This is a genomic window from Pseudogemmobacter bohemicus, from assembly GCF_003290025.1.
Lineage (GTDB): Bacteria > Pseudomonadota > Alphaproteobacteria > Rhodobacterales > Rhodobacteraceae > Pseudogemmobacter > Pseudogemmobacter bohemicus.
Genome location: NZ_QNHG01000001.1, coordinates 305,645 through 362,450 on the forward strand (window position 1 = coordinate 305,645; position 56,806 = coordinate 362,450).

52 protein-coding genes (1 of these 52 only partly in view) are annotated in these 56,806 nt (G+C 63.9%); 35 read left to right on the forward strand and 17 right to left on the reverse strand.

Features of this window, described 5'->3' with window-relative positions; all coding sequences use genetic code 11:
- The 4 genes from DRF71_RS01375 to DRF71_RS01390 all read left to right on the forward strand — a co-directional run.
- The coding region (locus tag DRF71_RS01375; protein WP_157970986.1) for a thioesterase domain-containing protein at positions 1–761 on the forward strand (761 nt) is incomplete at its 5' end.
- Positions 762–763: 2 nt separating this feature from the next.
- The gene (locus DRF71_RS01380) at positions 764–1,786 is read left to right on the forward strand and encodes a glycosyltransferase family 2 protein (RefSeq protein WP_112308840.1); all 1,023 of its coding nucleotides are present in this window, start codon (positions 764–766) and stop codon (positions 1,784–1,786) included.
- Between the two features lies 1 nt (position 1,787).
- Positions 1,788–6,389 (forward strand): MupA/Atu3671 family FMN-dependent luciferase-like monooxygenase, encoded by a 4,602-nt coding sequence (locus DRF71_RS01385; protein WP_112308841.1) that lies wholly within the window; start codon positions 1,788–1,790, stop codon positions 6,387–6,389.
- Complete coding sequence (locus DRF71_RS01390) at positions 6,382–7,011, forward strand: 4'-phosphopantetheinyl transferase family protein (RefSeq protein ID WP_198672036.1); 630 nt, start codon at positions 6,382–6,384, stop codon at positions 7,009–7,011. The genes DRF71_RS01385 and DRF71_RS01390 overlap by 8 nt, the downstream gene beginning before the upstream one ends.
- A 6-nt stretch (positions 7,012–7,017) precedes the next feature.
- On the opposite strand, the gene DRF71_RS01395 is transcribed toward DRF71_RS01390, so the two are convergent.
- The 7 genes from DRF71_RS01395 to DRF71_RS01425 all read right to left on the reverse strand — a co-directional run bounded on the left by DRF71_RS01395 (position 7,018) and on the right by DRF71_RS01425 (position 15,764).
- Positions 7,018–7,251: a formate dehydrogenase subunit delta gene (locus tag DRF71_RS01395; protein ID WP_408634510.1), complete on the reverse strand. Its 234-nt coding sequence runs from the start codon at positions 7,249–7,251 to the stop codon at positions 7,018–7,020.
- Positions 7,241–8,059, reverse strand: coding sequence for a formate dehydrogenase accessory sulfurtransferase FdhD (gene fdhD / locus DRF71_RS01400; RefSeq protein WP_112308843.1), 819 nt, complete (start codon positions 8,057–8,059; stop codon positions 7,241–7,243). Before fdhD ends, DRF71_RS01395 begins: the two co-directional genes overlap by 11 nt.
- Before the next feature lie 13 nt (positions 8,060–8,072).
- Positions 8,073–10,979: a formate dehydrogenase subunit alpha gene (fdhF, locus tag DRF71_RS01405; RefSeq protein WP_112308844.1), complete on the reverse strand. Its 2,907-nt coding sequence runs from the start codon at positions 10,977–10,979 to the stop codon at positions 8,073–8,075.
- Positions 10,980–11,088: 109 nt separating this feature from the next.
- Positions 11,089–12,609, reverse strand: a complete 1,521-nt coding sequence (locus DRF71_RS01410) for a formate dehydrogenase beta subunit (RefSeq protein WP_112308845.1) — start codon at positions 12,607–12,609, stop codon at positions 11,089–11,091.
- Entirely contained in the window at positions 12,609–13,076 is a 468-nt protein-coding gene (locus tag DRF71_RS01415; protein ID WP_112308846.1) for a formate dehydrogenase subunit gamma, read from the reverse strand. The genes DRF71_RS01410 and DRF71_RS01415 overlap by 1 nt, the downstream gene beginning before the upstream one ends.
- A gap of 176 nt (positions 13,077–13,252) precedes the next feature.
- Entirely contained in the window at positions 13,253–14,140 is an 888-nt protein-coding gene (locus DRF71_RS01420; protein WP_112308847.1) for a LysR family transcriptional regulator, read from the reverse strand.
- Positions 14,141–14,327: 187 nt separating this feature from the next.
- Positions 14,328–15,764, reverse strand: coding sequence for an acyltransferase family protein (locus DRF71_RS01425; RefSeq protein ID WP_112308848.1), 1,437 nt, complete (start codon positions 15,762–15,764; stop codon positions 14,328–14,330).
- 206 nt (positions 15,765–15,970) lie between these two features.
- On the opposite strand from DRF71_RS01425, the gene DRF71_RS01430 reads away from it, so the two are divergent.
- From DRF71_RS01430 to DRF71_RS01465, 8 genes are all read left to right on the forward strand, one after another.
- Positions 15,971–17,041, forward strand: coding sequence for a hypothetical protein (locus DRF71_RS01430; RefSeq protein ID WP_112309907.1), 1,071 nt, complete (start codon positions 15,971–15,973; stop codon positions 17,039–17,041).
- A complete protein-coding gene (locus DRF71_RS01435; protein ID WP_157970864.1) occupies positions 17,041–17,292 on the forward strand; it encodes a hypothetical protein in 252 nt (83 codons plus the stop codon). The genes DRF71_RS01430 and DRF71_RS01435 overlap by 1 nt, the downstream gene beginning before the upstream one ends.
- Complete coding sequence (locus DRF71_RS01440; RefSeq protein ID WP_112309908.1) at positions 17,285–18,409, forward strand: hypothetical protein; 1,125 nt, start codon at positions 17,285–17,287, stop codon at positions 18,407–18,409. Before DRF71_RS01435 ends, DRF71_RS01440 begins: the two co-directional genes overlap by 8 nt.
- 144 nt (positions 18,410–18,553) lie before the next feature.
- Entirely contained in the window at positions 18,554–20,482 is a 1,929-nt protein-coding gene (locus tag DRF71_RS01445) for an AAA family ATPase (RefSeq protein WP_112308850.1), read from the forward strand.
- The gene (locus DRF71_RS01450; RefSeq protein WP_112308851.1) at positions 20,482–20,829 is read left to right on the forward strand and encodes a hypothetical protein; all 348 of its coding nucleotides are present in this window, start codon (positions 20,482–20,484) and stop codon (positions 20,827–20,829) included. Before DRF71_RS01445 ends, DRF71_RS01450 begins: the two co-directional genes overlap by 1 nt.
- Positions 20,826–22,199 (forward strand): DUF6638 family protein, encoded by a 1,374-nt coding sequence (locus DRF71_RS01455; RefSeq protein ID WP_112308852.1) that lies wholly within the window; start codon positions 20,826–20,828, stop codon positions 22,197–22,199. The genes DRF71_RS01450 and DRF71_RS01455 overlap by 4 nt, the downstream gene beginning before the upstream one ends.
- Before the next feature lie 44 nt (positions 22,200–22,243).
- Positions 22,244–22,513 carry a hypothetical protein gene (locus DRF71_RS01460; RefSeq protein ID WP_232831243.1) on the forward strand — a complete coding sequence of 90 codons (270 nt, stop codon included), beginning with the start codon at positions 22,244–22,246 and terminating at the stop codon, positions 22,511–22,513.
- A gap of 4 nt (positions 22,514–22,517) precedes the next feature.
- A complete protein-coding gene (locus tag DRF71_RS01465; protein WP_112308853.1) occupies positions 22,518–23,189 on the forward strand; it encodes a DUF1523 family protein in 672 nt (223 codons plus the stop codon).
- Positions 23,190–23,254: 65 nt separating this feature from the next.
- Here DRF71_RS01465 and DRF71_RS01470 read toward each other — a convergent pair whose 3' ends face one another.
- From DRF71_RS01470 to DRF71_RS01480, 3 genes are all read right to left on the reverse strand, one after another.
- Positions 23,255–23,656 (reverse strand): roadblock/LC7 domain-containing protein, encoded by a 402-nt coding sequence (locus tag DRF71_RS01470; protein ID WP_232831244.1) that lies wholly within the window; start codon positions 23,654–23,656, stop codon positions 23,255–23,257.
- 614 nt (positions 23,657–24,270) lie between these two features.
- Positions 24,271–24,582, reverse strand: a complete 312-nt coding sequence (locus tag DRF71_RS01475) for a hypothetical protein (protein WP_112309911.1) — start codon at positions 24,580–24,582, stop codon at positions 24,271–24,273.
- A 184-nt stretch (positions 24,583–24,766) separates the two neighbouring features.
- A complete protein-coding gene (locus DRF71_RS01480) occupies positions 24,767–25,927 on the reverse strand; it encodes a hypothetical protein (RefSeq protein WP_112308854.1) in 1,161 nt (386 codons plus the stop codon).
- Between the two features lie 197 nt (positions 25,928–26,124).
- Between DRF71_RS01480 and lepA the strand changes: the two genes are divergently transcribed.
- Entirely contained in the window at positions 26,125–27,924 is a 1,800-nt protein-coding gene (gene lepA / locus DRF71_RS01485) for a translation elongation factor 4 (protein ID WP_112308855.1), read from the forward strand.
- 656 nt (positions 27,925–28,580) lie between these two features.
- On the opposite strand, the gene DRF71_RS01490 is transcribed toward lepA, so the two are convergent.
- A complete protein-coding gene (locus DRF71_RS01490) occupies positions 28,581–28,793 on the reverse strand; it encodes a DUF1127 domain-containing protein (protein WP_112308856.1) in 213 nt (70 codons plus the stop codon).
- Between the two features lie 290 nt (positions 28,794–29,083).
- On the opposite strand from DRF71_RS01490, the gene DRF71_RS01495 reads away from it, so the two are divergent.
- The 10 genes from DRF71_RS01495 (at position 29,084) to DRF71_RS01540 (ending at position 39,257) form a co-directional block, all read left to right on the forward strand.
- Positions 29,084–30,205, forward strand: a complete 1,122-nt coding sequence (locus tag DRF71_RS01495) for an Mrp/NBP35 family ATP-binding protein (RefSeq protein ID WP_112308857.1) — start codon at positions 29,084–29,086, stop codon at positions 30,203–30,205.
- A 149-nt stretch (positions 30,206–30,354) separates the two neighbouring features.
- Positions 30,355–30,699, forward strand: a complete 345-nt coding sequence (locus tag DRF71_RS27095; protein WP_157970865.1) for a hypothetical protein — start codon at positions 30,355–30,357, stop codon at positions 30,697–30,699.
- A gap of 328 nt (positions 30,700–31,027) precedes the next feature.
- Positions 31,028–31,531 (forward strand): division/cell wall cluster transcriptional repressor MraZ, encoded by a 504-nt coding sequence (gene mraZ, locus DRF71_RS01505; protein WP_112308859.1) that lies wholly within the window; start codon positions 31,028–31,030, stop codon positions 31,529–31,531.
- 3 nt (positions 31,532–31,534) lie between these two features.
- On the forward strand, positions 31,535–32,533 hold the full coding sequence (gene rsmH / locus DRF71_RS01510) for a 16S rRNA (cytosine(1402)-N(4))-methyltransferase RsmH (protein ID WP_112308860.1): 999 nt from the start codon (positions 31,535–31,537) through the stop codon (positions 32,531–32,533).
- A gap of 1 nt (position 32,534) precedes the next feature.
- Entirely contained in the window at positions 32,535–32,900 is a 366-nt protein-coding gene (ftsL, locus tag DRF71_RS01515) for a cell division protein FtsL (protein ID WP_112308861.1), read from the forward strand.
- A 3-nt stretch (positions 32,901–32,903) separates the two neighbouring features.
- The gene (locus tag DRF71_RS01520; protein WP_112308862.1) at positions 32,904–34,694 is read left to right on the forward strand and encodes a peptidoglycan D,D-transpeptidase FtsI family protein; all 1,791 of its coding nucleotides are present in this window, start codon (positions 32,904–32,906) and stop codon (positions 34,692–34,694) included.
- A gap of 12 nt (positions 34,695–34,706) precedes the next feature.
- The gene (locus DRF71_RS01525; RefSeq protein ID WP_112308863.1) at positions 34,707–36,194 is read left to right on the forward strand and encodes a UDP-N-acetylmuramoyl-L-alanyl-D-glutamate--2,6-diaminopimelate ligase; all 1,488 of its coding nucleotides are present in this window, start codon (positions 34,707–34,709) and stop codon (positions 36,192–36,194) included.
- Between the two features lie 109 nt (positions 36,195–36,303).
- Entirely contained in the window at positions 36,304–37,746 is a 1,443-nt protein-coding gene (locus DRF71_RS01530) for a UDP-N-acetylmuramoyl-tripeptide--D-alanyl-D-alanine ligase (RefSeq protein ID WP_112308864.1), read from the forward strand.
- Positions 37,747–38,829 carry a phospho-N-acetylmuramoyl-pentapeptide-transferase gene (gene mraY / locus DRF71_RS01535; protein ID WP_112308865.1) on the forward strand — a complete coding sequence of 361 codons (1,083 nt, stop codon included), beginning with the start codon at positions 37,747–37,749 and terminating at the stop codon, positions 38,827–38,829.
- A gap of 80 nt (positions 38,830–38,909) precedes the next feature.
- Positions 38,910–39,257: a zinc ribbon domain-containing protein YjdM gene (locus tag DRF71_RS01540; protein ID WP_112309912.1), complete on the forward strand. Its 348-nt coding sequence runs from the start codon at positions 38,910–38,912 to the stop codon at positions 39,255–39,257.
- 98 nt (positions 39,258–39,355) lie between these two features.
- Here DRF71_RS01540 and DRF71_RS01545 read toward each other — a convergent pair whose 3' ends face one another.
- Together DRF71_RS01545 and DRF71_RS01550 are read right to left on the reverse strand one after the other, a co-directional pair.
- The gene (locus DRF71_RS01545; protein WP_112308866.1) at positions 39,356–39,976 is read right to left on the reverse strand and encodes a YdeI/OmpD-associated family protein; all 621 of its coding nucleotides are present in this window, start codon (positions 39,974–39,976) and stop codon (positions 39,356–39,358) included.
- Between the two features lie 109 nt (positions 39,977–40,085).
- Positions 40,086–40,682 (reverse strand): OmpW/AlkL family protein, encoded by a 597-nt coding sequence (locus DRF71_RS01550; RefSeq protein ID WP_112308867.1) that lies wholly within the window; start codon positions 40,680–40,682, stop codon positions 40,086–40,088.
- A gap of 283 nt (positions 40,683–40,965) precedes the next feature.
- Between DRF71_RS01550 and murD the strand changes: the two genes are divergently transcribed.
- Positions 40,966–42,378 (forward strand): UDP-N-acetylmuramoyl-L-alanine--D-glutamate ligase, encoded by a 1,413-nt coding sequence (gene murD, locus DRF71_RS01555; RefSeq protein WP_112308868.1) that lies wholly within the window; start codon positions 40,966–40,968, stop codon positions 42,376–42,378.
- A 16-nt stretch (positions 42,379–42,394) separates the two neighbouring features.
- Here murD and DRF71_RS01560 read toward each other — a convergent pair whose 3' ends face one another.
- Positions 42,395–42,811, reverse strand: coding sequence for a hypothetical protein (locus tag DRF71_RS01560; protein WP_112308869.1), 417 nt, complete (start codon positions 42,809–42,811; stop codon positions 42,395–42,397).
- A gap of 315 nt (positions 42,812–43,126) precedes the next feature.
- Entirely contained in the window at positions 43,127–44,551 is a 1,425-nt protein-coding gene (gene tldD, locus DRF71_RS01565; protein ID WP_112308870.1) for a metalloprotease TldD, read from the reverse strand.
- Between the two features lie 184 nt (positions 44,552–44,735).
- Between tldD and coxB the strand changes: the two genes are divergently transcribed.
- The 10 genes from coxB to DRF71_RS01615 all read left to right on the forward strand — a co-directional run bounded on the left by coxB (position 44,736) and on the right by DRF71_RS01615 (position 54,236).
- Positions 44,736–45,695, forward strand: coding sequence for a cytochrome c oxidase subunit II (coxB, locus tag DRF71_RS01570; protein ID WP_112308871.1), 960 nt, complete (start codon positions 44,736–44,738; stop codon positions 45,693–45,695).
- A gap of 82 nt (positions 45,696–45,777) precedes the next feature.
- The gene (gene cyoE, locus DRF71_RS01575; protein ID WP_112308872.1) at positions 45,778–46,722 is read left to right on the forward strand and encodes a heme o synthase; all 945 of its coding nucleotides are present in this window, start codon (positions 45,778–45,780) and stop codon (positions 46,720–46,722) included.
- Positions 46,723–46,725: 3 nt separating this feature from the next.
- Positions 46,726–46,932, forward strand: a complete 207-nt coding sequence (locus tag DRF71_RS01580; protein ID WP_112308873.1) for a hypothetical protein — start codon at positions 46,726–46,728, stop codon at positions 46,930–46,932.
- Positions 46,929–47,528: a cytochrome c oxidase assembly protein gene (locus tag DRF71_RS01585; protein WP_112308874.1), complete on the forward strand. Its 600-nt coding sequence runs from the start codon at positions 46,929–46,931 to the stop codon at positions 47,526–47,528. The genes DRF71_RS01580 and DRF71_RS01585 overlap by 4 nt, the downstream gene beginning before the upstream one ends.
- A gap of 96 nt (positions 47,529–47,624) precedes the next feature.
- Positions 47,625–48,491 (forward strand): cytochrome c oxidase subunit 3, encoded by an 867-nt coding sequence (locus DRF71_RS01590; protein ID WP_112308875.1) that lies wholly within the window; start codon positions 47,625–47,627, stop codon positions 48,489–48,491.
- A 115-nt stretch (positions 48,492–48,606) separates the two neighbouring features.
- Positions 48,607–49,272, forward strand: coding sequence for an SURF1 family protein (locus DRF71_RS01595; RefSeq protein WP_112308876.1), 666 nt, complete (start codon positions 48,607–48,609; stop codon positions 49,270–49,272).
- 11 nt (positions 49,273–49,283) lie between these two features.
- Complete coding sequence (thrC, locus tag DRF71_RS01600) at positions 49,284–50,678, forward strand: threonine synthase (RefSeq protein ID WP_112308877.1); 1,395 nt, start codon at positions 49,284–49,286, stop codon at positions 50,676–50,678.
- Between the two features lie 172 nt (positions 50,679–50,850).
- Complete coding sequence (locus DRF71_RS01605) at positions 50,851–52,110, forward strand: M16 family metallopeptidase (protein WP_112308878.1); 1,260 nt, start codon at positions 50,851–50,853, stop codon at positions 52,108–52,110.
- Positions 52,110–52,700: a GNAT family N-acetyltransferase gene (locus DRF71_RS01610; protein ID WP_112308879.1), complete on the forward strand. Its 591-nt coding sequence runs from the start codon at positions 52,110–52,112 to the stop codon at positions 52,698–52,700. The genes DRF71_RS01605 and DRF71_RS01610 overlap by 1 nt, the downstream gene beginning before the upstream one ends.
- Before the next feature lie 123 nt (positions 52,701–52,823).
- Positions 52,824–54,236: an FAD-binding oxidoreductase gene (locus tag DRF71_RS01615; protein WP_112308880.1), complete on the forward strand. Its 1,413-nt coding sequence runs from the start codon at positions 52,824–52,826 to the stop codon at positions 54,234–54,236.
- Here DRF71_RS01615 and DRF71_RS01620 read toward each other — a convergent pair whose 3' ends face one another.
- Both DRF71_RS01620 and DRF71_RS01625 read right to left on the reverse strand, forming a co-directional pair.
- The gene (locus DRF71_RS01620; RefSeq protein ID WP_112308881.1) at positions 54,237–54,770 is read right to left on the reverse strand and encodes an adenine phosphoribosyltransferase; all 534 of its coding nucleotides are present in this window, start codon (positions 54,768–54,770) and stop codon (positions 54,237–54,239) included. It lies immediately after the preceding gene.
- A 14-nt stretch (positions 54,771–54,784) separates the two neighbouring features.
- Positions 54,785–55,666, reverse strand: coding sequence for an S-methyl-5'-thioadenosine phosphorylase (locus DRF71_RS01625; protein ID WP_112308882.1), 882 nt, complete (start codon positions 55,664–55,666; stop codon positions 54,785–54,787).
- Between the two features lie 256 nt (positions 55,667–55,922).
- Between DRF71_RS01625 and DRF71_RS01630 the strand changes: the two genes are divergently transcribed.
- Positions 55,923–56,806, forward strand: partial view of an aspartate kinase gene (locus DRF71_RS01630; RefSeq protein ID WP_112309913.1) — the 5' portion only. The gene runs 376 nt beyond the window's last position; only the first 884 of its 1,260 coding nucleotides appear in the window; the start codon lies at positions 55,923–55,925; its stop codon lies off the right edge, out of view.

The following is a 56,806-nucleotide window of genomic DNA, read 5'->3' on the forward strand; positions in this document are numbered from 1 at the left end:
GGGTTTACGGCCTTCAGGCGCGCGGGCTTTACGGCGAGGACCAGCCGCATGGAGATTTCACCGAAGCCGCGCGCGATTACATCGCCGAGATCCGCCAGGTGCAGCCCTCGGGTCCTTATCTGTTGGGCGGCTTTTCCGGCGGCGGGCTGATCGCCTGGGAAATGGCGCGCCAGCTGGAGGAGGCGGGCGAAGAGGTGGCGCAGCTTGTGCTGCTGGATACCCCCTTGCCGATGCGACCCGGTCTCAGCCGCCGCGACAAGGCGCTGATCAAGCTGGCAGAGCTGAAACGCAAAGGGCCGGCCTATCTGGCGGAATGGGCGAGGAACCGTCTGGACTGGGAGCGCAGGAAGCGCGTCGCTGCGCCGGTCGAGGAAGAGGGCTTCCATAACAGCGCCATCGAGGCGGCCTTCCGCGCCGCATTGCCGCGCTATCAGATGAGCCGGCGCCCCGGTGCAACGGTGCTGTTCCGGCCGCCCCTGGACCGGCAATGGCAGGTTTCGGGCGGGAAATGGGTTTCGGTCGCGAAGGAATATGTGTTTGACGACAATGACCTGACCCGGTTCGCGCCGGCGCTGTGGGTGATCGAGGTGCCGGGCGACCACGATTCCATGGTGCTGGAGCCGAATGTGCGGGTGCTGGCTGCGGCGCTGAAGAGCTTGCTGACAGAGGCTGAGGCGGGGCTGATAAAATCCGGGCTGGCAAAATCCGGGCTGGCAGAAATGGGGCCGCGCGATGCCCCGCTGGCCACGGCGGCGGAATGACGATGGCGACTGTTCTGACCATCATCCTCAACTGGCGCTCGCCGGAGATGACTTTGAGCTCGGCCGAGGCGGCGAGGGTGGCGATGCAGGGGATCCCGGGCGCGATCACCATCGTTGACAATGATTCCGGCGATGGCTCGTTTGAGCGGATGCAGGCCGAGGTGACCGCGCGGGGCTGGGATAAAGCTCCGGTGCCGGTCAGGGTGCTGCAATCGGGCCGGAATGGCGGCTTTGGCGCCGGCAATAATGTCGGCATCCTCGCGGGTCTGCCGGAGGGGTTTGCGGAGGGATTTTTGGGGGGGGCACGCCCCGATTACGTCTATGTGCTGAACTCGGATGCCTTTCCGGCGCCCGATGCGATCCGCATCCTGCTGGATCATCTGGAACTGAACCCCGCCACCGGTTTCGCCGGCAGCTATATCCATGGCGAGGATGGCACACCGCATCACACCGCCTTTCGCTACCCGACCGCGCTGAATGATTTCGAGCGCCATATCCGGCTGGGGATCGTCTCGCGCGCGATGCGGAACAGCATGGTTGCAATGCCGCTCCCCGACCGCGCGACACGGGTGGACTGGCTGGCCGGCGCCAGTCTGATGATGCGGATGGATGTGCTGGACCGGATCGGCCTCTTTGATGAGCGGTTTTTCCTCTATTACGAGGAGACCGATCTCTGTTTGCGTGCGGCGCGGGCCGGGTTCCCAACCGATTATGTGCCCGAAAGCCGGGTGGCCCATATCGGCTCGGTCTCTACGGGCATGGGGAAATGGCAGCGGATCCCGGGCTTCTGGCTGGATTCGCGGCTGCATTATTTCGCCAAGAACCATGGCCGCGCCTATGCGGCGGCGGCGACAGCGCTGGCGGCTCTGGGCGGGCTGATCTGGCGGGCGCGGCTTTTGGTGCAGCGAAAGCGCGATCCGATCGACCCGCCGCATTACCTGCGCGACCTGATCGCGCATGATATCCGGCGCGGTTTCGGCATGAGCCCGGAGCCTGCGCGCGACCATTCCCGGAAAGGGGCCTGAGATGAGCCTGACCGCTATCCTGATCGGCAATGAGACGCTGACGCGCGAATGTGGTGCGCTCTGGCTTTCGCGGGGGCATCGGATCCTGGGCGTCGTCAGCGAGGCGGAGCCGGTCCGGGACTGGGCGCAAGGTGCGGGGCTGGCGCTGTGTGATCTGGCGGATCTGCCGCCTGCCGACTGGATCCTGTCGGTAGCCAATCTGCGCCTGCTGGGGCCGGAGGTTCTGGGGCGGGCTTTGCGAGGCGCGGTGAATTTCCATGACGGGCCGTTGCCGGAACATGCCGGGCTGAATGCACCGGTCTGGGCTATCCTTGCAGGCGAGGCGCGCCATGGCGTGACCTGGCATCTGATCGAGGGCGGCGTGGATCAGGGGCGGATACTCGCTGAGCGCCGTTTCGACATGGCGCCGGACGAGACGGCGCTGACGCTGAACACGCGCTGTTTCGAAGAGGGGCTCGGGTCCTTCCCCGATGTGATGCTGGCACTGGAAAGCGGGGCGGCGCCGCAGGCGCAGCGCCCTGGCGGCGATGCGATGCATCGCCGCGCGGACCGTCCGGCGGCGATGGGGCGGATTGATTTCTGCCTTCCGGCGGCAGAGGTGGTGCGGCTGGTTCGGGGCCTTGATCACGGGCGTTACTGGAACCCGCTGACCACGGCGAAGATCGACACCGGCTCTGAGGTGCTGAATGTCGGAACGGCGGAGCTTGTGGCGGGGGAGGGCGCGGCGGGGACGGTGTTGACCGCCGGGCCGGAGGGGCTGGTGGTGGCCTGTGGCACCGGTGCGGTGCGGCTTGACCGGCTGAGCTGTCAGATTTCCGGCCGTCCGGTGATGGCCTCGATGGTCGGGGCGGCCTGGCTGCCTTTGCCGGGCGGCGACGAAGCGGCGGCGCTGACCGCTGCGGCTGCGGCCCTGGCCCCGCAGGAGGGGCGGCTGCGTGCGGCGCTGCTGGCGCTGCATCCGGTGATCCTGCCGGGAGACCTGCCTGGGGAAAAGGCGGCCGACTGGCGCCGGTTTCCTTTCGGACGCCGGCATGGTCTGGCCGAACTTGCGCTGGCCGGCCTCCGCGCGACTGGTTCTGTCGCGGGCGATTTCGCGAGGGCGGCGCCGGGCCGCACCGGCTATATCGCGGCCTGGGAGCCGTTGCGCGCCGGGGGGGAGACGGTGGCGGCGGCGCTGGCAGGGGTCAGGGCGGCGCTGGCGCGGCCGGCGAGCGGCTGGGCGCTGGATCTGATGGTGCGCGACCAGGCGCTGGCGGGGATCGGGACGCCGCCGGTCGCGCTGTCGGAGGCGGAGCCGGTGGCGGGGGCCGGGCTGGTCCTGACGCCGGAGGCCGTGATCTGGGATGCCGCGCGGCTGGATGAGGCGGCAGCACAGGCTCTGGCCGTGCGGATCGACTGGCTGGCGGCGGAGGTTGCCGGGGCGGGTGCGCGGCCGCTGGCCGATCTGCCCATGCTGACGCCTGCCGAGTATGATCTCGTGATCAATGGGTTCAACCTGACGGGGCTGGAGCATGACCGCGAGGCTCTGGTTCATACCGCCTTTGAGGCCCAGGTGGCGCGGACACCCGATGCCCCGGCTTTGGCCTTTGAGGATGAGGTGTTGAGCTACAGCGCGCTGAACGCCCGGGCCAATCGCGCCGCGCATGTTTTGCGCGGGATGGGGGTCGGGCCGGGGGTGCTGGTCGGGCTCTCGACCCGGCGCAGCGTCGATCTGGTTGCCGGCGCGCTGGCGATCCTGAAGGCGGGCGGCGCCTATGTGCCGATGGACCCCGCCTATCCGGCCGAGCGGCTGGCTTTGTTCGCCGAGGACAGCGGCGCCTCGGTGATCGTGACGCAATCGGATCTGATGGCGGATCTGGTGGCGGGCCTGCCAGAGGGCGTTTCAACGCTGTCGCTGGACCGGGATCCGCGGCTGGCCGGGGCGCCGGACTGGAACCCGGCAGGCGGCGCGCAGCCCGAAGATATCGCCTATATGATCTATACTTCCGGCTCGACCGGGCGGCCCAAGGGGGTGCAGGTCGAGCACCGCAATGTCGCCAATTTCTTCACCGGCATGGATCAGCGGATCGGGCGCGTACCGGGGTCCTGGCTGGCGGTCACCTCGCTGTCTTTCGACATCTCGGTGCTGGAGCTGTTCTGGACGCTGGCACGCGGCTTTAAGGTGGTGATTTCCTCGGATGAGAACCGGGCGCTGGTTTCGGGGGCGCGGATCACCTCGGAGCGGAAGATGGATTTCTCGCTCTATTACTGGGGCAATGATGACGGGCCGGGGCCGAAGAAATACCAGCTTTTGCTGGATGGTGCGCGCTTTGCCGATCAACACGGCTTTGTCGCGGTCTGGACGCCCGAGCGGCATTTCCACGCCTTTGGCGGCCCCTATCCGAACCCGAGCGTGACCGGTGCGGCGGTGGCGGCGGTGACCTCGAATATCGGGGTCAGGGCGGGTTCGGTGGTGGCGCCGCTGCATCATCCTGCAAGGATCGCCGAGGAATGGGCGGTGATCGACAATCTGACCGCAGGCCGCGCCGGGCTGGCTTTTGCCTCGGGCTGGCATCCGGATGATTTCGTGCTGCGGCCGGAAAATGCGCCGCCAAAGAACAAGGCCGCGATGTTCCAGGCGATCCGCGATGTGCGGGCGTTGTGGCGCGGTGAAGGGGTGGATTTTCCGAAGGCGGATGGCACCACATTCACCGTGAAAACACAGCCGCGCCCGGTCTCAGCGGAACTGCCGGTCTGGGTGACGACCGCAGGCAACCCCGAGACCTGGGCCGAGGCGGGGCGGGCCGGCGCCAATGTGCTGACCCATCTTCTGGGCCAGTCGATTGCGGAAGTGGCTGACAAGATTGCGCTCTATCATTCCGCTTTGCGCGAGGCGGGCCATGATCCGGCGGATTTCACCGTCACGCTGATGCTGCACAGCTATATCGCGGCAACGCGCGAGGAGGCGCGGCGCGTGGCCGAGGCGCCGATGAAATCCTACCTCGCTTCGGCGGCGGCGCTGGTGAAGCAATATGCCTGGGCCTTTCCGGCGTTCAAAAAGCCGGCGGGCGCCGCCAATCCGATGGATATCGACCTTGCGGCTTTGTCGGAGGAAGAGAATGCGGCGATCCTCGATTTCGCGTTCCAGCGCTATTTTGACGAGTCTGGCCTGTTTGGCACCGTCGAGGATGCGCTTACCCGCGTCGAGGCGCTGAAAGCGATTGGCGTCGGCGAGGTTGCCTGTCTGGTCGATTACGGCATCGCGCCGGAGGTGGTTCTTGAGGGGCTGAAGCCGCTGGCCGAAGTGGTGCGGCTGGCCAATCAGGGTGGGCCGGCAGCGGATGATTTCTCGATCGCGGCGCAGATCCACCGGCACAAGGTCACGCATCTGCAATGCACACCCTCGATGGCGCGGATGATCGTGATGGATGAGGAAAGCCGTCGCGCGCTGGCCGGGGTAAACACGATGATGGTCGGCGGTGAGGCGCTGCCGGGCGCGCTGGCGGCTGAATTGAAAGCGGCCGGGGTGGGGCGGCTTTTGAACATGTATGGGCCGACCGAGACGACTATCTGGTCGTCGGTCGAAGAGGTGGGCGCGGGCGATCCGGTGGTGAATATCGGCAAGCCTTTGGCGAACCAACAGCTTTATGTGCTGGATGCGGCGCGGCGCCCGGTGCCTGTTGGCGTCGAGGGAGAGCTGTGGATTGGCGGCGAGGGTGTCACGCGCGGCTATTGGCGGCGGCCCGATCTGACGGCGGAGCGGTTTGTTCCGAACCCTTTCCATGCAGGGCGGATGTATCAGACCGGGGACCTCGTACGGCTGCGCGCGGATGGGCGGGTTGATTATGTCGGGCGGGCTGACAGTCAGGTGAAGCTGCGCGGCTACCGGATTGAGCTGGGGGAGATCGAGGCGGTGCTGGAGGCGCAGCCCGGGGTGACCCAGGCGGTGGTGATGGCGCGCGAAGACAGTCCGGGCGATCTGCGGCTGGTGGCGTATGTGAGCGGCAGCGCCGTTGAAACCGGGCTGCGGGATGCACTGGCCCGCGCATTGCCGGAGCATATGAGGCCCGCGCATTATGTGGCGGTGGAGCGCTTCCCGCTGACACCGAACCGTAAGGTCGACCGTAAAGCGCTGCCGGCACCGTCGCGCTTCTTGCCCGAAGCCGGGCCAGCAGCGCCGGACACCGGGACGCCTGTGGCGGCGGCAGCTGTCGCACCGGTGCAACCTGGCGCGGCGGATCCGGCCATCGGCAATGAGATCGCGAAGATCTGGGCGCGGGTGCTTGGGGTGGCGCGGGTCGGGCCTAAGGACAATTTCTTCGCGCTGGGGGGCCATTCGTTGCTGGCGGTGCAGACCCATCGCGAGATCCGTGAGCGGTTGCCGCAGGCGAAGGTGTCAATCACGGATATCTTCCGCTTCCCGGTGCTGGAGGCGCTGGTGGCGCATGTCGGCGGTGGGGCGGTGGGGCCTGTGGTCGCCGTGCAGGCGCCGGTGTTCCGGCCGGTGTTCCAGCCGGTGGCGCAAGTGGCGGTCGTGCAGGCGGTGCCGATGGATGCTGGTCTGGACCAGGCGATGGCGCGGCGCCGCGCGATGCGGCTTGCGCGGCGGGGTGTGGATGCCTGATCCGGGGCAGGTGCTGGCAGTTCGGGCGGCGGCGTTTTTGCCGGCGGGGTGCTTTGTGGCCTCGGCGGATCCTGGTCGGCTCTGGCCGCTTTGGGCCGGAGAAGACACGGCCAGCATGGTGCCGCGCAGGGCGGCGGAGTTTTCCGCCGGGCGGCATGCGGCGCGTCTGGCGATGGCAGCGGCCGGGCTGGAGGGGGGCGCTGTGCCCAGGGGGGCGGATCGCGCGCCGGTCTGGGCTCCGGGCATGGTCGGCTCGATCAGCCATTCGGATCTGGCCTGTATCGCGGCGGTGTCATCAGGGCTGCGGGGGATTGGCCTCGATCTGGAACCGCTTCGGTCGCTGGATCCGGGCGTTGCCGCACTGATCTGCGGGCCGTCAGACCTGGTCGCGGCAGAGGGCGATCCGGGGCTCCTGGTCTTTTGCGCCAAGGAGGCGGCCTACAAGGCGCAATATGCGCTGACGCGCCGGCTCTTTGGCCCTGATATGCTGGCGGTCTCGATCCGGGGCGACATGTTTCGCGCCCGGATGCAGGAGGATGTCGCGCCCTTTGCGGCGGGCGCGGAGATTGAGGGGCGCATCACGCTTTGCGCCGGGCATGTGCTGGCGGTCGCCTGGCTGTGACGGGGCTCAGGCCGGATCGGGGCGGCGGATCTTTGCGGCGGCTTTGAGCACCAGCGGGCGCAGGCCTTCACCACCGGCGTCGATAATCTCGAAGAACTGGCGACGCATCCGGGGCTCCCAGAAATCATTGATATGGCTGGAAAGACCTTCGATGCCTTCGGCCTCGGGCTTGCTCTCCATGAACATGGCGATCTGATTGGCCATGCGCGGGATTTTCGGGTTGATGCCGTCAGTTTGCATGGGGTTGCTCCGTTACGATGCGGTCTGAATGGGTGAAAAGCTCGAATTTTTCCGGACGAGCGAGGGCGATCACCGTGATGCCGAGATGGTCGGCCAGCGCCACGGCATCGGCGGTCGGCGCCGAAACTGCGATCAGCATCCCGGCACCGATGGCTGCAACCTTCTGCACCATATCGGTCGAGACGCGGGAGGTCAGGACCACCGCACCTTCCGGGGGATCATGGCGCACCAGATGACCCGCGAGCTTGTCCAGCGCATTGTGGCGCCCGACATCTTCGCGCGCGGCGAAGAGGCCGCCGGGAACCCAGTAAGCTGCGCAATGGGCTGCGCGGGTGATGTCGTGGAGCGGCTGATGCGCGGGCAACGCCGCGATGGCGTCGCGCACCTCGGCCGGGGTCATGCGGAACGGGGAAGGGGCCACCGGGGGCAGCTCGCGCAGCGCCTCATTGATGCTGTCGATACCGCAGAGGCCACAGCCAACGGGGCCCGCCATGGTACGGCGGCGTTTGGCAAGGCGCGCCTCGGCTTCAGGCACCAGCCAGGACTGCACGTCAATGCCACGCTCGCCCGCGACCACGGTGATCTCTTCGATCTCATGCGGGCGGGCGATGCCTTCGGTCAGCGCGAAACCATAAGCGAAATCAACCAGATCGTCCGGAGTTGCCATCATCACGGCCTGGGTCGTACCGTTAAAGGACAGCGCTACCGCAAATTCCTGCGGCAGCGTGCGGTTTCCCTGTTCGATGGCGTCCCCGCCCTCCCGCGCCCCGAAGAAGAGGCGCGGAACCGGTTTTGATCCGATGGTCATGTCAGCTCCGCCTTTACTCTGCGGCGGGCAGGATCCGGCGCGACAGGGTGGCCTGAGCATTATACTCTTCCTGCCAGTCCGATGGCCCGTTCGAGGGGCTGACCTGCACCGCCGTCACCTTGTATTCCGGGCAATTGGTCGCCCAATCCGAGAAATCGGTGGTGATGACGTTAGCCTGGGTGTCGGGGTGGTGGAAGGTGGTATAGACCACGCCGGGCGAGACCTTGTCGGTGATATCCGCGCGCAAAGTCGTGACACCTGCCCGCGAGGCCAGCCGCACCCAGTCTCCATTGCGGATGCCCCGGTTCTCGGCGTCATGCGGGTGGATTTCCAGCATATCCTCGGGGTGCCAGGCGGTATTGTCGGTGCGCCGCGTCTGGGCGCCGACATTATACTGGCTGAGGATGCGGCCGGTGGTCAGCAGAAGCGGGAATTTCGGCCCGGTCTTCTCATCGGTGGCGACATATTCGGTGCGGATGAACTTGCCCTTGCCACGCACAAACCCGTCGACATGGACCAGCGGCGTACCCTCGGGCGCCTTGTCGTTCACCGGCCATTGCACCGAGCCCATGGTCTCGATCTTCTCATAGCTCACACCGGCGAAGGACGGCGTGGTCATGGCGATCTCTTCCATGATCTGGCTCGGATGGGTGTAGCCCCAGGTCCGGCCAGTGCCTTCCAGCATCGCGTTCGCGAACATCTGGGTGACTTCCCAGTCGGCATAGCCTTGCTTCGGCGCCATCACCTTGCGGACCATGTTGATCCGGCGCTCGGCATTGGTGAAGGTGCCGTCTTTTTCCAGGAAGGACGAGCCGGGGAAGAAGACATGCGCGTAATTCGCGGTCTCGTTGAGGAAGAGGTCATGCACGATGACGCATTCCATCGCCGCCAGACCCGCCGCGACGTGATGGGTGTCGGGGTCGGATTGCAGGATGTCTTCGCCCTGGCAATAGAGGCCTTTGAAGCTGCCCTCGACCGCCGCGTCGAGCATGTTGGGGATGCGCAGACCCGGCTCCGGGTCGATCTTCACGCCCCAGAGGTTCTCATAGATCGCGCGGACTTCGGGGTTTTTGACATGGCGGTAGCCCGGCAGCTCATGCGGGAATGACCCCATATCGCAGGAACCCTGGACGTTGTTCTGACCCCGGAGCGGGTTCACACCAACGCCCGGGCGGCCGATACTGCCGGTCAGCATGGCGAGGTTCGCGATGCCGATTACGGTGGTCGAGCCCTGGCTGTGCTCGGTCACGCCAAGCCCGTAATAGATTGCCGCATTGCCGCCGGTGGCGTAGAGCCGCGCGGCGCCGCGAACCTCTGCCGCCGGAACGCTGGTCAGCATCTCGATCGCTTCGGGCGCGTGGCGCGGGTCGGCGACGAATTCCATATAGTCCTGGAATTCATCCCAGTCGCAGCGGGTGCGGATGAACTCTTCGTTGTAAAGTCCCTCGGTCACGATCACATGCGCCAGCGCGGTAACGATGGCGACGTTGGTGCCGGGCTTCAGCGCGAGGTGATGGCTTGCCCGGTAATGCGGGCCTTCGACCGATTCCGTGCGGCGTGGGTCGACGACGATCAGCTTCGCGCCCTTGCGCAGGCGTTTCTTCATGCGGCTCGCGAAAACCGGGTGGCCGGAATGCGGGTTGGCGCCGATCACGAGGATCACATCGGCCTCTTCAACCGAGTCGAAATCCTGGGTGCCGGCCGAGGTGCCGAAGGTTTGCCCCAGGCCGTAACCCGTCGGCGAATGGCAGACACGGGCGCAGGTATCGGTGTTGTTGTTTTCAAACACACCGCGCGTCAGCTTTTGGACGAGGTAGGTTTCCTCATTGGTGCAGCGCGAGGAGGTGATCACGCCGACCGACTGGCGGCCATATTTCGTCTGGATCGCCTTCATCCGGTTGGCGGCGAAAGACATGGCCTCGGCCCAGGTCACTTCCTGCCAGGGATCGTTGATCGAGTCGCGGATCATCGGGTTCAGGATGCGGTCCTTGTGGCTCGCATAGCCGTAAGCGAAGCGGCCCTTGACGCAGCTGTGCCCCCGGTTCGCCTTGCCGTGTTTATAGGGCACCATGCGGACGAGTTCATCGCCGCGCATCTCGGCCTTGAACTGGCAGCCCACGCCGCAATAGGCGCAGGTGGTGACGACGGACTTGTCCGGTGTGCCGATGTCGAGCACCGATTTCTCGATCAGCGTCGCGGTCGGGCAGGCCTGAACGCAAGCGCCGCAAGAGACGCAATCGGATGACAGGAAGGTGTCCTCTTTGACGCCCGCATGAACGCGGCTCTCGAAACCCCGGCCTGCAATGGTCAGCGCGAAGGTGCCCTGGACTTCCTCACAGGCGCGCACGCAGCGGTTGCAGACAATGCATTTCGACGGGTCGTAAGAGAAATAGGGGTTCGAGTCATCCTTGGGCAGCCAGTCGATATTGGCCTCGCCCGAGGTGTTTTTCGCAGAAAAATGCGTGGCTTCAGCCTCATAGCGCACATCGCGCAGACCGACGGCACCGGCCATATCCTGGAGCTCACAATCGCCATTCGCGCCGCAGGTCAGACAGTCGAGCGGGTGGTCGGAGATATAAAGCTCCATCACCCCCTTGCGCAGCTGTTTCAGCTTGCCGGTCTGGGTCTTGACCTTGATCCCGGGCGCGACCGGGGTGGTGCAGGAGGCCGGCGTGCCATTGCGGCCTTCGATTTCCACCAGACACAACCGGCAGGAGCCGAAAGCCTCGATGGAATCCGTCGCGCAAAGCTTGGGCACGGTGATGCCGAGTTCCGCCGCAGCGCGCATGATGGACGTGCCCTCGGGCACGGTAATCTCGAAACCGTCGATTTCCAGCGTCACTTGGGTCTTCGACTTCGACGCGGGCGTGCCCATGTCGCGGTCGGAGAACATCGGGGCGGGGATGATGAAGTCTTTCATTCTGCTGTCTCCCGGCTGGGAATGGCTTTGATGAGGCTGATGCGGGGCGCTACGGCCCGGATTTTTTCAAAAATCCGGACAAAATTCTTTGAAGAATTTTGCAGCGCTCTCATTCAACCGCCTCGCGGGTGTTGGAGGTGAAATCGTCGGGGAAATGGGTCAGGGCCGACATCACCGGATAGGGCGTGAAGCCGCCAAGCGCGCAGAGCGAGCCGGATTTCATCGTCTCGCACAGATCGGTCAGCAGCGGGATGGCGGCGGTATCGCCGCGCGCGATGCGGTCCAGCGTCTCGACGCCGCGCACGGCGCCGATGCGGCAGGGGGTGCATTTGCCGCAGGACTCGATGGCGCAGAACTCCATCGCGAAGCGCGCCATCGCCATCATATCGGCGGTGTCATCGGCGACGGTCAGCCCGGCATGGCCGATCAGCGCATTCTGGCCGGCATATTCCTCATAGCCGAAGGGTGTTGCAAACTGGCTGACCGGGATCCAGGCGCCCAGCGGCCCGCCGACCTGCACCGCCTTGACCGGGCGGCCGGATGCGGTGCCGCCGCCGATCTCGTTCACGATCTTGTCGAGCGTCAGGCCGAAGGCGATCTCATAAAGCCCGCCGCGAGCGACATTGCCGGCGATCTGCAGCGGGATGGTGCCCTTCGAGCGGCCGATCCCGAAGCTGGCATAATATTCGGCGCCGTGTTGCAGGATCACCGGCACCGAGGCCAGCGAGATCACGTTGTTCACCACTGTCGGGCGGCCCATGAAGCCCTGCAGCGCCGGCAGCGGCGGCTTGGCGCGGACCGTGCCGCGCTTGCCTTCCAGCGAGTTCAGCAGCGCCGTTTCCTCGCCGCAGACATAGGCGCCGGCGCCGACGCGCAGCTCCAGCTCGAACGGCTTGCCCGAGCCCAGCACGTTCTGGCCCAGCAGCCCCTCGACCCGGGCGACCGCGATGGCGGCCTGCATCACCTCATTGGCGTCGGGATATTCCGAGCGCGAATAGATGAAACCCTTGGTCGCGCCGACGGCCACACCGGCGATCACCATGCCTTCGATCAGGGTGAAGGGGTCGCCTTCCATGATCATCCGGTCGGCAAAGGTGCCGGAATCGCCCTCATCGGCATTGGTGACGATGTACTTGCGCTCACCGGGGGCATCATGGACGGTTTTCCATTTGATGCCGGTGGGGAAGCCCGCGCCGCCGCGACCGCGCAGGCCCGAGTTCAGCACTTCCTGCACCACCTCGGCGCCGGTCATTTTCAGTGCGCGTTCCAGCCCCCTGAGGCCGCCATGCGCACGGTATTCCGTCAGCGACAACGGGTCGATGATGCCGCAGCGCTGGAAGGTCAGCCTTGTCTGCGCCTTGAGCCAGGGCAGCTCTTCGGTCAGGCCAAGCGCCAGCGGGCCGCCGTCAAAGATCTGCGCCACATCTTCAGGGGTCATCGGGCCGAAAGCCGCGCGGCCATCGGGGGTTTCCATCTCGACCAGCGGCTCCAGCCAGACCATCCCGCGCGAGCCGTTGCGGGTGATTGTCACATCAACGCCACGGCGCGCAGCCTCGGCCTTTACCGCCGCCACCACCTCTTCGGCACCAAGCGCTTTGGCAGCCGCGTCACGGGGGATCCAGATCCTCATCAGCGCATCCCCTTCACGATCTGGTCAAGTTTTTCGGGCGTCACCCGGCCGACCACCTTGCCATCGACCAGCGCGGCCGGGCCGCAGGCGCAAAGGCCAAGGCAGAAAATCGGCTCCAGCGTGATCTTTCCGTCAGGCGTGGTCTCATGCCAGTCGAGGCCGAGTTTTTCCTTCGCATGGGTCGCCAGCCCTTCGGCGCCCATGGTCTGACAGCTTTCGGCCCGGCAGAGTTTCAGCACATGAGTTCCGGCCGGTTTCGACCTGAAATCATGGTAGAAAGTCATCACGCCGTAAGCTTCGGCTTTCGAGATATTCTGGTTTTGCGCGATCTGTGGCAGCGCCTCTTCGGGCACATAACCAAAGCTTTCCTGAATGGAATGGAGGATCGGCAAAAGCGCGCCCTCGGTCCCGGCATGGGCGGCGAGGATCTCTTCTACACGGGTGGCGATATCAACAGAATCAAGCATGAGCGGGCCTTTCGCTGGCCCCCTGATTTGACGCCCTTATGATAGGCCAATCAATTCTTATTGCCCGTTGAGCGATAGGTGAAACCTATCAGGACATGAGTGATTTCATCAGGAATACTTTTGGATGCCATGGTGCACTTTGCCGCCATTCGCGGCGGGCAGCGGCGACAGGGACGTTACTGGCGGGCGCGGTATTTCTGCGCCTCGTCCACCAGGGCGGCGATGACCGGGGTTTGCGGATCACGCCGCGCGCAGATCAGGCCGACCATATGCTCGACCTCGGGATCCAGCAGCGGGATGGGGATGATCTGGCCACCCGCCGCGAAAATATCGGCAAGGCGCTTTGAAACGATCGAGCACCACTGGCCGGAAAGCACATGGCTGACCAGCACGATGGAGGAATTGCTCTCGACCCCGGGCGGGCGCAGCCCCCCGGCAGCCGCCAGGTTCTGATCGACGATGCGGCGGTTTTGCATGTCCTGGGTCAGCAGGCAGAGGGGCTGTGCCGCCGCCTCGGACCAGGAGAGACGATCGCGCCCGGCCAGCTCGGATCCGGGCGCGCAGATGAAGCGGTAAAACTCGGCGTAAAGCGGTGTCTGGCTGACGCGGCCCAGCGGCTCATTGTCGAGATAGGTGATGCCCGCATCGAGGTCGAGGCTTTCGATCCCGGTCAGGATCTCGGTCGAATTGCGCGACAGCACCGAAAGCGTGACATTGGGGTGGCGGGTGAGAAAGGGGCGGGTCAGCTCCGCCACCATCGGCAGCGCGGTCGGGATCACACCGATCCGCAGATGGCCCGAAAGGCCCGAGCGCGCCACCCGCATCTCATCGCGCAAAGCCCGTACGTCACCGACGATCTGCACCGCGCGCTCCAGCACCCGTTTTCCTTCGGGCGTCAGGCCCTGAAAGCGGGACCCGCGATGGACGAGCTGCACGCCAAGCGTCTCCTCAAGCTGGCGAATGGCCGAGGAAAGCGAGGGCTGGGTAACGCCGCAAGCCTCGGCGGCGCGACCGAAATGGCGCTCTTTCGCCAGCGCGATGAACATCTGCAGCTTGTCGATCATTCTGGCTCTGCACGCATGTTTTCATTTATTTCATGGGGTTTGCAGATTTTGTCTGTGCTGGCCCCGTCACACAGAACCCCGATCATCTGCGAAAAGCAAGGGGATGGCGCCGCCGGGGGCTTTCTTCCCGGCGCGAGGGTGGTCGCCCCGGCAGCGGCGCGCAGGCCAGCTGCAGAGTGCAACTGCCTCAGATATCCGGGTGGTCAGGCAGCCAGAAGGCCATGCGACATATGAAAACAATCGAAATCGTGACGCAAATGCAATTCCGGGCCACCCGCCGGGGGAACGGTCGGTTCTGGGTGAAGCCTGCGGGTAAGTCAGAGCGCGCCTCTGACAGTCTTTGCCGCAAGATCTGCCGCCAGCCCGCCACCATCCGCTCCGACGGCCATCTTCGCAAGCGCGCCGGTTGCGGAGGCAATACCGGGAGCGGTGACGAAAAGCACCGTGAGGACGCGCGCCGCCCTGAACCAGTCAGGCGCGCCGGATGCATCCATGACGGGCAGGCCTTCGCTGTGTTGGCCTCTGCCTGGCACCGTCTTTGCAGGCGATCTGCGGTCATTCTTCCCTGACTGGCTTTCCGGCAGTCTGCCTGCATTCCGATGCGGAGGTTCGCCCCGCCAGGGGATGATGTCTGGCCCGGCCTTCCTGGGGGGGGCGAGATCAGGGCCCGGGCCTTATCCATCAGATACACCCCAGGCAGGGACAGCACCGTCGCCAGCAGAATGACCGGCAGTGGGGGAATTCCCTGCTCTGCCAGCAGCAGAAGAACCGGCATATGCAGAAACATCAGCGGCACCGTCCTGCGCCCGATCCAGACCAGACCGCCCTGAGCCAGCCGGCTCTGCGACAGTGCCATAGCGAGCAGCATCAAAAGCACAGAAAGCGCCACAGCCAGCGCGGATCCCAGCAGGACCGGCCCGAAATTGGCGAATTTCATCGCCAGCGACAGCTTTACCCCGAAAAGGGCAGCGAGCCCGCTCAGCCCGACAACGAAAAGCGCTGTTGCGGCAAGCCATTTCCGGCGATGCAGAACCGGCCTCAGCATGGCCCCTGCGGTGAAGAAGAAAAACGCCATCGGCACCAGATTGGCAAGCCAGGGAACCGGCACGCCTCTGGTCCATTGCATCACCGCAGGCCCCGAGATGAGCCCGAAAAGCGCCAGCGCGAGGATCAGCCGCCTGCCATCCTGACGGGCAAAGAGCCAGTCATGGATCACGATCACCGCAAACAGCACCGGCAGGAACCAGAACACCGCGAAATCGCCACTCAGATACCGCCCGCCCAGCAGCGTACCGCGCAGCAGCCAGGCCAATGAACCGGATTCAAAGCCGTTTTTGGCCGCAAACCACAAGCCGATCAGCAAGAGCCAGAAGAAATAGGGCCAGATCAGCGCCCGCCATTTGCTCGTCACCGCCTCTGCCGGGGCCTGAGGGCGATGCGTCAGCCCGGCAAGCATGAAAAAGAGCGGCATATGAAAGAGATAGATGGCTCTGCTCAGCCGAATCCAGGCCGAATCCCCATCGCGTGGCACGATATGTTCGACATGACCCACAACCACCAGCAGGATGCCGAGCGCTTTGGCTATATCCACCCAGACAAGGCGGCTGTTATTCTCTGGTTGCATCCCCGTCTCCTGGCTTGCCCCGAAAAAGGGGCAGGGACCTGAGGTCCTGCCTCTGCTGGTCGGTTTCCCGCCAGGGGCAGGAATTCCAGCCTGTCAAAGGCGGGCGCCAGCTGCTCACATCGCTCTGTTTCTGCTTTCGGAAGCGGGATCTTACGCGTAGGATTCGCGCGCAGGGGCGCAGGTCCGGATGTCTGATGGAGACCAGTATGTCGAATTTTGAAGCGCAAATTCTTGAAAGCGAAAAGCAGGTCCGGGCCGCGCAGGAAAAGATCACCACCATTACCTCGGTGATCGAAAACGCGCGGATCAAGGCCGAACAGGGCATCGAGCTGGACGTGGAGAACGCCACGCTCGAAGATGTCCACAAACATACTGATGTGATGAACGCGAATATCGCCGAGCTGATCATGGGGCTTGACGATGTCACCGCCGCTTTCTCGAAGGATTTCGATGAAATGCGGACCAAGACCGGCTGGGAAAGCTTTGTCGGGATCTTTTCCTCGGGCAAATCCGAAAGCCTGCGCCAGGAGCGGCTGCGCTCGGCCACCATTGACGACAAGCTGCAGGATCTGATCTCGAAATCGGATGTGATCGTGAAACTGCTGCAGGGGCAGCTGGAACTGCTGAACGGGCAGAAGGCGAAGGTCGAGGCGAATCTCGCGTCGACGCTGACCGACCGTGAAACCACCGTGGCCGAACTGGAATCGGTGCGTGCCGAAGTGGCAGCGATGGATCCGCGCCTGATCGAGCTGGAAAACCGCATCGCGGTCGAGATGGATGCGGCGGCGCGGACCAAACTGGAAACCGAACTCGCCGGGCTGAACGCCAAACACAATGCGCTGATCCAGGACGAGCAGGTGAAACTTGCCCGCAGCCAGACGCTGGAGCGCTATATCGAAAAGGGCAAGACCTGGGTGGACAGCCTGACGAACCAGGCCGCGACCCAGCTGGTGCTGATCAACAAGCTGCAAACGGATACCCGCCAGCGCGTGGTGCTTTATGACGCGCTGACCTCGTCCCTGAAGACCGCGCAGCAGCAGGATGTGGCGCACCGGATCAACGAGATCGGCGTGAAAACCGATCAGGAGGCCCAGGCGGCCATGGCGGCCATTGGCTCGGCGACCAATGCGAAAATGGCCGATATGCTGGAGGCACATGAAGGCAATATGGTGTTTGCCCGCAAGATCCTTGAGGAAAAAGCCAAGGCGGATGAACGCTTTGCCCGCCGCTTTGCCGCCATTGTCGAGAAGCACGACAAAAACGCCTACGGTGGATGATGGTTGCCCGGCTTCTCAGCCGGGCCTTCCCGCCCGGATTGATCCTGATCGCGCTTGGCATCGTTCTGATCGGGCTTGGCACGGTGCTTGACCATTACGATATGACGCGCAGTGAATGGTATGCGGGCGAGGCGGGGATCGTCGTGCTCGCCATAGGCAGCCTCCTGGCATTTGCATCGGTGATGGCGGTGCTGTTCGGGGCGGATGATCCGCCTGCGGGCGGGGATGGCGGGGGAGGCGGTGATGGCTGATAACAGCGTGAAAGAGGCGCTGGTCAGCGATCATGCCGAGATCTACGAGCCGGCCCAGGCGCGGCGCTATTTCACCAAATTCGGCCGGATCGGCGGTTATCTGGCGCGGGTGGCGGCGGAATTCGAGAAAGAGGGCCGTTTCAGCCGGATCGAGACCCGGGTGCTTGCCGGCTACCTGAACGGCGTGATCGGAACCTTTCGCGCGCTCAGCCATAAATATCTGATGAGCGGCCTTGCCGAGGGGGCGCCGCGCCTGACCATCGACCGCCACGAAAGCGGCTTCCCGGTGGTGCAGGAGCTGATGATGATGGCGGTGGATGCGCAGCAGGCCGAGCGGCATCTGTCCGGCATGGCCTCGGAGGCGGAACTCAGGGACCGGATGGTGCGCACCATCGTGGGCGAGCGTAAGGTGCCGGTACAGCTGCAATTCGCGCTGAGCCAGCGGCTTTACTATGAGGCGGTGCGGGCTGGCGGCCTGTTCCATGCCCGCAATGATCCGGATGTGCAATGGCTGGGGCAAAGCCGCGACCGGCGGCGCTATCTGATCCATTGGGCGGTCTGGGATTCTGGGCTGAACCTGCCGGTGGTCTATCTGCTCGATCTGGAAGATTCCGGTCGCCGCCCGCTGCCCGAAGACGCCTATCGCTGGCCCGGCATCCAGCAAAAGCTGCTGGCGCAAAGCATGGGCGGGCTGAAACTGGTGACCCTGGCCACCGGTTTCGACAAGGATTTCGAGGATGTGCGCCCGAAACGGCTGCGGCGGATCACACTCGGGCCGATGTATTCGTCGGGCTTCACGCTGCAATCGGGGCCGATCTCGCATGTGCTGGACGATGCCCGTGCGCCGGAGGGCGAGGACTGGGCGCTGGTCTGGACGCTGGAGGATCTGGTCTCCGACCGCGAAGAGATGGTCAGGGATGGCTGGTTTTCATCGCGCCCGGCTCAGATCTGGCGGCTGGCGCCGGTTGTGGGCGCCGATACCGGCGCGACCCTGTTTGAGCGGATGATTGTGCTGCCGGAGCGGCCCTATCAGGTTCTGGTGGAACAGGACCCGCCCGGGCTGCGCGGGATCCGGAAATTCGTGGTTGGCGCCGGGGGCAGGCTGATCCCTGGCTAGGGGGCGCTGCCCCCGCCCGCGCTGGCGCGCGGACTCCCCCGGGATATTTAGAGACAGATGAAAGCGGCTTTTCATCTGTCCTTAAATATCCCCGCCGGAGGCATGAGCGGTTGAAGCCGGGTGATCCGGCAGGAAGGAAGAGAGATGGTTGCGCGCGATACAATGGAACTGAAGGAAGAGACGATCCGGGCGCAATATGAGGCCGCGCTTGGGCTGGTTTCCGGTTTCGATCACGCGCCGCGGCTGGCAAAGCCGCAGGAGGTGGCGGCGGTGGCGGAGCGCTCTCCCGGGATCGGGGCGCGGCCGCGGTTCCGCTCGACCGTGCCGGGAATGGCGGCGCGGCCTGCGGCCCGGCCAGGGGGGGTGCGGTTGTTTGACCGGATCGAAGGGCTCTCGGATGGGCTTTTGTCGCCGGCACAATCGGCGGCGCTGAATGTGCTGCGCCGCGCGCTGGCGGTTGCGCTGGCGATGGGCGACACTTTCGCGGCGCAATCGGGGCTTGCCGAGCTGAAACGCGCCAATCTGGAGGGGCGGCTTCCCGAGGCGCGACGGGCGGAATTCAGTGAACTGCTGCAGGCCGAGGCGCTGGCGGTGCTTTACACCTTTGCCAATGCGAGTGCTTTCCTGATCGCGCCGCATCTGGGCAGCCAGTCGGTCGAGATCGGCGAGGTCGAGGAGGTGCTGACCGACAATGCCCCCCTCGCGCTGCAGGGCGTGCTGTGGGAGCTGGATCAGGATATTGCCGTTCTCGCCCCGGATGACGCGCGGCTGGTGGCGGTGATTTCGGCCTTTGCCGAGGCGCTGATGCAGAAGGTCGCGCTCCGGGCCGAGACTGCGCCCCGCATCGCGGCCTATACCGGCGGATCCTGGAAGGTCGAGGCCGATGGGCTGCTGATCGCCGGCTTCCGCCCGGCGCGGGCGGCAAAGGGCGGCCAGATCACCATGGCATTCAAAAAGCCGCATGAGGTGGTTGGCAACCATATCGCGAAATATCAGAGCCTGCGTCTGTCAAAAATGCTGATGGCATATGATTTTGAGCGGCGCCTTAATCCATTTGCCGAACTGGGCGGGTTTATTTTCACCTTCATGGGGGATGGCAAGCCCGGAACCGGTAAAACCACGCTGATCCAGATGATGGCGGGGCTTTTGAATGATTATTGTCAGATCGCGGGATATCCGTTCCGCTATCAGAATTTCTCGATTGACCAGATCGACAGCTATCAGGGTAAGTCGGGCCAGAACGCCAAAGCGTTTGTCGACACTATCCTTGACCCATCCGTTATCGGTTTTGGCACGATTGACGATATTGACCAGGTGGCCGGAAAGCGCGGTGATCGTCTGTCCAGCGCCGGTCAGCAGGAGGTGACGGCGGTATTCATGGGGGCCTTCGCGGGATCGGGCACGGTGGTACGCGGCAATTGTACCTTTGGCATGTTCTCGAATTACCCGGAAAATGTTGATGACGCGCTGAGGCAAAGGGCAGGGGCGCGGTTCCTTGTCGACGGGCCACAGACGCGCGAGGATTATATCGACATCCTGTCGCTTCTCTTGGGGAAGAACCACGCCATTCCGCTGGGCGAGCATGATCTCTTTGCCGCTCAGGAGATCAAAAAGGCAGTGCAGGCCAGTTTCGAGGGTCATTCCCGCCCGCATGAGGCGGGTCTGGTGACGGTCTGGGAAGAGATTGGCAATAAAGTTGGCCCGCTGGATACAATCGCGAAGATCGGTTCATATCTGAAAGCGATCCAGCAGGCGGATGAGCGGTTCACCGGTCGCGCCATCAAGAATATCACCGATGCGGTCAAGGTCCGGGCGATGGATTTCGAATTGCCCGATGAATGGATGGAAGAGCCGGATCTCTTCCTCTTCAAACCCTATGATGAGAAGCTCGCGATGATCCGCGGGCTGATGACGCCGATCACGGTCGAGATGGTGGTGCAGGAAATCAACCGCTATGCCGACAGCGAATTCCGCTATGCCGATAACTCCGATGAGGTGGCGGTGCAGAACATGGTCCGCGATTTCACCCGGCAGGAGGAAGCGAAGCGTCGCTATATCGAGGGCAAGGGCTGATGGACGGCCAGGCGGAGTCCGGGCTTGAAAGCTATGTGATCTGGGGGTTGATCGCGACGATCTGGCTCTCGGCCACCTGGTTTGTGCTGAAACAGCTGTGCAATTCCCGGGGCACGATGCGCTTTGTGCTCTTTGTTTCCGGTGCTCTTATGGTGGCCATCGCAGCGGCCCCTCTCTGGTTTGTGGTGATGCTGATGCTTATGGCGATGGGAACCTCTGGCCCCGAAGGCCCGGTCGGGATCGGCAGCGCGGCCATCGTCTCGGGTGCTGTGCTGGGGGGGATCACAGGGCTGGTGCTCACTATGGTTGTGATGATGCGCAAACGCCCGGAGGTCGCAGGGACATGAAGCGCCTCATTGAAAAGGGCCTGATGTATGGCAATCTGATCGAGGTCTCCTCGCCGCAGCTGGTGGCGCGCTATAATCGCGCGCTGAAGGCGCTGATCGGTCGTGAGACCACGCTGACCGATTTTCATATCGACCTCTCGGGGTTCTCGCCCGAGATCGGTGATGAATTCGATGATCCATATTACCTCAATCCGAACGGCGCCAACCGGCAATTCATCCTGCTCAGCACGGCGCAAAAGACCGCGCCTTTGCTGAATATCCGCTTTTCGACCGCGCGCGGCATTCTGGTGCAATTCATCGAGGCGAATGAGGCGCAGCTTTTTGCGCTGACCGCCCGCGATGTGGTGGCGGGTGAATTGCAGGGATCGGTGTTTTCAGTGGAAAAGCCCGATCAGCTTTTCCGCATGCGCCGCGTCACCGTCGAGGCCGATACAATCGGCGGCCATGTCGCCGATGCCGAAAAGCTGGCCACCCTGATCGAGCGTTTTCGCCGCGAGCCCGATGGCTGGCGCGATGAGGCGCTGATCCAACAGATGATCGGGCTTGCGGCGCGCACGGGTGATGTAACGCGGGTGCCGATCCATCTGCCGGCGATGGCATTTGAACAGCACGATTTCTGGTCGGGTCTGTTTGGCGGCATCTATATCTTTCAGGGCCAGAAATTCCCCGCCGCCATCACAAGGCGCCCGATGATGGAGTTCGGCACGCTTCCCATCGCGCAGGTGATGGATTTCAGCCACAGGAACCATATCGCCGACTGGCTGGATCGCAATCAGCTGGTCGAGCCGGTGGTGCAGGCGCGGGGCAGCGGGGCAGGGGCGATCCTCAGACAGAAGATGGATTTCATCCTGGTCAATGTCGCCGATCAGCTGGGCATTGATATCGGCGCCGCCCGGCGGACCGAGTTGCGCAAGCTCGCCTATCGGCTGGGCGAGGCGCTGCCGCAGGAATTTCTCGGCCTTGCCGCCATGCTGGCCTGGACCGAAGAGGCCGGGCCATGGCCGCGGATTTCCAGCGAGCATCCGGCCTATTTCTACACGATCCGCGCCCGCCCCGGCCCGAATCGCGACCTGATCAATATGCTGCTCTCGGAACTGGCGCTGATGGATGTCCGTCAGCTTTTCATCACCCATAAAGAGCGGTTCTACGAGGAATACCGCAGCTGGTCCGATACGAAACGGCAATATGTGGCTGATTTTCTTGAGCGGGAGTATAAGGTCGACAAGGAAGGCGCGCGCGAGACGCTGTTCGGGCCGGAACCGAAGATGGATGAGCTTGCGCGCCCCGAGATGCAGGCCGGGCCAAAGCCCGTGGGCGACAGAATGCCGGCCGGGCCCTGGGGCAAGCCCTTTCAGCGCCGGGACAGGTAGCGCATAACGTAAAGCAGGATGCGGAACGGAGGACGGGGACGCGCATGATCATCGGCTGGATCAGACTTGCCTTCTTCATGTTGATCGGCCTGACGATCGCCTATTTCCTGGCCTCGGTCTATTCGCGCTCGGTGCGGCGCGAAAAGCTGGAAAAACACTGGCAGAGCGCCGCGCTTGAGGGCGACCGCGAGGCCTTTGTCGCGCGCGGCATGCAGGCCTATGAAAAGGGGCTGAAACGGCGGCTGCTGTGGCTTATCTATATCATTCCCATGATCGCCTTTAACGCGATCTTCTTCTATGTGAACTGGTTCTGATCCGATGCGCTATGTCAAATGGACCCTCTGGCTGATCGTCTTCATCCTGGTGGGCGGCTTCCTGCATTACACCTTGCCGCAGCACGATATCGTGCGCATCGTCGGCACCGAGAACCGCCGCGTGGATATCGGCGAGAATTCCCTGTTCTGGAGCCGGGCCGAGGTCGGCATGACCGACAGCACCTCGCGCGATGTGTTCTTCATCAATGCGGTCTCCCCCGATGGCAGCCCGATGGAATATCGCAACGAGGATACCGGCTGGGGCTGGCCGCCCTATTTCAAGATCGACAGTTTCGGGCTGCAGACGCGGTCCAAGGATCTGGTCTCGACCCCCGCCGCTCCGGTCTGGGTCGAGGTCACGCATTACGGCTGGCGCAACAAGTTCTTCACCATCTTCCCCAATGCGGTTTCGGTGAAACAGGTCGCGGGGCCGGATGTGACGGTGATCCCCTGGGTCTCGATCGTGATCCTGCTGGTGCTGGCCTTCCTTTTGTTCATGGTCCGCCGCATGTGGATGCAGTTCCGCGAGCGGATGGTCGATCCGGCCATGGTCAGGGCCGAACAGGCCTTTGACCGTGTCGATGCCGGCGTTGGCGAGGTACGGGCGGGTGCGCGCGGTATCTGGGGGCGCATCCGGGCCTGGCTCGACAGCTGGAAATCAAAGCCGAAGCGCTGAGCACGGCGCTATAAACGGCAAAGGCCCGACCAGTGGTCGGGCCCCGGGCAGGATAGTCTCGACTGTCAGACCTTGATCTTGCCTTCCACGCCTTTGACCGCGATCCGGGCCATGCCGAGATTGGCAGTGGAGCGATCAAGCGCGACATAGATAAAGACCAGCGGGTTCGAGGTCAGCGGGCGGATCAGGTGGAACTGCTCGCCAAGGGTGATGAGAATATCTTCGATTTCGTCGTCCAGCCCCAGAGCCTGCATCGCGCGATGCTTGGCGCGAACGACTTCTGTATTGGCGGCAGCGGCGGTCTCAATGTCAAATTTTGCCGATTTCTTTTCGGAAACAAGCATCAGACCGGTTTCGCTGTCGACGAGGCAGGCGCCGATAAAGCCAGCGATATCTTTGAGTGCCGAGATGTTGGTAGCCATTATATTACCCAGGTTAAACACACGCTCACTTACTGTGAACACCATTGTTCTGAGCCCGGAAACGGACGAAAAAACGGCAAGGAATCGTCAATTTGATCCGGAATTCGGGGTATTTTCATCCGTTTTTCACGGCGGAATCCTCCGGAAAATATGGCGCCGATGTGGCGGGCGGGGCGAGGTCACCTGTTCGTCCCTGTTTTTGGTGAATTGGGGCGGCGTAAGGGTCTGGCGCGGCATCTGAGAGGGACGCATGGCCAGCGGGCCGCTGATCGGCGAATTTAAGGCCGCACAGACGGGTGATTGCCGGAAAACCGGGCCTCACCCTGAATTGCTGATATTTCACGGTATTTGCAGTCGGAGCGCCGCTGTTTCAAAGTGGCTGGCGGCGCGGGAAACCTGCGGGCCAGCAGGGGGCACAAGGTTCCGGGTGGGGCGACGGTGGCGCAGTCTTATGCCCTGTGGTTTCGGGATGGAAACCGGGTGACCCCAGCGGGGGGAAAGCAATGCGTGTTTTGCAAATGGCGGCGGCGTCGCTCTGGTCAGCCGACGCTGTTGCCCGTTACTGACTGCCCGTCATCGACTGCCAGCGTTCACAGGCAGTATCCCGGGCACAGTGCGCCCGGTGTCATCGGCAGGTGGATTCACGGGGGCAGGAGGGCTCAGCCGCCGCAATAGGCCTCGGCCATGGCGCCGAACTGCTTGTAGCGGTCCCAGAACGCATCATCTGCCGGCTTTTGCGAGATCCAGACCGTATGGGCCAGATCCGGGTCGCGGAAGAATTTCGCCGCGCGGCGCTGATCGCCGCCTTTCAGCGTCATATCGGCAACCTGCTGGATGCAGCCACACAAAGCCCGGCTGGCGGATTCACGGCCCGAGCGCATGCAGGCCGATTCAATCGGACCGGCGGAAGCCATCGGAACAGATGTCAGAAGAAGAGCGGCGCCAAGCGCAGCCGAAAGGACTGGTTTCATGTTTTCTGCCTCAATTGCCGGGAGCAGGGTTTCCCTCCGCCCGTCGGTCATTTTTCTGCCAGACAGGATGCCAAAAATCGCCCGATTCTTCAATGCCGCAACGCAGCCAGGCGGGGAATCGCGCGCACTACCAGCACCAGGGGGCTGCCAGGGGCTTTGCCCCAGGATCGGCTGTGCTGCCGGCTCAGGGCGCGGGATCAAGCAGGCGCCAGCTTTCGATCTGCCAGCCCGGAGCGGCCGGCATGAAGAGATCGGCGGCATGGCTGATTCGGCCGCTCCCGACCCGGGCGCAGCCGGGCAGGCAGGCGGTATCATAGCCCGCCGCCGCCACCGCCTTAAGCAGCGCATCCTCCAGCATCAGCAGATCGGGCGGTGTAAAGCCGCCCAGGTCGATCCGCGCCGCGACCGCGTCCAGATCAGCCGGTGCCATTTCCAGCGTGATGCTGCGCTGCCGGTAGCTGTAGCCGGGCAGGGCGCGCAGCCGGCCCTCCTTGTCGAAACCCGGGCCGGAGAGAATGGGTATATCCATCGGCCAGGATTTCCGGACCCTGACCTCGCCTTGCATCTCTCCGAGCCAGGACCGGCCAAGCGCCTCCAGCGCCGCCTCTGCGGCCTGTTCGTCATCGAAATTCGCCTGATCGGCGTTCCGGGTCAGCAATTCGGCGGGCAGTGAGATGTCGATCTGCGCCAGCCTTTCCTCGCGGGGCGCAAGCCGCTGCGCGCCGGGTTCAGCGAACCAGCGCGTGGGATCCGCGCTGATCGCGGCATGGGCGGCCCTGTAGGAGTCGTAATTGTCGTAATAGCCGGTCATATGCTCGACCGGAGAACCGGGTGCAGAACCGGGTGCAGAATCGGGAGGGGTGGCGGCCTCGCGGATCGCGGCAAAGCCGCTGCGTCTGGCGCCCTCGTGGTCAGAAAGGCCGAACCAGCCGCCGCATTCATCGGTCGGGCAGGTGAAGATACGGATCGCGGCCCCGTCCCGGATCAGGGTGGCGACCTCGCGACGGGCCCGCGCGCGTTCGGTCGGGGACGAGAGCAATCCCCCCTCACGGCGGGTCTCAAGATACCAGAGCGCGGCGCGGGCGGCCTCGATTTCGGCCGGGTCGCGCAGGATCCGGGCACCGCTGCCGGTCACCAGATCGCCCAGTACCAGCGTATATCCGGCGGCGCCGGGGGGTACGCCCTCCAGAATATCCACCCGCGTCTCGACCTCCCGGCCCTCGAACACCGTCGCAGCGACATCCGTCACATCGGGGACGATGCTGACGAAGAGCCTGATATAGGCCGCCGAGATGGCGGCGAATATCAGCAGCGCCACCCCGGCCGCGATAAGCAGATATTTCAACACGGAAAGCGGCGCCTCAGGGTTTCGGGCGCGTTTTCGGGCGCGCTGGCCGGGTTTGTCCAGCCCGGACCCCGACCGGATGGCCGGGCTTGCACAGGCAGATATATGCGGGCCAGAGACTAAACCATGAAAATCCCCGCTGCCAGCCGGTTTGCCCCTCTTCCCGGCTCGCTCAGATCCGGATATATGCGCCGGTTATGACCCAGCTTGATCACATCCGCAATTTTTCCATCGTCGCCCATATCGACCACGGGAAATCCACGCTCGCCGACCGGCTTATTCAGATGACCGGCACCGTGGCCGAGCGCGATATGAAGGCGCAAATCCTCGACTCGATGGATATCGAGCGTGAGCGCGGCATCACGATCAAGGCGAACTCCGTCCGGATCGAATATCCGGCGAAGGATGGGAAAACCTATATCCTGAACCTGATCGACACGCCCGGCCATGTCGATTTCGCCTATGAAGTCTCGCGCTCGATGCGCGCGGTTGAGGGCTCACTGCTGGTGGTTGATGCCAGCCAGGGGGTTGAGGCGCAGACGCTGGCCAATGTCTATCAGGCGCTGGATGCCGGGCATGAGATCGTGCCGGTTCTGAACAAGATCGACCTGCCGGCAGCCGATCCCGAGCGGGTGAAGGCCAATATCGAGGATGTGATCGGGCTCGATGCTTCCGATGCGATTCCGATTTCCGCGAAATCGGGCCTGGGCATCCCGGATGTGCTGGAAGCCATCGTGCAGCGCCTGCCCGCACCCAAAGGCGACCGTGATGCGCCGCTGAAGGCGATGCTGGTCGACAGCTGGTATGACAGCTATCTTGGCGTGGTCGTGATGATCCGCGTCATGGATGGCGTGATCAAAAAGGGCGAGCGCATCCGGATGATGCAGACCAATGCGGTCTATCCGATTGACCGCCTCGCCGTGCTCACGCCCAAGATGACCGATATCGCGGAACTCGGGCCGGGTGAAATCGGCGTCTTCACGGCCTCTATCAAACAGGTCCGCGACACCCGCGTCGGCGACACCGTGACCCATGAGCGTAAAGGCACCGACACGCCGCTGCCGGGCTTCAAGCCCGCGCAGCCGGTGGTTTTCTGCGGCCTCTTCCCGGTCGATGCCGCCGATTTCGAGGCGCTTCGCGATGCAATCGAAAAGCTTGCGCTGAATGATGCGTCGTTCAGCTATGAGATGGAGACCTCGGCCGCGCTTGGTTTCGGCTTCCGTTGCGGCTTCCTGGGGCTCTTGCACCTTGAAGTGATCCGCGAGCGGCTGGAGCGCGAGTTCGACCTTGATCTGATCACCACCGCGCCTTCGGTCGTGTTCAAGCTGCATATGAAAGACGGCGAGGTGCGCGACCTGCACAACCCCGCCGATATGCCCGACCTGACCTATATCGACCATATTGAAGAGCCGCGCATCAAGGCGACGATCATGGTGCCGGATGAATATCTCGGCGATATCCTGAAACTCTGCCAGGACCGGCGCGGCATCCAGCTGAACCTGACCTATGCCGGCCCGCGCGCCATGGTGGAATATGATCTGCCGCTGGCAGAGGTGGTGTTCGACTTCTACGACCGGCTGAAATCGGTGACCAAGGGCTATGCGTCGTTCGACTATCAGTTGAACGAATATCGCGAGGATCACCTCGTGAAGATGTCGATCATGGTGAATGAAGAGCCGGTCGATGCGCTGGCGATGATGGTCCACCGCGACCGTGCCGAGGCGCGGGGCCGGGTGATGGTGGAAAAGCTGAAAGAGCTGATCCCCCGCCATATGTTCAAGATCCCGATCCAGGCCGCCATCGGCAGCCGGGTGATCGCGCGGGAAACGCTGTCTGCGATGCGCAAGGACGTGACGGCGAAATGCTATGGCGGCGACGCGACGCGTAAGCGCAAGCTTCTGGACAAGCAGAAGGAAGGCAAAAAGAAGATGCGGCAATTCGGCAAGGTCGAGATTCCGCAGACGGCCTTCATCCAGGCGCTCAAAATGGACAATTGAGGCGCGGGGGGCATCCCTCCCCTCACTGTCCAGAGATCATTTTCGAAACAGCATGAAGCCCCGGTGAGAGTCGCCGGGGCTTTTTCGTTTTCACGTCTGATCGGAAAGGAGGGGAGGGCGGCGGTCCCGAGGGAGGAGGAGAGGGACCGCCGCAAGTTCCGGTGGCGCAAGGGAGGAGGAGAGCGCCGCCGAACTGGTCGGGCAGGAGGTTCAGACCTCTGCCCTTTTGGGAGGGCGCAGCGGCTCCAGGGAGGAGGAGGGGAGCCGCCGCGCTTTCCGGAAACCCCAGGGAGGAGGAGAGGGGGTCCGAACTGGTCTGACCCGGGCGCCATAAAGGCGATGGGCCACTATTTTGCGCAGCGGCTCCAGGGAGGAGGAGGGGAGCCGCTGCAGTTTCCGGAAACCCCAGGGAGGAGGAGAGGGGCTCCGAACTCGTCAGGCCCGGCGCGATGCGCTGCAGACCGGTATCTGGTGCGGCGACCCCAGGGAGGAGGAGGGGGGTCGCCGCGGTTTCGAAGGCCCGAGGGAGGAGGAGAGGGCCACCGAACTATACGGGCATTGCTGCCCTGAATTGGGTGGCGCCACCTGGGAGGAGGGTGGTGGCGCCGCTTTCACGCAGGATCCAGGGAGGAGGAGAGGATCCAGGACGCGGAAACTTACTTGCCGTAGGCCGCTTCGCGGGCAACCTCGGTGATCATGGCGCGCGAGAGGCCCAGGTCCGACAGGTCGCGATCCGAGAGCGAGCGCAGCTCTTCCAGGGTGCGCGCATAGAGCTTGCGGCGCGCGATTGCGTTGCGCAGGGCCTCGACAACATCGCCAAACAGCGAGGGGCGGGCGAGGGCGGCGCGGGAGGTGTTCACATATGCCATTTCATCAAGCCTTTGCGTCAGGATCGGCGGTGGTCTTGCCAGGGTTGGCGGATCTTCGTGCCGGTCTGTTGCTTTCCGTTGTCGCTAACATGCGGGCTTTTCTGCGTTTGCACAATAGACGGCCCGACAATGCTGCCATGCAGCAATCGCATGGCTGTTTCGGGGCCTATGTCATTGATATGAACAGATATGATTAATCCATGGGCGGTCTGCGAACAGATCTTTCTCCGCCCCTTGCCCTTTCCGCAAAAACTGCCGAGTCTCAGTCAGCGATTTGTCCGGAGAGAACGATGACAGCCACGCGCGAGGCGGTAACAGAGATTCTGGCAGGGATTGCCCTGCCGGGCGGCGGCACTCTGGTGTCGCGCGATTTGATTCGCGCGCTATCGGTTGATCAGGGCGTGGTACGCTTTGTCATCGAGGCGGAAAGCGCCGATCAGGCCCGCGCGCTTGCGCCGGTCCAGGCGGCAGCCGAGGCGGCGCTGAAGGCGCTGCCCGGCATCAGCGCCGTTCAGGTGGTGATGACCGCGCATGGTCCGGCGGCGAAAGCGGCGCCGAAACCGGCCGGTCCGGTGATGCGCTCGTCCGGCGGCGGGGCGGAACCTCCAAGCCTGAAGATCGGCGGCCATCCAAAGCCGCAGGAGGGCGGGCCGCAAAAGCTTTCGGGTATTGACCGCATCATCGCCATCGGTTCGGGGAAGGGCGGTGTCGGGAAATCGACCGTCAGCTCGAACCTTGCGGTGGCGCTGGCGAAACAGGGGCGCCGGGTCGGACTGCTTGATGCCGATATCTATGGGCCGAGCCAGGCGCGGATGATGGGGGTCTCAAAACGCCCCTCTTCCATAGATGGCAAGATCATCGAGCCGGTGGTCGCGCATGGTGTCACCATGATGTCGATGGGGCTCTTGCTGAAAGAGGGCGAGGCGGTGGTCTGGCGCGGCCCGATGCTGATGGGGGCGATCCAGCAGCTTTTGTCCCAGGTGGCCTGGGGCGATCTTGATATCCTGCTGATCGACCTGCCGCCCGGCACCGGCGATGTGCAGCTCTCGCTGTCGCAACGGGTGCAGCTGACCGGCGCGCTGGTGGTCTCGACGCCGCAGGATGTGGCACTGATCGACGCGCTGAAGGCCATCGACATGTTCAACAAGCTGAAAACGCCGATCATCGGCCTGATCGAGAACATGTCTTCCTATATATGTCCCAATTGCGGGCATGAGGCGCATATCTTCGGCCATGGCGGCGTGCCGGCCGAGGCGCAGCGCCTGAACATTCCTTTCCTTGGTGAACTGCCGCTGGCGCTGGATGTGAGGGTTGCGGGCGATGCCGGCACGCCCATCGCTGTCACCGATGGCCCGCTGGCCGAGGCCTATGCCCGCCTCGCCCGTCGTCTGATCGACGGCAATATGGCCTGACCGCCACCCCTCTGTTGCAGAGCGGGCTGCTGTCACCCCTGGCCCGGACAGTCAAAATCCCCCCGTCGCCTGCCAGGCGGCGGGTTTTTCATTCCGCGCGCCCGCTGCCGCCCGGCCTTCGGGGTGCCGGGGGGGCGGAATGGGATTGCATGGGATGGGCTGCGTCCGAATCAATCGCCATGGAATCTTATGGAACTGTCTGGGCATTTTCGCCTCTGGCGGGTGATATCGCGGGATTTTGCCGCCGTCTGCGTGTAAGTGGCGGGAAGATTCAGCGATCCCACAGAAATCCTGGCTGGATGATCGGAAAAAATATCGCCCAGCCGGGATTTCATGGTTCAGCACCAAATATCCAACATATCGGTGATAACGCGAATGATATCCATATATATGGTGGCGTGAACGGGCTGGCCTGCCACTATATCCTGTTTTCCTACCCGATCCCGGACAAGATATTGCCGTCTCCGCCCAACATTTCCCTTGTCAGACCATGAAATCCCAGGCATGTTGATTTCACGGAAGATGAGACGGGCAAACAAAGACGTCAGGGGCGGACGAAGACCCCGAACAAAGGCGAAAAAAGGCAGCTCATACAGGCAAACCCTTTCATCGGACGACAGAGATCCGGCGCGCGAGCGAGCAGACATCTCCCCCAGGTGGCGCGCGTAGCTGGACGCCCAGCGATGGGACAGAGGCGGATCGGACAGTGGCAGCAGTCCGATCCGCCCATTTCATTTCTGGACCATGAGAATTCGGCCGACGGGCCAAAGATAATCGGGCCGCAAGGCTCAGGGACAACGCAACAAAGGCCGGCACAAAGCGATGGCTGAGGCATTCAGAGGCGAATTCTACCAGAAGGTAGATGCTAAGGCGCGGGTCTCGATCCCGGCGCCTTTTCGCCGTGTTCTGGAGGCCGGAGATGTCGGGGCTGCGTCCGGGCGCCCGCGCGTTGTGATGGTCTATGGCGGCCGCGCCGGTCAGGCCTATGTTGAATGCTATTCCGTCGCGCAGATGACGGTGATGGAAGACAGGATCCGCAAGCTCGCACCCGGCACGCCGCAGCGCAAAGTGCTTGAGCGCAATTACATCACCCTCTCGCAAACGGTTGAGATCGACGATGATGGCCGTCTTGTGCTGCCGGCCAAGGTGCGCGAACGGATCGGCCTGAACGATGCTGCCGAGGCCTGTTTTGCGGGCGCTCTGGATACGTTCCAGATCTGGCTGCGCGAGACCTATGATGCGGAAATGGCGGCCCAGGAAGAGATTGATCTCGACCTGCCCGATGGTGCGGATCTCCTCTCGCTCCTGCCGCATGACGGGGCGTGAGCCATGGCCGGAAGCGCACCGCATATCCCGGTGCTTCTCAGGCCTCTTTTGGCGGCATCGGCACCGGTCGAAGGCTTCTGGATTGACGGAACCTTCGGGGCAGGGGGCTATGCAAAGGGCCTGATCGCCGCCGGTGCCGCGCGGGTTCTGGGGATCGACCGCGACCCGCTGGCGCATCAGATGGCTTCGTCCTGGCTTTCGGATTACGGCGGGCGGATCGCGCTGGCTTTGGGTACGTTTTCCGATCTTGACAGCCTGGCCGGTGAGCCCGCCGATGGTGTGGTGCTGGATCTTGGCGTCTCCTCGATGCAGCTCGACGAGGCCGGGCGCGGCTTTTCTTTTCAGAAAGACGGCCCGCTTGACATGCGGATGAGCCAGGACGGGCCTTCGGCGGCGGATCTGGTGAATACGGCCGGCGAAGAATATCTCGCCGATATCCTTTACAATTACGGCGAAGAACGCGCCTCGCGCCGTATTGCGCGTGCGATTGTGGCCGCACGCGAAAGCAACCCTTTCACCACCACCTTGCAACTGGCCGAAGTGGTCGCGAAACAGCTGCCGCGCCCGAAATTCGGCGAAAGCCATCCGGCGACCCGCAGCTTTCAGGCGATCCGTATCGCGGTGAATGCCGAATTCGACCAGCTGGCCGAGGGGCTCGCTGCGGCCGAGCGCGTCCTGAAGCCCGGTGGACGTCTTGCGGTGGTGACCTTCCATTCGCTCGAAGACCGCATCGCCAAGCGATTTTTCCAGCTGGCCTCGGGCGCCGAGCCCGCCGCCAACCGCTATGCGCCGGCGCGCGACAGCGTCACGCCGCGTTTCCGGCTCGTCTCGAAAAAGGCCATCGGCCCGGATGAGGAGGAACTCGCCGCCAATCCGCGCTCGCGTTCGGCAAAACTCCGCGTCGGGATCCGCACCGATGCAGCGCCGGTCGCTGCTGACCCTGCGGCGCTTGGCCTTCCCCGGTTTCATGTGACCCGTAATCCGCAAAAAGGACGGTCCTGACATGCGCCCCGTGCTTTACGTTTTCACCTTCCTCTCTGTGATCGCGCTTGGCTTCTGGGCTTACCGCGAGAATTACGCCACCCAGGAGGTGCTGAGAGAGGTCCGGGTGCTGCAGCGTGAAATCGCGGGCCTGCGCGAGGGGCTCTCGGTGCAAAAGGCGGAATGGGCCTGGCTGAACCGCCCCGACCGGCTGCGGGATCTGGTGTCGCTGAATTTCGAACGCGTTCCCCTGATGCCGATGGAGCCGGGCCAGTTCGGCGCCACCGCAAGCGTCGTCTATCCGGTGCCGGAAGTGCCGGCCATCGAACTGCCTGAAGGTGTCGGCGCGGTCGAGACCACTTCTGCCACTGAAGAAGAGGGGCTCTGATCCATGCGCACACCGCTCCGCCCGCTTGCCCGCATTCTTGACGCCCGCCAGAAAGGCGAGAACCCCGATCTGATCGAGCGCGAGAATCTCGCGCGCCGCCATGACGCCATGCGTGAGAAAAGCCAGCCGCGCGCCTCGGCCCGGCTGGGCCTGCTGGCCCTGGCCTTTGGCTGCGCCTATCTGACGATCGGTGTGCGGATGGGCCATCTGGCGGCATCCGAGCCGGTCGAGCCGGTGGCCTCGGCGCCGGGTGCCGAGATCGTCGCACAACGTGCCGATATCACGGACAGAAATGGTCGTATCCTTGCGACCAATATGACCACTTCGGCGCTTTATGCGCATCCGAAAGAGATGGTCGACCCCAAGGGTTCGGCCCGCAAACTGGCGGTGATCTTCCCCGATCTCAATGCGGAGGATCTGGAGAAACGCTTCACCGACGGGCGCCGCTTCCTCTGGGTCAGGAAGGTGCTTTCCCCCGAACAGATGCAGGCGGTGCATGAGATCGGCGATCCGGGCCTTTTGTTCGGCCCGCGCGAGATGCGGCTTTACCCCAATGGCTCGCTGGCCGCGCATGTGCTGGGGGGCTATTCCTTTGGTGCCGAGGGCGTCCATTCCGCCGAGGTGATCGGCACCGCCGGCATTGAAAAGGCGATGGATGCGCGGCTGCGTGACCCGGCACAGGCCGGCCAGCCGCTGGAGCTGTCGCTGGATCTGACGGTGCAGGCCACGGTCGAAGAGGTGCTTTCCGCCGGGATCACGATGCTGAATGCGCGCGGTGGCGCGGCGATTGTGATGGATGTGCGCACCGGCGAGATCATCGCGCTGGCCTCGGCACCGACATTTGATCCCAATAACCGACCCGTGCCGCTGGTTGGCAAGGATGACGAAGCCTCGGACAGCCCGCTCTTCAACCGCGCGGTGCAGGGCGTCTATGAGCTTGGCTCCGCCTTCAAGATCTTCGCCGCGGCGCAAGCGATGGAGCTGGGTCTTGTCAGCCCCGACACCATGGTCAACGCCAATGCGCCGATGACCTGGGGCAAATACAGGATCAAAGAATTCGAAGGTAAGAATTACGGACCGATGCTTTCCGTGCGCGGCGTGATCGAGAAATCCTCGAACGTCGGCACCGCCAATATTGCGCTGATGATCGGGCCGCAGCGCCAGCAGGCCTTTCTCAAATCGCTCGGCTTTTTCGAGCCGACCCCGCTGGAGCTGATCGAGGCCCCCGGCGCGCGCCCGCTGATCCCGAAACGCTGGCCGGAAATCGTGACGATCACCACCTCCTACGGCCATGGCATGTCGGCCAGCCCGATGCATCTGGCGGCGGCCTATGCCTCGATCGCGAATGGCGGCATCTATGTAAAGCCGACGCTGCTGAAACAAAATGGTCCGGCCTCGGGCGTGCGTGTTATGAGCGAGAAGGTCGCGAAAGACTCGGTCGCCATGCTGCGCTCGGTCGTGACCGATGGCACCGCAAGCCTTGGCGAGGTCAAGGGCTATGAGGTCGCCGGTAAGACCGGCACCGCCGATAAGCCCAAGAAATCCGGCGGCTATTACAAGGATAAGGTGATCAATACCTTCGCCGCGACCTTCCCGGCCTCGAGCCCGCGTTATGTGGTGATCGTGACGCTTGACGAGCCCGCCGATACCTCGGGGCCGAAACCGCTGCGCACTGCCGGCTGGACGAGCGTACCGGTCACCGCCGAGATGATCCGCCGCATCGCGCCGCTGCTGGATGTGCGTCCGATAGTTGAACCTGTCACCGGAGCTGCGCTAACTGCGGCTGCGAACTGATCGGGTGGTGACATGGCGGGTGAAAGACGGCTTTCCGGGCTGGGGTTGAAGGCAAGGCAAAGCAGGGATCCGGTGCTGACCGGGATCACGGCAGACAGCCGGGCGGTCAGGCCCGGCTTCCTCTTTGCGGCGCTGCCGGGCAGCCTGCGCCACGGCGCCGATTTCATCGCAACCGCGCTGGAGAAGGGTGCGGTCGCGATCCTCACCGATCCGATGGGTGCGGTGATCGGAACGGATGCCATCGGGCTGAAAGAGGTGGCTCTGGTGGTGGTCGATGAGCCGCGCGAGGCGCTGGCCCGGGCCGCCGCGCTCTGGTCGGGCGCCCAGCCCGCCGTGATGGCCGCCGTCACCGGCACCAATGGCAAGACCTCGGTTTCCACCTTTACCCGCCAGATCTGGCAGGCGCTTGGCCATGCCGCGATCAATATCGGCACCACCGGGGTCGAGGGCGACTGGCAGGCACCGTCCTCCCACACGACCCCCGATCCGGTAACGCTGCATGCGATGCTGGCCGAGGCGGCGGCGGATGGCATCACCCATGCGGTGATGGAGGCCTCGTCCCATGGTCTCGACCAGCGCCGGCTGGAAGGGGTGCGGCTGAAAGCGGCGGGCTTCACCAATCTGACCCAGGATCATCTCGACTACCATCACACGATGGAAGCCTATTTCGAGGCGAAAGCCGGTCTCTTCACCCGGCTTCTCCCTGATGATGCGGTGGCGGTGATCAATCTCGACGGCGCATACGGCCCGCGCATGGCCACCCTCGCGGCCCAGCGAGGCCTTCCCGTGCTCAGCGTCGGACGCGGCGAGGCCGGCGCGGTGCCCGATCTGCAGATCAGGGCGATCCGCCCCGATGCGACGGGGCAGGAGTTGCGGCTTATGTGGCAGGGGAAACCCTTCCAGGCTCGGCTGAACCTCACCGGATCCTTCCAGGCCGAGAACGTGGCGCTGGCCGCCGGGCTGGTCATCGCCTGCGGCGAAAGCCCCGCCCGGGTGATGGAGACCCTGTCTGCCCTGAAAGGTGTGCGCGGCAGGATGGAGCTGGCAGCGACCCGCAAAAACGGCGCCCCGGTCTATGTCGATTACGCCCATACGCCCGATGCCATCGCCACCGCTCTCAGGGGGCTGCGCCCGCATGTGATGGGGCGGCTGATCGTGGTGTTCGGCGCCGGCGGCGACCGTGACCGCACGAAACGTCCGGCTATGGGCGAGGCCGCGCAACAGAATGCCGATATCCTCTTCGTCACCGATGACAATCCGCGTTCCGAAGACCCCGCCGCCATCCGCGCGGAAATCATGACGACCTGCCCCGAGGCCAATGAGGTCGGCGACCGCGCCGAGGCGATCCTGCGCGCGGTTGACGCTCTTCTCCCCGGAGATGCGCTGCTGATCGCCGGCAAAGGCCATGAAAGCGGCCAGATCATCAGGGGCGAGGTCTATCCTTTCGACGATGTCGAACAGGCCTCGGTCGCCACCGCCGCCCTTGACGGGCTGATCTGATGCGCAACACAGCCCCTTTCATCTGTCCGGAAATATCCCCGGGGGGCGGCTCCGCAGGAGCCGGGGGGCAGGCAGCCCCCCTCCGCCCCGAGCCACAGGACGCCCGCTTATGACCCCGCTCTGGACTTCCTCTGACGCCGCTAACGCCACCGGGGGGCGCGCCACGACCACCTGGAGCGCCACCGGCGTCTCGATTGACACCCGCAGCCTGCAACCGGGCGATCTCTTCGTGGCGCTTGCCGCCGCCCGCGACGGCCATGATTTCGTGGCCGGGGCGCTGGAAAAAGGTGCCTGCGCCGCGCTGGTTTCCCGCATTCCCGAAGGCGTCTCCGCGGATGCGCCCCTCCTGATCGTGCCCGATGTGCTTAAAGGGCTGGAGGCGCTCGGCCAGGCGGCCCGTGCCCGCACAAAGGCCCGGGTGGTCGGTGTCACCGGCTCGGTCGGCAAGACCTCGACCAAGGAAATGCTGCGCGCCATGCTGTCGGGGCAGGGCGTCACCCATGCCTCTGATGCCAGCTATAACAACCATTGGGGCGTGCCGCTGACGCTCGCCCGCATGCCCGCAGATGCCGATTACGCGGTGATCGAGATCGGCATGTCGAACCCGGGCGAGATCGCGCCGCTGGCCCGCCTCGCCCGCCCGCATGTCGCGCTGATCACCACGGTCGCGCCGGCGCATATGGCCGCTTTCGGCTCTATCGAAGGCATCGCCCGCGAAAAGGGCGCGATTTTCGAGGGGCTGGAGCCCGGTGGCACCGCCGTGATCAATCTTGATCTTGACACCACGCCGGTGCTGACCGCGCTGGCCGAAACCGCCGGCGCAAGGATCACCGGCTTTGGCCGCGCGCCCGGCGCCGCCTGGCATCTCGACGAGGTGAGGCTGGGCGATGAGATCACAGTTGTCCGCGCCAGCCATGACGGGCAGATGAGCCTCTTCCGCATCGCCTCGCCCGGCACGCATTTCGCGATGAACGCGCTTGGCGCGCTGGCCTCTGTGGCGGCGCTTGGCGCCGATCCGGTGCTGGCCGCGCATGATCTCGGCCGCTGGCAGCCCCCTTCCGGGCGCGGCACCCGCGAGAGGATCGACATGGATGTGGTCGAGGAGACCTTTTTCGACCTGATCGACGACAGTTTCAACGCCAACCCCGCCTCGCTGGCGGCAAGCCTTGATATGCTGATCCGGGCAAAGCCCGTGGACGGTATCGGCTGCCTCGGTGCCGGTCGCCGCATCGCGGTGCTTGGCGATATGCTGGAGCTGGGCGATCAGGAGCTGCAGCTTCACGCCGCCGTCGCGGATCATCCCGGCCTGAAAGCCATCACGCTGTTTCACTGCGTCGGTCCGCGCATGCGGGAACTTCACCGCGCTCTTCCCCTTGCGCAGCGCGGCGAATGGGTGGAAACGGCGGCGGAACTGGCGGGTCGCGCCCGCTCGCTGATGGATCCGGGCGATATCCTGCTCGTCAAAGGGTCCAAAGGATCGAAAGTCAGCCTGGTGGCCGAGGCCCTGCGCCGCCTTGGCATCGCCCGCGCCAAAACCGAAGGAACCGAGTGAATGCTTTTCTGGCTGACCGAACTCTCAGACGGTGGCGATTTCTTCAACCTGTTCCGCTATATCACCTTCCGGGCGGGGATGGCTTTCGGCACTGCGCTGATCTTCGGTTTCCTCTTCGGGCGCCCGCTGATCAACCTCTTGCGCAGGAAGCAAGGCAAGGGCCAGCCGATCCGCGATGACGGACCGCAGAGCCATTTCGCCAAGGCCGGCACGCCGACGATGGGGGGCCTCCTGATCCTTTCGGCGCTGACCTTCTCGACGCTTCTCTGGGCGCGGCTGGACAATCCTTATGTCTGGATCGTCCTTCTGGTGACGCTGGCCTTCGGTCTGATCGGTTTCGCCGATGATTATGCGAAAGTCACCAAGCAGAATACCAAAGGCGTGTCCTCGCGCATCCGCTTTATCCTTGGCCTCGTGATCGCGGGCCTTGCGGCCTGGGCTGCGGCGCGGTTCCATCCCGAAGGGCTGACCAATCAGCTGGCCTTCCCCTTCTTCAAGGATGCGCTGATCAATCTGGGGATCTTCTTCGTCCCCTTCGGTATGATCGTGATCGTCGGCGCCGCCAATGCGGTGAACCTGACCGATGGTCTTGACGGGCTTGCCATCATGCCGGTGATGATCGCCGCCGGCACCATCGGCGTCATCGCCTATGTGGTCGGCACCTCGACCATGGCGAATTACCTCGGCGTGCATGCCGTGCCCGGTACGGCCGAGCTGGTGATCTTCGCCTCGGCCCTGATCGGAGGCGGGCTTGGCTTCCTGTGGTATAACGCGCCGCCCGCAGCGGTGTTCATGGGCGATACCGGCAGCCTCGCGCTTGGCGGCGCGCTTGGCGCCATGGCGGTCTGCACCAAACACGAGATCGTGCTGGCCATTGTCGGCGGGTTGTTCGTGGTCGAGGCGCTGAGCGTCATCATCCAGGTGCTTTACTACAAGCGCACCAAAAAGCGCATTTTCCTGATGGCCCCGATCCACCACCATTTCGAGAAAAAAGGCTGGGCCGAGCCGCAGATCGTGATCCGCTTCTGGATCATCTCGCTGATCCTCGCGATGATCGGGCTGGCGACGCTGAAAGTGCGCTGAGCGCGGCGGCGGCGCATCTTTGCCCCCGCCGTCTTCCGTTTGCGGCGGGGCAGCGCCTATAAGGCGATATGAATGATTCGCTGACTCCCGCTTTGCCGCCCTGTCCCGCCTGTTCCTCGCCCTATGCCTATGAAAGCGGGGCACTGCTGAGCTGTCCTGAATGCGGGCATGAATGGGATCCCGCAGCCTCTGCACCGGAAGAGGACAAGGCGGTGGTGCGTGATGCGGTCGGGAATGTCCTGACGGATGGCGACAGCGTGACGGTGATCAAGGATCTGAAGATCAAGGGTTCTTCACAGGTGGTGAAGGTCGGCACGAAGGTCACCAATATCACCCTGACCCATGGCGACCATGATATCGACTGCAAGATCCCCGGTTTCGGCCAGATGGGCCTGAAATCTCAATTCGTAAAGAAAATCAGCGGCTGAACGCGGGCATGGCCCGGAATGCCGGCGCCGACGGGCGCAAAGGGATCGCCTGAGCGCACGCGCGAAGCCGCGCTCTGTCGCCCGGACTTTGCGCGCGCTCACCGATCCAGCGCGCCTTTACCGGCCATGATCTTCGGGCGGAACTTTTCGATCCGCGCGATCCGGGTCGCCACCGTCTTCGCAGTGTTCAGGTTGAAGGCATAGCTTTTCTGCCGGCCAGGTGTCAGGGCGTGGAAGGCTTCCGCCAGTTCGGGATCGGCATCCAGCGCCTCAATCAACTCCTCCGGCAGGTCGACCGCGCGCGGCCTGCGGGGGGACAGGATGCCCGCCTCGGCATAGCCCATTGCCTCGTGGAGATATCCGGTGATCGTGGCAGCCCGCGCCGTCACCTGATCATGCGCAGTAAAGCGGATCATATCGGGATGCTGCGTATTCGGCCCCTGGCGCTCCAGCACGCCGTCCGGGTCTTTCATCAGCGCGGCGTTGAAGAAGCTGAGCCGGAAATCCCCCCGCAATGCGCCGATGATCGCGATATTGCGGCCCTTATGCATGTAACAGGGGTGGCCCCATTTCACGACCTCTTCCAGCCCCGCATCAAGGCAGAGCCGGCGCAAAGCCGCCAGACCCGCTTCCCAGGGCCGCACCGAACACTCCGGCGTTGCGAAACGCGGGCAGCGGCCGCAGCCGAGGCGAAAGAAATCCCCGATATCGGTGATCATGCTGGCGCTCCATCAGGCTGGCCGGGACCAGCCTGCCTCAGACGGGGCCGAAATGCAAAAGGGTGGCATATCTGCCGCCCTTCCGCATCGGCCCCGGGGAGCAGAGGCTTCAGAACTTCATCACATAGGAAACGCTTGCGACCAGCGGATCGATATTCACCTTGCCGATATTGGCGCCGTTCAGAACCACATCGCTGTCGATGTCGATGTAACGGATATCGGCGCGCAGCGCGGCCTTCTCATTCAGCGCGTAATCGATGCCGAGGGTCGCGGCGAGACCAAAGCTCTCTTTGATCTTCAGCGTGCCGAGTGAAGATTTCTCCTCGAAGAATTTGGTATAGTTCACGCCGAGGCCGACAAACGGGGTCAGCTTGCCGCCGGTCGGGATATGCCAGTTCACGCTGAGGGTTGGCGGCAGATGTTTGGTCGAACCGATCTCGCCAAGGCCGGCAAGGCTGATGTCATGTTTGAAGGGGGCGGCGCCCAGCAGCTCGATGCCGATATTGTCGCGGATGAAATATTCCAGCGTCAGGATCGGGCGGGTGTTGTTGCCGATGTTCGACTCCATCCCGGCAAGCGCGCCGTTATTGTCCTTTGGCGCAACGATGCCGAGACCGAAGCCGAGGGTGATGGTTCCGGCATCCTGGGCCAAAGCGGGGGAGGCCGTAAGAAGGGCGGCGAGAAGGGCGGCGGAGAGGTGTTTCATAACCGTTACTTTCTGTTTTCCACAGAGCAAGGCATAGCGCCTGGTGCCGCACCGGCTTTGAGGCAGGTCAAACGGGCCTTTACTGGGGCTGCGACAGATTGGCCCGCCTCCCCCCGGCCACGCTTGCGCCACCAGGCGCCGGCTCGCCCGCCGGTCACCCTCTGGCCGCCCTACAGGTCGCCGCCCGGCCGCCTTGCGTCGGCCTGGCGGCTGGCGCATTGTCGCGGCGGAAAATGGGCCCCTCAGGGTGGGAGGGGCAGGGCAGAAATGGCGGGCGGCAGAGATGATTCCGGTACGGGGCTATCAGGGGCAAAAGGTTGCGGTTCTGGGGCTGGGGCGGTCAGGCCTGGCCACCGCGCGGGCGCTGATCGCCGGGGGGGCAGAGCCGCTTTTGTGGGATGACAGCCCGGAATCGCGCGGGCTTGCCGAGGCAGAGGGTTTTGCCCTCACCGATCTCACCCGCAACACCGCGCTGGAGGGCGTGGCCTGTCTGGTGACCTCGCCCGGGATCCCGCATCTCTACCCGAAGCCCAATCCGATCATCGCCCGCGCGCTGGAGCTGGGGGTGCCGGTCGACAATGATATCGGCCTCTTCTTCCAGTCCTGGGGCGGCGCGGAGTGGGATGATTTCGACCAGGTGCCGAAAGTGGTCTGTGTCACCGGCTCGAACGGGAAATCGACCACCACGGCGCTGATCCATCATATCCTTGAGGTGGCGGGGCGTCCGACCCAGATGGCCGGCAATATCGGCAAGGGGGTGCTGTCGATTGACCCGCCGCAGGATGGCGAGGTGCTGGTGCTGGAACTCTCCTCCTACCAGACCGATCTTGCGCGCGCGCTGACGCCGGATGTGGCGGTTTTCACCAATCTCTCGCCCGATCACCTCGACCGCCATGGCGGCATGGGCGGCTATTTTGCGGCCAAGCGCCGGCTTTTCGCCGAAGGGGGCCCGGATCGCGCAGTGATCGGGGTGGATGAGGTCGAGGGGCGGTTCCTCGCCGGGCAGCTGGCCCAGGGCGCAGGGGATGACCGGGTGATCCGGATTTCCTCGGGGTCGAAACTTGAGGGCTTTGCCTGGTCGGTTTTTGCGAGGAAGGGGTTTCTGGCGGAATGGCGGCGGGGCAGGCAAATGGCCTCGGTCGATCTGCGCGGCATTGCGGGGCTGCCGGGCGCGCATAACCATCAGAATGCCTGTGCGGCCTGGGCGGTGGCACGGACGCTGGGGCTGGCGCCGCAGCTGATCGAGGGCGCTTTGGCGAGTTTCGCGGGCCTTCCCCATCGCAGCCAGCTGATCGGCAGCCGTGAAGGTGTCAAATTCATCAATGATTCCAAAGCCACCAACGTCGACAGCGCTGCGATGGCGCTGCGCGCTTTCCCGAAAATCCGCTGGATCGCCGGCGGTATGGGCAAGGAAGGTGGGATTGAAAGCCTCGGCCCGGATCTCGGATCGGTGGTGAAAGCCTATCTGATCGGCCATTCCGCCCGCGATTTCGCGTTGCAGATCGGCCAGACCCCGCATGAGATCTGCGAGACGATGGAACGCGCCGTGGCCCGCGCGGCCGAAGAGGCCGGGGCGGGCGAGGTCGTGCTGCTGGCCCCGGCGGCGGCGAGTTTCGACCAATACCCGAATTTCGAGAAGCGCGGTGAGGATTTCACCCGCCTCGTGCGGGCGCTGCCGGGGATCGTGCTGCCTTAGCGGCGCCCGGAACGTCTCAGAACGCTTCTGGCCGCAGCACCGCCAGCGAAAAGCGGTGAAAGGTCGCAAGGATGGCGCCTAGCACGATCAGCTCCGGCACGCCGGTGGAGACCACCGAGCCAGCTCCGAAAATCGCCCCCCAGACCAGCGCGGTCAGCGAGCCATAGGCGCCATAGCGGCAAAAGAGGGCGGTGCCGATGCCGATGGCGATCCAGAACGGGCCGGAGACCAGCGGTGAAAGCAGCATGAGATAGAAGAGCATCTGCAGCGCCGCGCGGTCGCCCGCATTGCCGCCTCCCAGCCCCAGATCCATCACGATCCAGCCGATACCGCCCGGCAGTGCCGGCAGCAGGCACCAGGCCAGGGTGGTGAAGATCAGCGTTTTGATACCGATGATCCGGAGGCCGCGCGGGGCAGAAACGATAAGGCTCAATACTGGCTCCCTGAACTCACGGCACAGTCCCCCCGCTGCCGGCGCGGCATCGGCTCTGCGGCCCTTGCAGGGGGCGCGGAGCCAGGGCGCGGCAGAGCGGTTTCCGGATCAGGGTCTAGCCTGCAACCGCCCGATCCTGCAATCACCGGCACAGGATCAGGCGGCAGTCCGCCCGGGCGCTTTGCGGCGCCTGCCCGAACCGGAGGCTTTTCGGCGGCTGCGCGCCGGGGTCCCTTGCGGCGTCTGTGCGCCGGGGCGCCTTGCGGCGCCGCGTGCCAGGATGGCCCTGCGGCGGCCGTGCGGCCCGGGGACCCGTCAGGCCGCCTTTTGTCCGCCAACGGTCAGCCCGCCGATCATCAGCGTCGGCTGGCCGACACCAACCGGCACCCATTGCCCGGCCTTGCCGCAATTGCCGATGCCGGGATCCAGCTTCAGGTCATTGCCGATCGCGCGGATGCCTTTCAGCGCGGTGGCACCGTCGCCAATCAGCGTGGCGCCCCGGATCGCCTCGCCGACCTGGCCGTTTCTGACGCGGTAGGCCTCGGTGCAGCTGAACACGAATTTGCCCGAGGTGATATCGACCTGGCCGCCGCCGAAACCCACCGCCCAGATTCCGTCTTTCAGATCGGCAAGCACCGCCGCCGGATCATCCTGGCCGGCCAGCATATAGGTATTGGTCATCCGGGGCATCGGGATATGGGCATAGCTTTCGCGCCGCCCGTTGCCGGTGGGCGTCACCCCCATCAGCCGCGCATTCTGGCGGTCCTGCATATAGCCGACCAGCACCCCGTCCTCGATCAGCACATTCTTCCCCGAAGGTGTGCCCTCATCGTCAAAGGTCAGCGAGCCGCGCCGGTCGGGCAGCGTGCCGTCATCCAGGACGGTCACGCCGCGCGCCGCAATCTGCTGCCCCATCAATCCGGCAAAGGCCGAGGTCTGTTTGCGGTTGAAATCGCCCTCAAGCCCGTGGCCGATCGCTTCATGGAGCAGGATGCCCGGCCAGCCTGGTCCAAGCACCACATCCATCATCCCGGCAGGGGCGGGCACCGCCGTCAGATTGACACGCGCGATGCGGATTGCCTCAAGGATGGCGGCTTTCCAGTTCGCGGGCGACAACAATTCCGCCAGCCCATGCCGGCCGCCGCCACCATGGGTGCCACTTTCGCGCCGGCCGTTTTCCTCAAGGATCACCGAGACATTCAGCCGCGCCATCGGGCGGATATCGGACAGCCGCAGCCCTTCGGGGCGCAGGATCTCGACCTCCTGGAGGCTCGCGGACAGCGATGCCGAGACCTGGACCACCCGGGTATCCTGATCGCGGGCAAAGGCGTCGATCTCTTTCAGAATGTCGATCTTGCCGGCGAAAGAGGTATCCTCCAGCGGATTGACCGCCTGATAGAGATGGTGATTGGTGCCGGGGGGAGGGGGGGCCAGCACGCCACCACCACCGCCAACCGCCAGCCGTGCTGTCCCCGTCGCGCGCCTGAGCGCCGATTCCGAGATCTCGGTCGAATGGGCATAGCCCGCCACCTCGCCCCGGACCGCGCGCAGGCCGAAACCCTCGCTCGCGTCATAGCTTGCATTGCGGATGCGGCCGTCATCCAGCACGAGGCTCTCGCCCCGGCGGCGTTCGAGGAAAAGCTCGCCATCATCGGCGCCGGCGGTGGCCTCACGCAACAGGCCAAGCGCGGCAGATTCGTCGAGTTTGTCCTCGAAAGGGCGGAAAGGGGCGGTGCTCATCGGGCATGTCCTTGATTCACGTCAACCTGGCCGGCCTGCGGCATCATGGTTTCTCTTGTCGTCCTGCGCCCAATATGGTTTGAACGACAGCGGAAACAATGGGATTCCTCACCGCTTCGTGACTGGAAGGGCGGGGTTCCCTCAAGGCAGCGGCAACAGGCCGCACCCAGAAGCGGGACGAGACATGCGTGTTATGACCACTCTGAAGGGCGCGGCCCTTGCAGGCTTTGCGGCACTGGCCTCCGGGTCTGCCATGGCACAGACCCTTGAAATCATTGGCCAGCCTCAAGATCGCGGCGTCAATTTACAGACGGCTGCGACCGAGCTGGCGAATGACAAGCACTTCCTTGACAATATGGTGCTGTGGATCATCACCATTGTGACCATTTTTGTGATGGTGCTGTTGCTGATCGTGATCGTCCGCTTCAACAGCCGCTCGAATCCGGTGCCGCGCAAATTCACCCATAATACGCCGCTGGAAATCGCCTGGACCCTGGTGCCGATCATCATCCTGATCGTGATCGGCGTCTATTCGATGCCGGCGCTGAAAAAGCAGCAGACCTTCCCCGAAGGCGATGTGGTGATCAAAATCACGGGCAACCAGTGGAACTGGACCTACGAATATCCGCAGATCCTGGATGAGAGCGGATCGGCGGTTTCCTTCGGCAGCTATATGATCGGCGGCAATGCCTGGGATCAGACGCTGGAAGACGGCACCAAACTTGTCGGCAACGGCACCCTGACCGCCGATGCGATCAAGGGTCTTGAGCTGGCCGGCTATGCCAAAGAGCAGTTCCTGCTGGCGACCGACACCGCGATGGTGGTTCCGGTCGGCAAAAAGATCCTGCTGCAGATCACCGGTTCCGACGTGATCCATTCCTGGACCATTCCGGCTTTCGCCGTGAAGCAGGACGCGGTTCCCGGTCGTATCGCTCTGGCCTGGTTCGAGGCCGATAAAGAGGGCATCTATTTCGGCCAGTGCTCAGAGCTGTGCGGCAAGGATCACGCCTATATGCCGATCACGGTCAAGGTCGTCTCGCAGGAGGCCTATGACGCCTGGGCGAAACAGGCGGCGTCCACGGGCGAGGTCGTACTGGCCAATACGCCGGCGACGGATGCCTCTGTCTCGCTGGCGTCGAACTGAGACGACTGCGGTTGGAGTGAACCCCAGGGCAGGGGCCGGGCGACAGCTGCGGCCTCTTCGCGCAAGGTGAAGGTGGGATGGAATGAGCGATACCGGCTCATATGAGCGTTCGGCAAGCGGGCCCGGTGAGGGCAGTTTCGGTGATTATGTGCAGCTGCTGAAGCCGCGCGTGATGTCGCTGGTGGTGTTCACCGCGCTGGTCGGTCTGCTGGTCGCGCCGGTGCGTCTGCACCCGGTCGAGGCCTTTTCGGCGATCCTGTTCATCGCGCTTGGCGCGGGTGCCTCTGGCGCGCTGAATATGTGGTGGGATGCGGATATCGACGCGGTGATGCGCCGCACGCAAGCCCGCCCCGTTCCCTCGGGCCGGGTCGAGCCGGGCGAAGCGCTCGGGATCGGCCTTGCGCTGTCGGGCCTTTCGGTGCTGATGCTCTGGCTCGCGACCAACCTGCTGGCGGCGGCGCTGCTGGCATTCACCATCTTCTTCTATGCCGTCATCTATACGATGTGGCTCAAGCGCTGGACGCCGCAGAATATCGTGATCGGCGGCGCGGCCGGGGCCTTCCCTCCGATGATTGGATGGGTGGCGGCGACCGGGTCGGTCAGCCTTGAGGCGGTGCTGATGTTCGCGCTGATCTTCATGTGGACGCCGCCGCATTTCTGGGCGCTGGCGCTGTTCATCAACAGCGACTATTCCAAGGCCAAAGTGCCGATGCTGACCGTGACGCATGGCAAGAAATCGACGCGCAACCATATCCTCGTCTATACGCTGCTGCTGATCCCGGTGCCGCTCTGGGCGGCGATGACTTCCATTGGCGGGCCGCTGACGCTGGCGGTGGCGGTGGCGCTGAACGCGATCTTCCTTCTGGGTGCCATCATCATCTGGCGCCGCGACGAAGAGACCGCCCAGGCCGATGGCTACCGGATCGAAAAACGTTTCTTCGCCTTTTCGATCCTCTATCTTTTCCTGCATTTCGGTGCATTCCTTGCCGAGGCGGCTTTGCGCCCCTATGGCTTCGGAGGCTGGTGAGACATGGCACTGCAACCCACACATGAGCTGCACAAGCGGCGCTTTGGCCGCAATTTCGGCGTAGCGGGCCTTTTACTGGCCTTTGTCGTACTGGTCTTCTGGCTTACCGTGGTCAAGATTCAGCGCGGTGAGCCTGTGCAGGGCTTTGACCATATACCCACGGCCGAGCGCACGACTGACACGCCGGCCGCCGCCGGGGCCACGCCATGAGCAGGCAGACCCCCAGGAGCCCGCATCGGAGGACCGGACTGATCCTTGCCGGGGTGGTGCCGGTGATGCTTGGCCTCTCCTTTGCGGCGGTGCCGTTTTATAACTGGTTCTGCCGGGTGACCGGGTTCGGCGGCACCGTGCTGGTCTCGCCGGAGCCCTCCTCCTCGATGCTGGAGCGTGAGATCACCATCCGTTTCGACGCCTCACGCGCGGTCGGAATGCCCTGGGAATTCCGCCCCGAGCTGACCGAGATGAAGGTGAAGATCGGTGAGAATGCGCTGGCCTTTTACGAGGCCTATAACCCGACCGATGCCGTCACTGCGGGCACAGCCAGTTATAATGTCGCGCCCTATGCGGCGGGCGGCTATTTCGTCAAGGTGCATTGCTTCTGCTTTGAACAGCAGGTGCTGCAACCGGGCGAGCGGGTGATGATGCCGGTCAGCTTCTATGTCGATCCGTCGATCATGGACGATCCCGAGGGCAAGGTCCTGAAAGAGATCACGCTGAGCTATACGTTCCACAGCACGGACCTGCCTGAAGGCAGTGCCGCGACGCAAAATGATACCGGGGCGGCATCTGCCGCTTCCACCAACTGATGACCAATGATGCGGGGCGCGGCCCGGCGGGTCGGGCTGCGTTAACGGAACTGAAAGAAGACGCCTGTTAAAGGATACGAGGGAACGGAACCGGCCATGGCCCACGCAAAGAACCACGATTACCATATTCTGCCACCGTCGATCTGGCCTTTCGCGCTTGCGGTCGGCGCCTTCATCATGCTGCTTGGCGGTGTGCTCTGGCAGGGCGCCCGGGTTGAGGTGCTGGAAGACAGCAGCGCGCTGTTGAAGGCCACTGCTCATAATCCCTGGGTCTTCCTGATCGGGCTTGCGGTCGTGCTTTACTGCATGTTCGGCTGGTTCGCGGCGATGACCAATGAAGGCCAGACCGGCGACCATACCCCGGTCGTCCGTATCGGCCTGCGCTATGGCATGATCCTTTTCATCTTGTCCGAAGTGATGTTCTTCTCGGCCTGGTTCTGGGCGTTTTTCAAGATCAAGCTCTATCCGCTGACCGAAGGCTACCCCTGGGTCGATGGCACATGGCCGCCCGCCGGTATCGAGACCTTCGACCCCTGGCATCTGCCGCTGATCAACACGCTGATCCTGCTCCTGTCTGGCTGTGCCGTGACCTGGGCACACCATGCGCTCGTGCATGAAAACAACCGCAAGGATATGATCAACGGCCTCGCCCTTGGCGTCGCGTTCGGGGTGGTCTTCACCTTCCTGCAGGCCTATGAATACAGCCATGCCGCCTTTGGTTTCGCCAATAATGCCGAAGGCGCGCCCTCGGTCTATGGCGGCGCTTTCTACATGGCGACCGGCTTCCACGGCTTCCACGTCATCATGGGGACGATCTTCCTCTTCGTCTGTCTGATTCGCGCGCTGAATGGCCATTTCACCCAGGCGAACCATGTCGGTTTCGAGGCTGCGGCCTGGTACTGGCACTTCGTCGATGTGGTCTGGCTCTTCCTCTTCTTCGTGATCTATGTCTGGGGCCAATAAGACCGGCGATCAGTAAAACCGGCGATCAGTAAGCCCCGTCACATGACATGACTGCGACGCGGGCCTCGTGAACGGGGTCCGCGTTTTCCATTCCGCTTGTTGTCCGGAGAGCCCGATGCGGCAGATCCTTTTCGTGCTGATGATTGGTGTATGCGGCACTGCGGTGCTGCTGCGCTTCGGTTTTTGGCAGCTGGAGCGGCTGGACTGGAAAGAGGGTCTGATCGCCGATGCCGCGCAGATGATAGAGCTGGCGCCGGTGCCTTTGCCCGCAGCCCCCGATCCGGAGGCCGACCGCTACCGCCCGGTGGTGGTGAGCGGGGCTTTCCTGACCGATGAGGTCCATGTCCTGACCTCGACCCGCGAAGCGGGGCCGGGATTTCGCATCATCACCGCCTTCATTACCGATGATGGCCGCCGCATCATGGTTGATCGCGGCTATGTCACCGAGGCGGCCCGCAATACGCCCCGCAGCGGCCATCCGGCCAGGGTCACCGGCAATCTGAACTGGCCCGATGACGTCACCTCCTCGACCCCGGCGCCGGATATTGCCGCGAATATGTGGTTCGGCCGTGATGTCACGGCGATGGCTGCGGCGTTGGACACCGAACCCGTGCTGGTGATCGCCCGCGAGGATACCGGCGACGGCGTGACCGCGCAGCCCGCGACGGCGGCTTTCCGGAACGATCACCTCGGCTATGCGGTGACCTGGTTCGGTCTGGCCCTTGTCTGGGCGGGGATGACACTCTACTGGCTCTGGCGTATCAGGACGCGCAAGGTCTGAAGGGCGAATTCATGCGATATATCTCGACACGCGGCCAGGCACCGGTTCTCGGTTTCGGCGAAGCGATGATGACGGGCCTTGCCCGCGATGGCGGCCTTTATGTCCCCGAGAAGGTGCCGCATTTCACGAAGCAAGGCATCGCGGCTTTGCGCGGTCTGTCCTACGAGGATCTCGCCTTCCATGTGATGAAACCCTTCATCGGCGATTTCTTCCGGGATGATGAATTTCGCAGCCTGCTGGCCAAAGCCTATGCCGGTTTCGGCCATAACGCCCGCGCGCCGCTGGTGCAGCTGGGACCAAACCATTTCCTGATGGAGCTCTTCCACGGCCCGACGCTGGCGTTCAAGGATTTCGCCATGCAGATCATCGGGCAGATGATGCAGGCAGCGCTGGCCCGGACCGGAGAGCGGATCACCATCGTCGGCGCCACCTCGGGTGATACCGGCTCTGCCGCGATCGAGGCCTTCCGGGGCCTGAAGAATGTGGATGTTTTCATCCTTTTCCCGCATGGCCGCGTATCCGAGGTGCAGCGCCGCCAGATGACGACACCGTCAGAGGCCAATGTCCATGCGCTGGCGCTGGAGGGCGATTTCGACGATTGCCAGGCCCGCCTGAAAGACATGTTCAATGATTTCGAGTTCCGCGACGGCGTGCGGCTGGCAGGGGTGAACTCGATCAACTGGGCGCGGGTGCTGGCGCAGGTGGTCTATTACTTCCATGCCGCCCTGGCGCTTGGGGCCCCTGATCGCGAGATCAGCTTCACGGTGCCGACCGGCAATTTCGGCGATGTCTTCGCGGGGTTTATCGCGCGCGAAATGGGGTTGCCGATCAAACGGCTGGTGATCGCCACCAATGAAAACGACATCCTGCACCGCTGCATGGAGAGCGCCTCGTATACGAAACACGGCGTGGTGCCGACGATCAGCCCGTCGATGGATATCGAGGTCTCGTCGAACTTTGAGCGGGCACTGTTCTGGGCGCATGGCAAGGATGGCGCCGCGATCCGCGAACTGATGGCTGAGCTGTCGGAAAAGGGCGGCTTCCGCCTCTCGCAAAATGCCATGACCGCACTTGCGGCGGTCTATGACAGCGGTTCGGTCACCGAAGAGCGCACCTATGAGACCATCGCGGCAACGCTGGCGGAAACCGGAGAGCTCCTCTGCCCGCATTCCGCCGTGGGCGTGACTGTCGGAGCCAAACACCAGAGCCGCAACCCGGAGATTCCCATGGTGACGCTGGCGACCGCGCATCCGGCCAAATTCCCCGATGCGGTGGCAAAGGCTACCGGCATCCGCCCGGGCCTGCCGCCCCGGATGGCCGACCTCTTTGACCGCAATGAACGTGTCACCCGGGTGCCGAATGATCTGGGTGGGCTCAAAGATCTGATCCGCGCGCGCCTGGGCTGAATGCGGATGCCTCCGGCGGGAGTATTTCAGTCAAGAGGAAGACGGCATTTCCTCTTGATGAAAATACTCCGGGGGAGGCTGCCGAAAGGCAGACGGGGGCAGCGCCCCCTTTTCTAGCGCTTTGCCCGGGTGTAAGACGCCCCGATTGCCTCGCATGCGAACGGAACCAGCCTTGACCGTCCAGATACATACGCTTTCCAACGGATTTCGCATTGTCACCGAATCCATGCCGGGCCTGAAATCGGCCTCGGTTGGGATCTGGGTCGGCGCGGGCGGCCGGCATGAGACGGCGGCACAGAATGGTGTCGCGCATTTCCTTGAGCATATGGCTTTCAAGGGGACGCCGTCGCGCTCGGCGCTGAGGATCGCCGAGGAGATCGAGGATGTCGGCGGCTATATCAACGCCTATACCTCGCGCGAGATGACCGCCTATTATGCGCGTTGCCTGTCCGAGGATGTGCCGCGCGCGCTGGAGGTGATCGCGGATATCGTCCTCAACCCACTCTTCAATCCGGCCGATATCGAGACCGAGCGCCATGTGATCCTGCAGGAGATCGGCCAGTCCAATGATACGCCCGACGACGTGATCTTCGACTGGCTGCATGAGGTCAGCTATCCCGCCCAGGCCTTCGGGCGCACCATTCTGGGGCCGGAAGAACGGGTCTCGTCGTTCCGCCGCGAGGATTTTCTGGGCTTTGTCGCGCGCCATTACGGGCCGGACCGGATGATCCTTTCGGCGGCCGGCGGGATCAGCCATGACGAGATCCTGAAACGGGCCGAGGCGCTGTTCGGCGATCTGCCGGGGGTCGGGAATGAGGCGCCCGAGCCCGCGCATTTCACTGCCGGCGAGCGGCGTGAGGAGAAGGATCTCGAACAGGCGCATTTCGCGTTCAACCTTGAAGCGCCGGGTTTTCGTGATCCGGGTGTCTGGGCCTCGCAGGTCTGGACCACGGCGATGGGGGGCGGCATGTCCTCGCGTCTGTTCCAGAAGATTCGCGAAGAGCGGGGGCTGTGCTATTCGATCCATGCCCAGCCGGCTGCCTATGAGGATACCGGCCATGTCACCATCTATGCCGGCACCTCTGGCGAAGAGATCGGCGCGCTGGCCGAGCTGACCGTCGCCGAGCTGCGGCGCTCGGCCGAGGATATGTCTGAGGCCGAGGTCGCGCGGGCAAAGGCGCAATTGACGGCGGGGCTGGTGATGGGGCTTGAGAGTCCCTCGTCGCGGGCCGAACGCAATGCGCGTCTGCTGGCGATCTGGGACCGGGTGCCCGATCTGGATGAGGCAGTGGCAAAGATCGGCTCTGTCAGCCTTGAGATGGTGCGCGAGCAGGGCGCCCGTGTGTTGCAGGGCAAGGCCGCGCTGGCGGTTTATGGTCCGATTTCCGACGCGCCTGGGCTGGATGCGATGATGGCAGGGATGCGGGCGTAATGCTTGGCCTGACGCGCAGGGTCAGGATCGAGACCGAGCGGCTGACGCTGCGTCTGCCGATCCATGACGACTGGCGGCAATGGAGCGTGCTGAGGGCCGAAAGTGAGGGCTTTCTGAAACCCTGGGAGCCGGTCTGGTCAGACCAGCACCTGTCGCGGCGCAGTTTTTCCGGCCGCGTCTACTGGGCGCGCCGCGCCGAGGCCCAGGGCAGCGCCCTGCCGCTGGTGATGCTGCGGCGCGAGGATCAGCAGATCGTCGGTTCGATCACATTGGACAATATCCGGCGCGGGCCGGCCCAGACGGGGACGCTGGGCTATTGGGTGGGCGAAGCCTTCGCCCGTCAGGGCTATATGCGTGAGGCGATTCAGAGCATTGTGCATCATGCCTTTACCCGGCTGGATCTGAGCCGGATCGAGGCCGCCTGTCTGCCGGAAAATCTTGCCTCGCGCGGGGTCCTGGAAAAGACCGGCTTCAAATATGAGGGTGTGGCCCAGGCCTATCTGCAGATCAACGGGCGCTGGCGCAACCATGTGCTTTATTCCTGCCTGCGCACGGATCGGCGCGGGCGGACCGATGTGGGGCCTGCCTGAGGCCCGCCCGGATGTGGGCGGCCAGCCATAGCGCGGAACCGGAGTTTTTCAAAACTCCGGACCGATTTCTTTGAAGAAATCGGGGTCGCGTGGGGTGAAAAAAAGCGGAAGAGGAACTGGAACATGCTCAATCCGGTTGATGATGGTTTTCTTGCCACGCTGGCGGCGGGTCTTCCCGAGGGCCGCCTGCGCCCGGCCGGGCCCCGCCATCTTACCGAGCCGCGTGGCAAATGGCAGGGCCGGCCCGGGCCGGTTGCCATGCCCCGCAGCACTGCCGAAGTGTCACAGATCCTTGCCGCCTGTCATGCCGCCGCAGTGCCGGTTCTTCCCTGGGGCGGCGGCACCGGCCTTGTCTCGGGGCAGGTCATGCCTGAAGGTCCGCTGCCACTGATCCTCTCGCTGGAAAAGCTCACCGCTTTGCGCGGCGTCTGGCCGGGGGAGAACACGATCACCGTCGAGGCGGGGATGACGCTCGCCTCGGTGCAGCATGCGGCGCGCGAGGCGGGGCGGCTCTTCCCGCTTTCGCTCGCGTCTGAGGGCACGGCGACAATCGGGGGAACGCTTGCGACCAATGCCGGTGGCACCCAGGTGCTGCGTTACGGCACCGCGCGGGAGCTCTGTCTTGGCGTTGAGGCCGTGCTGGCCTCGGGTGAGGTGATCTCGGGGCTCAAACGGCTTCGGAAGGACAATTCCGGCTATGATCTGCGCGATCTGATTCTCGGATCCGAGGGCAGCCTTGCGGTGATCACCGCCGCTGCGCTGCGGCTTTTCCCCATCCCGAAAAAGCGCGTTGTTGCTTTGCTGGCGGTGCCTTCGCCAGAAGCCGCGCAGGATCTTCTGAGGCTTTCCGAGGCTGAGCTGGGCGGCCTGGTCTCGGGCTTTGAGCTGATGTCGCGCATGGGGTTCGATTTCCTGGCCGAGACCGGCTTTGATCTGCGCGCGCCCTTTGATCCGCTGCCGGACTGGCTGGTGCTGGTCGAACTGGGCCTGCCTGCGGCGCTGGATGCCGAGGCGGCGATGGCCTCGCTTTATGAGCAGGGCGCCGATCTCGGCCTTGTGCTGGACGGGGTGATTGCCGCCTCTGAGGCCCAGGCCGATCACCTCTGGGCGCTGCGCGAGACCATCCCGGATGCCAATCGCAGGCTGGGCTCGATCTCCAGCCATGATGTGTCGCTGCCGCTGGGGGCGATCCCCGCTTTCATCCGCGAGGCCGGCCCGCGCCTTGCCGCAATCGCCGATATCAGGATCAACTGTTTCGGCCATCTCGGCGATGGCAATCTGCATTTCAACCTGTTTCCCGCGCGTGGCCAGAGCCGCGCCGATTATGCCGATGTTGCGCCGGCGCTGTCGGATCTGGTGCATGAGATGGTCGTGGCGATGGAGGGCAGCATCTCGGCCGAACATGGCATCGGCCGGCTGAAAGTGGCCGAGCTGCAGCGCTTCGGTGACCCGACCCGGCTTGCCATGATGCGCCGGATCAAGACGGCGCTGGACCCGAAGGGCATCCTCAATCCGGGCGTGGTGCTGCCGCTCTGATCAGAGCCCTTCAAAGGCGCAAAGGCAATGGACCTCCATGCCCATCGCCTCAAGCTTTTTGCGCCCGCCCAGATCGGGCAGGTCAACCACGAAGGCGCAGCCGATCACTTCGGCGCCCAGCCGTTCGATCAGCGAGATCCCGGCCGCTGCCGTGCCACCGGTCGCCAGCAGGTCATCGACCAGCAGCACCCGCTCACCGGCCAAAAGCGCATCCTCATGGATCTCGACCACCGCCTCGCCATATTCCAGCTGATAGGCCTGTGAGATGGTCTGGCCCGGCAGCTTGCCCTTTTTGCGGACCGGCACGAAACCGGTGGAAAGCTGATGCGCCACCGCGCCGCCAAGGATGAAGCCGCGCGCCTCAAGCCCCACAACCTTGTCGATCCGCATCCCGGCATAGGGCGCCAGCAGCTGGTCGATACACATGCGAAAGCCGCGCGGATCGGCGAAAAGCGTGGTCACATCGCGAAAGAGGATCCCCTCATGCGGGAAATCGACGATGGTTCGGATATAGTCGCGTACAGATTTTTGCATCTCGGATCTTCCGGTTACAACAGGCGGCCGGCAATGGCGTCAAGCTTTGCCACCAGTTTTGGATCGCGTTTTGCGGGGGCGGTCATCAGCGCGGTTGCAAGCGCGCGGTCGCAGCCGCAGGGGCAGGGTGCGCGCGTGATGCCAAGCGCCGCCGGCAACGCCGCCACCACCGCGCGCGCTTTGCTGGCATTGGCGGTCAGGGTGGCGATCACCGCCGCCACATCCACCGCATCGTGGTCGGGATGCCAGCAATCGTAATCGGTCACCATAGCGAGACTGGCATAGCAGAGCTCGGCCTCGCGGGCGAGTTTGGCCTCTGGCATTGCGGTCATCCCGATCAGATCGGCGCCCCATTGCCGGTAGAGACGGCTTTCGGCCAGGGTGGAGAATTGCGGTCCCTCCATCGCGAGATAGGTGGCGCCGCGATGGATCGCGATGCCGGCTGATCCGGCCGCCTCTGCCACCCGATCCCCCAGCCGCGCACAGGTCGGATGCGCGAAGCCGACATGGCCGACAAGACCCTCGCCGAAAAAGCTTTTCTCGCGGGCGAAACTACGGTCGATGAACTGATCGACCAGCACGAATTCGCCCGGAGCGCGGTCCTCTCGCAGCGACCCCACCGCCGAGACCGCCAGGATATCGGTGCAGCCGATCCGCTTCAGTGCGTCGATATTGGCGCGATAAGGGACAGAGGATGGGCTGTGAACATGGCCGCGCCCATGCCGGGGCAGGAAGGCAATCGGCAGATCGCCAAGCCGCCCGATCAGGATCTCATCCGACGGATCACCCCAGGGCGTTTCCAAACGGACCCATGAGGCGCCCTCCAGCCCGTCGATCTGATAGACACCCGAGCCGCCGATTACCCCGATCATGGTCTGCCCGTTGATGTCTTGCATCTCTGATCCTTTCTGCTGCGGGGGGAAACTAGCGCCCCTGCCGCAATGCGGCAAGGGATGGCCGATTTCGGAATGAGTATTTGGGTCAAGGGGAAAGGGATTTCCTCTTGAGAAAAATACTCCCGCCGGAGGCATCCGACGATTCCCATCGGGAAATGCCGCCAGCCCCTTGCGCCTGACCAGCGCTGACTATAGGAAACGCGCGATTTTGGCGGGTGCTTTGCGCGCGCTCTGGAACAGGCTCGGGGGGGTGCGGATGCCGCTTCTGGTGATGAAATTCGGGGGCACTTCTGTCGCCGATCTCGACCGTATCGCGAATGCCGCGAAGAAGGTGCAAAAAGAGGTCGAGCGCGGCTATGACGTGATCGTCATCGTCAGCGCCATGTCTGGCAAGACCAATGAGCTGGTCGGCTGGGTCGAGGGAACCTCGAAACTCTACGATGCGCGCGAATATGACGCCGTCGTGGCATCGGGCGAGAATGTCACCGCCGGGCTGATGGCGCTGCGTTTGCAGGAAATGGGCGTGCCTGCCCGGTCCTGGCAGGGCTGGCAGGTGCCGATCAACACCACCTCGGCGCATAGCTCGGCGCGGTTCGTCTCGATCCCGCGCGACAATCTCGATGCGAAATTCGCGGAAGGGTTCCGGGTCGCGGTTGTGGCGGGCTTCCAGGGGATTTCCACCGAGGGCCGGATCACCACCCTTGGCCGGGGCGGCTCGGACACCACCGCCGTGGCCTTTGCCGCTGCTTTCGGCGCCGAGCGTTGCGATATCTATACCGATGTCGATGGTGTCTATACCACCGATCCGCGTGTCAGCTCGAAAGCCAAAAAGCTCGACAAGATCGCTTTCGAGGAAATGCTGGAACTGGCCTCGCTGGGCGCGAAGGTCCTCCAGACGCGCTCGGTCGAGCTGGCGATGCGCTACAAGGTGCGCCTGCGGGTGCTGTCCTCGTTCGAGGATACCGACGAGAACTCTGGAACCCTGGTCTGTGACGAGGAGGAAATCATGGAATCGAAAGTCGTAAGCGGCGTCGCCTTCTCGCGCGAAGAGGCGAAGATCACGCTTTTCACCATCGAAGACCGTCCGGGCGTCGCCCAGGCGATCTTTGGCCCTCTGGCCGAGGCCGGGGTCAATGTGGA

What these genes read in the sequence shown, in the direction of transcription:
- DRF71_RS01380 (WP_112308840.1), top strand. Translation starts at nt 764, where the DNA reads ATGGCGACTGTTCTGACCATCATCCTCAACTGGCGCTCGCCGGAGATG.
- DRF71_RS01385 (WP_112308841.1), top strand. Translation starts at nt 1,788, where the DNA reads ATGAGCCTGACCGCTATCCTGATCGGCAATGAGACGCTGACGCGCGAA.
- DRF71_RS01390 (WP_198672036.1), top strand. Translation starts at nt 6,382, where the DNA reads ATGCCTGATCCGGGGCAGGTGCTGGCAGTTCGGGCGGCGGCGTTTTTG.
- DRF71_RS01395 (WP_408634510.1), bottom strand. Translation starts at nt 7,251, where the DNA reads ATGCAAACTGACGGCATCAACCCGAAAATCCCGCGCATGGCCAATCAG.
- fdhD (WP_112308843.1), bottom strand. Translation starts at nt 8,059, where the DNA reads ATGACCATCGGATCAAAACCGGTTCCGCGCCTCTTCTTCGGGGCGCGG.
- fdhF (WP_112308844.1), bottom strand. Translation starts at nt 10,979, where the DNA reads ATGAAAGACTTCATCATCCCCGCCCCGATGTTCTCCGACCGCGACATG.
- DRF71_RS01410 (WP_112308845.1), bottom strand. Translation starts at nt 12,609, where the DNA reads ATGAGGATCTGGATCCCCCGTGACGCGGCTGCCAAAGCGCTTGGTGCC.
- DRF71_RS01415 (WP_112308846.1), bottom strand. Translation starts at nt 13,076, where the DNA reads ATGCTTGATTCTGTTGATATCGCCACCCGTGTAGAAGAGATCCTCGCC.
- DRF71_RS01420 (WP_112308847.1), bottom strand. Translation starts at nt 14,140, where the DNA reads ATGATCGACAAGCTGCAGATGTTCATCGCGCTGGCGAAAGAGCGCCAT.
- DRF71_RS01425 (WP_112308848.1), bottom strand. Translation starts at nt 15,764, where the DNA reads ATGCAACCAGAGAATAACAGCCGCCTTGTCTGGGTGGATATAGCCAAA.
- DRF71_RS01430 (WP_112309907.1), top strand. Translation starts at nt 15,971, where the DNA reads ATGTCGAATTTTGAAGCGCAAATTCTTGAAAGCGAAAAGCAGGTCCGG.
- DRF71_RS01435 (WP_157970864.1), top strand. Translation starts at nt 17,041, where the DNA reads ATGGTTGCCCGGCTTCTCAGCCGGGCCTTCCCGCCCGGATTGATCCTG.
- DRF71_RS01440 (WP_112309908.1), top strand. Translation starts at nt 17,285, where the DNA reads ATGGCTGATAACAGCGTGAAAGAGGCGCTGGTCAGCGATCATGCCGAG.
- DRF71_RS01445 (WP_112308850.1), top strand. Translation starts at nt 18,554, where the DNA reads ATGGTTGCGCGCGATACAATGGAACTGAAGGAAGAGACGATCCGGGCG.
- DRF71_RS01450 (WP_112308851.1), top strand. Translation starts at nt 20,482, where the DNA reads ATGGACGGCCAGGCGGAGTCCGGGCTTGAAAGCTATGTGATCTGGGGG.
- DRF71_RS01455 (WP_112308852.1), top strand. Translation starts at nt 20,826, where the DNA reads ATGAAGCGCCTCATTGAAAAGGGCCTGATGTATGGCAATCTGATCGAG.
- DRF71_RS01460 (WP_232831243.1), top strand. Translation starts at nt 22,244, where the DNA reads ATGATCATCGGCTGGATCAGACTTGCCTTCTTCATGTTGATCGGCCTG.
- DRF71_RS01465 (WP_112308853.1), top strand. Translation starts at nt 22,518, where the DNA reads ATGCGCTATGTCAAATGGACCCTCTGGCTGATCGTCTTCATCCTGGTG.
- DRF71_RS01470 (WP_232831244.1), bottom strand. Translation starts at nt 23,656, where the DNA reads ATGGTGTTCACAGTAAGTGAGCGTGTGTTTAACCTGGGTAATATAATG.
- DRF71_RS01475 (WP_112309911.1), bottom strand. Translation starts at nt 24,582, where the DNA reads ATGAAACCAGTCCTTTCGGCTGCGCTTGGCGCCGCTCTTCTTCTGACA.
- lepA (WP_112308855.1), top strand. Translation starts at nt 26,125, where the DNA reads ATGACCCAGCTTGATCACATCCGCAATTTTTCCATCGTCGCCCATATC.
- DRF71_RS01490 (WP_112308856.1), bottom strand. Translation starts at nt 28,793, where the DNA reads ATGGCATATGTGAACACCTCCCGCGCCGCCCTCGCCCGCCCCTCGCTG.
- DRF71_RS01495 (WP_112308857.1), top strand. Translation starts at nt 29,084, where the DNA reads ATGACAGCCACGCGCGAGGCGGTAACAGAGATTCTGGCAGGGATTGCC.
- DRF71_RS27095 (WP_157970865.1), top strand. Translation starts at nt 30,355, where the DNA reads ATGGGATGGGCTGCGTCCGAATCAATCGCCATGGAATCTTATGGAACT.
- mraZ (WP_112308859.1), top strand. Translation starts at nt 31,028, where the DNA reads ATGGCTGAGGCATTCAGAGGCGAATTCTACCAGAAGGTAGATGCTAAG.
- rsmH (WP_112308860.1), top strand. Translation starts at nt 31,535, where the DNA reads ATGGCCGGAAGCGCACCGCATATCCCGGTGCTTCTCAGGCCTCTTTTG.
- ftsL (WP_112308861.1), top strand. Translation starts at nt 32,535, where the DNA reads ATGCGCCCCGTGCTTTACGTTTTCACCTTCCTCTCTGTGATCGCGCTT.
- DRF71_RS01520 (WP_112308862.1), top strand. Translation starts at nt 32,904, where the DNA reads ATGCGCACACCGCTCCGCCCGCTTGCCCGCATTCTTGACGCCCGCCAG.
- DRF71_RS01525 (WP_112308863.1), top strand. Translation starts at nt 34,707, where the DNA reads ATGGCGGGTGAAAGACGGCTTTCCGGGCTGGGGTTGAAGGCAAGGCAA.
- DRF71_RS01530 (WP_112308864.1), top strand. Translation starts at nt 36,304, where the DNA reads ATGACCCCGCTCTGGACTTCCTCTGACGCCGCTAACGCCACCGGGGGG.
- mraY (WP_112308865.1), top strand. Translation starts at nt 37,747, where the DNA reads ATGCTTTTCTGGCTGACCGAACTCTCAGACGGTGGCGATTTCTTCAAC.
- DRF71_RS01545 (WP_112308866.1), bottom strand. Translation starts at nt 39,976, where the DNA reads ATGATCACCGATATCGGGGATTTCTTTCGCCTCGGCTGCGGCCGCTGC.
- DRF71_RS01550 (WP_112308867.1), bottom strand. Translation starts at nt 40,682, where the DNA reads ATGAAACACCTCTCCGCCGCCCTTCTCGCCGCCCTTCTTACGGCCTCC.
- murD (WP_112308868.1), top strand. Translation starts at nt 40,966, where the DNA reads ATGATTCCGGTACGGGGCTATCAGGGGCAAAAGGTTGCGGTTCTGGGG.
- tldD (WP_112308870.1), bottom strand. Translation starts at nt 44,551, where the DNA reads ATGAGCACCGCCCCTTTCCGCCCTTTCGAGGACAAACTCGACGAATCT.
- coxB (WP_112308871.1), top strand. Translation starts at nt 44,736, where the DNA reads ATGCGTGTTATGACCACTCTGAAGGGCGCGGCCCTTGCAGGCTTTGCG.
- cyoE (WP_112308872.1), top strand. Translation starts at nt 45,778, where the DNA reads ATGAGCGATACCGGCTCATATGAGCGTTCGGCAAGCGGGCCCGGTGAG.
- DRF71_RS01580 (WP_112308873.1), top strand. Translation starts at nt 46,726, where the DNA reads ATGGCACTGCAACCCACACATGAGCTGCACAAGCGGCGCTTTGGCCGC.
- DRF71_RS01585 (WP_112308874.1), top strand. Translation starts at nt 46,929, where the DNA reads ATGAGCAGGCAGACCCCCAGGAGCCCGCATCGGAGGACCGGACTGATC.
- DRF71_RS01590 (WP_112308875.1), top strand. Translation starts at nt 47,625, where the DNA reads ATGGCCCACGCAAAGAACCACGATTACCATATTCTGCCACCGTCGATC.
- DRF71_RS01595 (WP_112308876.1), top strand. Translation starts at nt 48,607, where the DNA reads ATGCGGCAGATCCTTTTCGTGCTGATGATTGGTGTATGCGGCACTGCG.
- thrC (WP_112308877.1), top strand. Translation starts at nt 49,284, where the DNA reads ATGCGATATATCTCGACACGCGGCCAGGCACCGGTTCTCGGTTTCGGC.
- DRF71_RS01610 (WP_112308879.1), top strand. Translation starts at nt 52,110, where the DNA reads ATGCTTGGCCTGACGCGCAGGGTCAGGATCGAGACCGAGCGGCTGACG.
- DRF71_RS01615 (WP_112308880.1), top strand. Translation starts at nt 52,824, where the DNA reads ATGCTCAATCCGGTTGATGATGGTTTTCTTGCCACGCTGGCGGCGGGT.
- DRF71_RS01620 (WP_112308881.1), bottom strand. Translation starts at nt 54,770, where the DNA reads ATGCAAAAATCTGTACGCGACTATATCCGAACCATCGTCGATTTCCCG.
- DRF71_RS01625 (WP_112308882.1), bottom strand. Translation starts at nt 55,666, where the DNA reads ATGCAAGACATCAACGGGCAGACCATGATCGGGGTAATCGGCGGCTCG.